Annotated in this window: 51 protein-coding genes (2 of these 51 running past the window's edge); 24 read left to right on the forward strand and 27 right to left on the reverse strand. The window is 48.0% G+C overall.

Features of this window, described 5'->3' with window-relative positions:
- Both B5P39_RS16375 and B5P39_RS16380 read left to right on the forward strand, forming a co-directional pair.
- Positions 1-1,177 carry the 3' portion of a type II toxin-antitoxin system HipA family toxin gene (locus tag B5P39_RS16375; protein ID WP_088212292.1) on the forward strand. 170 nt of this gene lie to the left of the window's left edge, so 1,177 of the gene's 1,347 nt are visible here — the last part of the coding sequence; its start codon lies off the left edge, out of view; the stop codon is at positions 1,175-1,177.
- Positions 1,174-1,620: a helix-turn-helix transcriptional regulator gene (locus B5P39_RS16380; protein ID WP_088212293.1), complete on the forward strand. Its 447-nt coding sequence runs from the start codon at positions 1,174-1,176 to the stop codon at positions 1,618-1,620. The genes B5P39_RS16375 and B5P39_RS16380 overlap by 4 nt, the downstream gene beginning before the upstream one ends.
- Here B5P39_RS16380 and B5P39_RS16385 read toward each other — a convergent pair.
- The 9 genes from B5P39_RS16385 to B5P39_RS16425 all read right to left on the reverse strand — a co-directional run bounded on the left by B5P39_RS16385 (position 1,617) and on the right by B5P39_RS16425 (position 15,997).
- On the reverse strand, positions 1,617-4,754 hold the full coding sequence (locus B5P39_RS16385) for a type I restriction endonuclease subunit R (RefSeq protein WP_088212294.1): 3,138 nt from the start codon (positions 4,752-4,754) through the stop codon (positions 1,617-1,619). The genes B5P39_RS16380 and B5P39_RS16385 overlap by 4 nt on opposite strands.
- Before the next feature lie 76 nt (positions 4,755-4,830).
- Positions 4,831-6,831 (reverse strand): RNA-binding domain-containing protein, encoded by a 2,001-nt coding sequence (locus B5P39_RS16390; protein ID WP_088212295.1) that lies wholly within the window; start codon positions 6,829-6,831, stop codon positions 4,831-4,833.
- A 134-nt stretch (positions 6,832-6,965) separates the two neighbouring features.
- Positions 6,966-8,273, reverse strand: coding sequence for an McrC family protein (locus B5P39_RS16395; RefSeq protein WP_088212296.1), 1,308 nt, complete (start codon positions 8,271-8,273; stop codon positions 6,966-6,968).
- On the reverse strand, positions 8,273-10,576 hold the full coding sequence (locus B5P39_RS16400; RefSeq protein ID WP_088212297.1) for an AAA family ATPase: 2,304 nt from the start codon (positions 10,574-10,576) through the stop codon (positions 8,273-8,275). The genes B5P39_RS16395 and B5P39_RS16400 overlap by 1 nt, the downstream gene beginning before the upstream one ends.
- Before the next feature lie 401 nt (positions 10,577-10,977).
- The gene (locus B5P39_RS16405; protein ID WP_088212298.1) at positions 10,978-12,054 is read right to left on the reverse strand and encodes a Fic family protein; all 1,077 of its coding nucleotides are present in this window, start codon (positions 12,052-12,054) and stop codon (positions 10,978-10,980) included.
- Positions 12,041-13,285, reverse strand: a complete 1,245-nt coding sequence (locus tag B5P39_RS16410; RefSeq protein ID WP_088212299.1) for a restriction endonuclease subunit S — start codon at positions 13,283-13,285, stop codon at positions 12,041-12,043. Before B5P39_RS16410 ends, B5P39_RS16405 begins: the two co-directional genes overlap by 14 nt.
- On the reverse strand, positions 13,275-14,846 hold the full coding sequence (locus tag B5P39_RS16415; protein WP_088212300.1) for a type I restriction-modification system subunit M: 1,572 nt from the start codon (positions 14,844-14,846) through the stop codon (positions 13,275-13,277). Before B5P39_RS16415 ends, B5P39_RS16410 begins: the two co-directional genes overlap by 11 nt.
- A gap of 342 nt (positions 14,847-15,188) precedes the next feature.
- Positions 15,189-15,488 (reverse strand): type II toxin-antitoxin system HicB family antitoxin, encoded by a 300-nt coding sequence (locus B5P39_RS16420; RefSeq protein WP_088212301.1) that lies wholly within the window; start codon positions 15,486-15,488, stop codon positions 15,189-15,191.
- A gap of 92 nt (positions 15,489-15,580) precedes the next feature.
- Positions 15,581-15,997 carry a helix-turn-helix domain-containing protein gene (locus B5P39_RS16425; RefSeq protein WP_088212302.1) on the reverse strand — a complete coding sequence of 139 codons (417 nt, stop codon included), beginning with the start codon at positions 15,995-15,997 and terminating at the stop codon, positions 15,581-15,583.
- Positions 15,998-16,156: 159 nt separating this feature from the next.
- On the opposite strand from B5P39_RS16425, the gene B5P39_RS16430 reads away from it, so the two are divergent.
- Entirely contained in the window at positions 16,157-16,540 is a 384-nt protein-coding gene (locus tag B5P39_RS16430; protein WP_088212303.1) for a hypothetical protein, read from the forward strand.
- Positions 16,541-16,711: 171 nt separating this feature from the next.
- Here B5P39_RS16430 and B5P39_RS16435 read toward each other — a convergent pair whose 3' ends face one another.
- From B5P39_RS16435 to B5P39_RS16465, 7 genes are all read right to left on the reverse strand, one after another.
- Positions 16,712-17,365, reverse strand: coding sequence for an HGGxSTG domain-containing protein (locus B5P39_RS16435; protein ID WP_088212304.1), 654 nt, complete (start codon positions 17,363-17,365; stop codon positions 16,712-16,714).
- 177 nt (positions 17,366-17,542) lie between these two features.
- Positions 17,543-18,289 carry a YagK/YfjJ domain-containing protein gene (locus B5P39_RS16440; protein ID WP_254915800.1) on the reverse strand — a complete coding sequence of 249 codons (747 nt, stop codon included), beginning with the start codon at positions 18,287-18,289 and terminating at the stop codon, positions 17,543-17,545.
- Between the two features lie 374 nt (positions 18,290-18,663).
- A complete protein-coding gene (locus B5P39_RS16445) occupies positions 18,664-18,888 on the reverse strand; it encodes a helix-turn-helix transcriptional regulator (protein WP_088212306.1) in 225 nt (74 codons plus the stop codon).
- Between the two features lie 9 nt (positions 18,889-18,897).
- Positions 18,898-19,107, reverse strand: coding sequence for a helix-turn-helix transcriptional regulator (locus tag B5P39_RS16450; protein WP_088212307.1), 210 nt, complete (start codon positions 19,105-19,107; stop codon positions 18,898-18,900).
- Between the two features lie 115 nt (positions 19,108-19,222).
- On the reverse strand, positions 19,223-20,056 hold the full coding sequence (locus B5P39_RS16455) for a hypothetical protein (protein WP_088212308.1): 834 nt from the start codon (positions 20,054-20,056) through the stop codon (positions 19,223-19,225).
- 9 nt (positions 20,057-20,065) lie between these two features.
- Positions 20,066-21,334: a tyrosine-type recombinase/integrase gene (locus tag B5P39_RS16460; protein ID WP_041420584.1), complete on the reverse strand. Its 1,269-nt coding sequence runs from the start codon at positions 21,332-21,334 to the stop codon at positions 20,066-20,068.
- Between the two features lie 201 nt (positions 21,335-21,535).
- The gene (locus B5P39_RS16465) at positions 21,536-22,399 is read right to left on the reverse strand and encodes a YicC/YloC family endoribonuclease (RefSeq protein WP_088212309.1); all 864 of its coding nucleotides are present in this window, start codon (positions 22,397-22,399) and stop codon (positions 21,536-21,538) included.
- Between the two features lie 213 nt (positions 22,400-22,612).
- Between B5P39_RS16465 and rph the strand changes: the two genes are divergently transcribed.
- Together rph and pyrE are read left to right on the forward strand one after the other, a co-directional pair.
- Complete coding sequence (gene rph, locus B5P39_RS16470) at positions 22,613-23,326, forward strand: ribonuclease PH (protein WP_011624329.1); 714 nt, start codon at positions 22,613-22,615, stop codon at positions 23,324-23,326.
- A gap of 96 nt (positions 23,327-23,422) precedes the next feature.
- On the forward strand, positions 23,423-24,070 hold the full coding sequence (pyrE, locus tag B5P39_RS16475; RefSeq protein WP_011624328.1) for an orotate phosphoribosyltransferase: 648 nt from the start codon (positions 23,423-23,425) through the stop codon (positions 24,068-24,070).
- 91 nt (positions 24,071-24,161) lie between these two features.
- Here the strand turns inward: pyrE and folE are convergent, their stop codons facing one another.
- The 5 genes from folE to coaBC form a co-directional block, all read right to left on the reverse strand.
- Positions 24,162-24,812: a GTP cyclohydrolase I FolE gene (gene folE / locus B5P39_RS16480; RefSeq protein WP_011624327.1), complete on the reverse strand. Its 651-nt coding sequence runs from the start codon at positions 24,810-24,812 to the stop codon at positions 24,162-24,164.
- Between the two features lie 548 nt (positions 24,813-25,360).
- Positions 25,361-27,349, reverse strand: a complete 1,989-nt coding sequence (locus tag B5P39_RS16485) for an alpha/beta hydrolase family protein (protein ID WP_088212310.1) — start codon at positions 27,347-27,349, stop codon at positions 25,361-25,363.
- Positions 27,350-27,484: 135 nt separating this feature from the next.
- Entirely contained in the window at positions 27,485-28,078 is a 594-nt protein-coding gene (gene slmA / locus B5P39_RS16490) for a nucleoid occlusion factor SlmA (protein WP_011624325.1), read from the reverse strand.
- Between the two features lie 30 nt (positions 28,079-28,108).
- A complete protein-coding gene (gene dut, locus B5P39_RS16495; RefSeq protein WP_011624324.1) occupies positions 28,109-28,567 on the reverse strand; it encodes a dUTP diphosphatase in 459 nt (152 codons plus the stop codon).
- A complete protein-coding gene (gene coaBC, locus B5P39_RS16500) occupies positions 28,568-29,797 on the reverse strand; it encodes a bifunctional phosphopantothenoylcysteine decarboxylase/phosphopantothenate--cysteine ligase CoaBC (RefSeq protein WP_088212311.1) in 1,230 nt (409 codons plus the stop codon).
- 121 nt (positions 29,798-29,918) lie between these two features.
- Between coaBC and radC the strand changes: the two genes are divergently transcribed.
- The 5 genes from radC to B5P39_RS16525 all read left to right on the forward strand — a co-directional run bounded on the left by radC (position 29,919) and on the right by B5P39_RS16525 (position 33,399).
- A complete protein-coding gene (gene radC, locus B5P39_RS16505; RefSeq protein WP_011624904.1) occupies positions 29,919-30,596 on the forward strand; it encodes a RadC family protein in 678 nt (225 codons plus the stop codon).
- 122 nt (positions 30,597-30,718) lie between these two features.
- Positions 30,719-30,955, forward strand: a complete 237-nt coding sequence (rpmB, locus tag B5P39_RS16510; RefSeq protein WP_006079870.1) for a 50S ribosomal protein L28 — start codon at positions 30,719-30,721, stop codon at positions 30,953-30,955.
- A gap of 6 nt (positions 30,956-30,961) precedes the next feature.
- Positions 30,962-31,135: a 50S ribosomal protein L33 gene (gene rpmG / locus B5P39_RS16515; RefSeq protein ID WP_006079871.1), complete on the forward strand. Its 174-nt coding sequence runs from the start codon at positions 30,962-30,964 to the stop codon at positions 31,133-31,135.
- 322 nt (positions 31,136-31,457) lie between these two features.
- Entirely contained in the window at positions 31,458-32,777 is a 1,320-nt protein-coding gene (gene argA / locus B5P39_RS16520) for an amino-acid N-acetyltransferase (protein WP_041412827.1), read from the forward strand.
- Positions 32,778-32,880: 103 nt separating this feature from the next.
- Positions 32,881-33,399 carry a PH domain-containing protein gene (locus tag B5P39_RS16525; RefSeq protein ID WP_088212312.1) on the forward strand — a complete coding sequence of 173 codons (519 nt, stop codon included), beginning with the start codon at positions 32,881-32,883 and terminating at the stop codon, positions 33,397-33,399.
- Positions 33,400-33,457: 58 nt separating this feature from the next.
- On the opposite strand, the gene rarD is transcribed toward B5P39_RS16525, so the two are convergent.
- Entirely contained in the window at positions 33,458-34,345 is an 888-nt protein-coding gene (rarD, locus tag B5P39_RS16530) for an EamA family transporter RarD (RefSeq protein ID WP_088212313.1), read from the reverse strand.
- Between the two features lie 215 nt (positions 34,346-34,560).
- On the reverse strand, positions 34,561-35,025 hold the full coding sequence (locus tag B5P39_RS16535; protein WP_011624318.1) for a thioesterase family protein: 465 nt from the start codon (positions 35,023-35,025) through the stop codon (positions 34,561-34,563).
- A 276-nt stretch (positions 35,026-35,301) separates the two neighbouring features.
- On the opposite strand from B5P39_RS16535, the gene recQ reads away from it, so the two are divergent.
- On the forward strand, positions 35,302-37,125 hold the full coding sequence (gene recQ, locus B5P39_RS16540; protein WP_088212314.1) for a DNA helicase RecQ: 1,824 nt from the start codon (positions 35,302-35,304) through the stop codon (positions 37,123-37,125).
- Here recQ and B5P39_RS16545 read toward each other — a convergent pair.
- Entirely contained in the window at positions 37,107-38,885 is a 1,779-nt protein-coding gene (locus B5P39_RS16545) for a diguanylate cyclase domain-containing protein (protein WP_088212315.1), read from the reverse strand. The genes recQ and B5P39_RS16545 overlap by 19 nt on opposite strands.
- A 496-nt stretch (positions 38,886-39,381) precedes the next feature.
- Here B5P39_RS16545 and leuA point away from each other — a divergent pair, with 496 nt between their 5' ends.
- From leuA to glpK, 6 genes are all read left to right on the forward strand, one after another.
- The gene (gene leuA / locus B5P39_RS16550; RefSeq protein WP_088212316.1) at positions 39,382-40,950 is read left to right on the forward strand and encodes a 2-isopropylmalate synthase; all 1,569 of its coding nucleotides are present in this window, start codon (positions 39,382-39,384) and stop codon (positions 40,948-40,950) included.
- Between the two features lie 51 nt (positions 40,951-41,001).
- On the forward strand, positions 41,002-42,096 hold the full coding sequence (gene leuB / locus B5P39_RS16555; protein WP_011718509.1) for a 3-isopropylmalate dehydrogenase: 1,095 nt from the start codon (positions 41,002-41,004) through the stop codon (positions 42,094-42,096).
- Complete coding sequence (leuC, locus tag B5P39_RS16560) at positions 42,096-43,520, forward strand: 3-isopropylmalate dehydratase large subunit (RefSeq protein WP_088212317.1); 1,425 nt, start codon at positions 42,096-42,098, stop codon at positions 43,518-43,520. Before leuB ends, leuC begins: the two co-directional genes overlap by 1 nt.
- Before the next feature lie 24 nt (positions 43,521-43,544).
- A complete protein-coding gene (gene leuD, locus B5P39_RS16565; protein ID WP_086903068.1) occupies positions 43,545-44,150 on the forward strand; it encodes a 3-isopropylmalate dehydratase small subunit in 606 nt (201 codons plus the stop codon).
- A gap of 528 nt (positions 44,151-44,678) precedes the next feature.
- Positions 44,679-46,028 carry an outer membrane protein transport protein gene (locus B5P39_RS16570; protein ID WP_088212318.1) on the forward strand — a complete coding sequence of 450 codons (1,350 nt, stop codon included), beginning with the start codon at positions 44,679-44,681 and terminating at the stop codon, positions 46,026-46,028.
- A gap of 186 nt (positions 46,029-46,214) precedes the next feature.
- Positions 46,215-47,699 (forward strand): glycerol kinase GlpK, encoded by a 1,485-nt coding sequence (gene glpK, locus B5P39_RS16575; RefSeq protein WP_088212319.1) that lies wholly within the window; start codon positions 46,215-46,217, stop codon positions 47,697-47,699.
- Positions 47,700-47,766: 67 nt separating this feature from the next.
- On the opposite strand, the gene B5P39_RS16580 is transcribed toward glpK, so the two are convergent.
- From B5P39_RS16580 to B5P39_RS16590, 3 genes are all read right to left on the reverse strand, one after another.
- On the reverse strand, positions 47,767-48,087 hold the full coding sequence (locus B5P39_RS16580) for a hypothetical protein (RefSeq protein WP_088212320.1): 321 nt from the start codon (positions 48,085-48,087) through the stop codon (positions 47,767-47,769).
- A gap of 95 nt (positions 48,088-48,182) precedes the next feature.
- A complete protein-coding gene (locus B5P39_RS16585) occupies positions 48,183-49,262 on the reverse strand; it encodes a PepSY domain-containing protein (protein WP_088212321.1) in 1,080 nt (359 codons plus the stop codon).
- Positions 49,259-49,963: a peptidase gene (locus B5P39_RS16590; protein WP_088212322.1), complete on the reverse strand. Its 705-nt coding sequence runs from the start codon at positions 49,961-49,963 to the stop codon at positions 49,259-49,261. The genes B5P39_RS16585 and B5P39_RS16590 overlap by 4 nt, the downstream gene beginning before the upstream one ends.
- A 517-nt stretch (positions 49,964-50,480) precedes the next feature.
- Between B5P39_RS16590 and mraZ the strand changes: the two genes are divergently transcribed.
- The 7 genes in view from mraZ to mraY are tightly spaced (at most 30 nt apart) and all read left to right on the forward strand, a layout consistent with a single transcriptional unit that may run on beyond the window.
- The gene (gene mraZ / locus B5P39_RS16595) at positions 50,481-50,939 is read left to right on the forward strand and encodes a division/cell wall cluster transcriptional repressor MraZ (RefSeq protein ID WP_011624306.1); all 459 of its coding nucleotides are present in this window, start codon (positions 50,481-50,483) and stop codon (positions 50,937-50,939) included.
- 30 nt (positions 50,940-50,969) lie between these two features.
- Positions 50,970-51,911, forward strand: coding sequence for a 16S rRNA (cytosine(1402)-N(4))-methyltransferase RsmH (rsmH, locus tag B5P39_RS16600; protein WP_011624305.1), 942 nt, complete (start codon positions 50,970-50,972; stop codon positions 51,909-51,911).
- A 12-nt stretch (positions 51,912-51,923) separates the two neighbouring features.
- Positions 51,924-52,238, forward strand: a complete 315-nt coding sequence (ftsL, locus tag B5P39_RS16605) for a cell division protein FtsL (protein ID WP_011624304.1) — start codon at positions 51,924-51,926, stop codon at positions 52,236-52,238.
- A gap of 13 nt (positions 52,239-52,251) precedes the next feature.
- Positions 52,252-54,003: a peptidoglycan glycosyltransferase FtsI gene (locus B5P39_RS16610; RefSeq protein WP_011624303.1), complete on the forward strand. Its 1,752-nt coding sequence runs from the start codon at positions 52,252-52,254 to the stop codon at positions 54,001-54,003.
- Positions 54,000-55,481, forward strand: coding sequence for a UDP-N-acetylmuramoyl-L-alanyl-D-glutamate--2,6-diaminopimelate ligase (gene murE, locus B5P39_RS16615; RefSeq protein ID WP_088212323.1), 1,482 nt, complete (start codon positions 54,000-54,002; stop codon positions 55,479-55,481). Before B5P39_RS16610 ends, murE begins: the two co-directional genes overlap by 4 nt.
- Positions 55,478-56,860: a UDP-N-acetylmuramoyl-tripeptide--D-alanyl-D-alanine ligase gene (locus B5P39_RS16620; protein WP_088212324.1), complete on the forward strand. Its 1,383-nt coding sequence runs from the start codon at positions 55,478-55,480 to the stop codon at positions 56,858-56,860. Before murE ends, B5P39_RS16620 begins: the two co-directional genes overlap by 4 nt.
- Positions 56,861-57,671: the 5' portion of a phospho-N-acetylmuramoyl-pentapeptide-transferase gene (mraY, locus tag B5P39_RS16625; protein WP_011624300.1), read on the forward strand. 272 nt of this gene lie beyond the right edge of the window; only the first 811 of its 1,083 coding nucleotides appear in the window; its start codon is at positions 56,861-56,863; the stop codon falls past the right edge of the window.

Raw genomic sequence — 57,671 nt, forward strand, 5'->3', positions numbered from 1 at the left:
CCATCCCGTTAGCCTTTTTTTCGACGATCTAGGTAGACCAGGATGGTTACGCTTTCTTGATGACATCATGCCTAGCGGCGCAAGCCGTCGCTATTGGCTTAAGTATTTAGATATCGCAGACCTGACCTTAGACGAGCAAAATTTTGTACTTTTGAAGTTTGGGACCATCGCCCCCGTGGGTAATTTGCGGGTAAAGGAATCTTTGCCTGAGCGCACTGTTATCGCTGATACAATGAAATTCACCGTAGACGACGTTAGGAATCGAGCTGCTGACTTCTTGGATTATGCACAACATCGAGGCGCTGCCGCTGGTGGCGCAACAGGGGCTGGCGGCGAAGCGCCCAAGCTTTTGTTACGTTGCGACGATGAGCAAAATATCTGGATTGATAGCTATCAAGACGAACCGCAAAACCGTGACCTTCATTATCTGGTGAAATACCCAAGAGGCGCTCGGTTGCCTATTGACTGCGATATCTTACGCGCGGAATACCACTATTATCACGAATTGGCTGAAATGGGCTTTGAGACCATTCCTACGGCTAATATGCGGCTCGAAGAAGGCCATGCCTACCCATCGCTATGGTTGCCGCGCTTTGATATTTACTTCAACGAACTAGGTCAGCAACGTTATGCGATGGAGTCGGTCTATTCGATTTTGGGTAAAGGCGCGGGAGTTACCTTAGATCATGAGCAAACCATAAGAGCGTTGATCGATAAAATCACTCATAGCCATATGGTCTTAGAGCAAGGTTATCAGTTTGATGTGCGTGCTTTTGTCATTGAGTGGGTGCGGCGAGATTTACTCAATATCCTATTTGGCAATAGTGATAATCACGGGCGCAATACAGCGTTTCTTAGGGGCGATGGTTGGATAAGGCTTGCGCCTATCTATGACTTTGCACCGATGAAAGCTGACCCAGAAGGCATAGCTAGAACCACAAAGTGGGAAGTCCCGCTCGAAATAGGGGGAGAGTATGACTTTCTGGGCATTGCTGAGGTATTAACTGATTTGGTGCCTGCTCAGGAGCTACTGATAGAGTTAAAACGTACAGCCCTGCAATGCCTTGGCTTAAAGCAACGTTTAATAGAGCGTGGTGTGCCACAGCGCATTATCGACATGCCAGCAATTGGCTTTGCTTACCTCGAAGACAAACTAACGCGTTGGGGATTGGTATGAGTGATAAACAAACGACTACTGAAACGGCTAAAGATACCATCGCCCGTCTTAGAGCCAATCGCCAGCCACAGAGTGATATTGCGATTGAGGTGTCACAGCATCGGCAACCCGTAAATATTGGAGAGGCCCCAATAAAGCCTGCCCCTAAACGCGTCTCTAAGCAATCAGGCGGTGTTAATACGGTAGAACGCAAGAATGCGATTAACGCTATCACACAACGGCTATTACGCAGTGAGCTAAGCCAAGGGCAAGCTCTGAAAGCTCTGCGAGTTGAGGTGCTAGGACTCACGCAAGATGAGTATGCAAACTTGGTTAAAGTATCACGCAAGACCCTCTCGGACGTTGAGAACGACCGTGGTAGTTTTAAGACCGATATTCTCGACCGACTATTTAAGCCTTTTGGTCTTAAAGTCGGGATTGTGCCTATCTCTGTTGTGCTTTAGGCTGCCCATTGCTCGCCTAAGGCCTCGGCTTGTTGTAAAACCAATTGCACTGCGCCATCAGCTTGGTCGGGCGGATATTTGTATTTACGTAATATTCGCTTCACCATAATGCGTAATTTAGCGCGAACACTTTCACGCTGTGACCAATCCACACTGATATTGGCCCTTAGGTTATCGGTTAGCTCATGGGCTATTTTCTTTAAGATTTCATCGCCTAGCTCAAGCACAGCGGCTTCGTTGTTGGCGAGTGCATCGTAAAATTTCACCTCGTCATCACTGAGCCCTAATGACTCGCCGCGCTTAGCTGCTTCACGGAATTTTTTGGCCATGTCCACCAGCTCTTCCATGACTTGAGCGGTTTCAATACTGCGGTTCTGATAACGCTTAACCACGTTGGATAGCAGCTCAGAAAACTTTTTCTGTTGGATTACATTACTGGCAAAACGGCTTTTAATTTCCCCTTCAAGCAGTCGCTCCAGCAGCTCAACAGCGAGGTTCTTTTCTGGTAAGTTGCGAACCTCGGCCAAAAACTCATCGTCCAGTAGCCCGATATTGGGTTTCTCCAGCCCGACAGCATCAAAGATATCGACTACCTCATCGCTAACAACGGCTTGGCTGATTATTTGGCGAATGGCGATGTCTTTCTCTTCATCGCTGCGCTTTTTGGCGCTGAGGTCGCGCTTAGTCAGCAGCACTTTGACCGCCTGCAAAAAGGCCACCTCTTCTCGTACAGCTTTAGCCTCATCTAGGGTACAGCAAAGGCTAAAAGCCTTACTCATGGCCAATGCATTATCGGCAAAGCGCTTTTTGCCATCTTCGACCCCAAGGATATGGTTTGCGGCTCCTGCGAGCAGTTTGTGGCCGCCCTTAGTGAAGTCGCTGTAATCGAATCCGTGGAGCAGGCTGCGTAGGATGTCGAGCTTTTCTTCAAGTAATGACCAAGCCTCGGCCGCGTCAACCGTCGGACGGCCTCTGCCATTACTCGCAGTGTATTCTTTTAATGCAGACTTAAGTTCGTTTGCTATGCCGATGTAATCAACCACCAGCCCGCCTTGTTTATCCCTAAATACCCGGTTTACCCGAGCAATTGCTTGCATAAGGTTATGGCCCTTCATTGGCTTATCAACATATAGGGTATGAACACAAGGGGCATCAAAGCCGGTTAGCCACATATCGCGCACAATTACTATTTGAAGTGGGTCTTTAGGGTCTTTAAAACGCTTTTCTAGACGTTTTTTAACTTGCTTTGAGTGAATATGAGGCCTCAGTAGCGGTTTATCGCTGCTTGAGCCTGTCATCACGATTTTGATTGCGCCCTTTTCAGGATCGTCATCATGCCAGTCTGGGCGTAGAGCACAGATGGCATTATAAAGATGCACACAAATTTCTCGGCTCATGGCTACCACCATCGCCTTACCGGTTTGGGCCTGCTGGCGGGCCTCAAAGTGCGCAACCAGATCGGCAGCGACTTTGGCTATCCTAGGTTCTGCACCGACGATTTTTTCAAGTGCTGACCACTTAGATTTAAGTTTAGATTGCTGTTCCTCTTCCTCGTCTTCGGCCAGTTCGTCGACTTCATCGTCGATATGCGGCAGCTCTTCCTCTTTAAGCTTGAGTTTTGCCAGCCTAGATTCGTAGTAGATGGCAACCGTCGCGCCATCCTCTTTTGCCTGCTGCATATCATAAATATGAATGTAATCGCCAAATACGGCACGGGTATCCCTGTCCTCACTCGAAACGGGGGTACCGGTAAAGGCTACAAAGGTTGCATTGGGTAAGGCATCGCGTAAATGCTGGGCAAAGCCGACTTGATAACGGCTGTGATAAGCCGCGCTGGCTTCGGCAACACCCGCGTTTAACTCAGGTACTTTAAGCTTTGCTTCAAAACCATACTGGGTTCGGTGTGCCTCATCGGCGACGACTACGATATTGTGTCTATCTGATAAAATTGGGAACACGTCTTCATCGGCGCCGGGGGCGAACTTTTGAATTGTGGCAAAGATGATACCGCCAGAGGGACGATTAGCGAGCTTAGCCCGCAGATCCTGCCGAGTTTCAACCTGAACTGGCTGTTCACGTAACAAATCCTGCGCCAGCGAAAATACGCCAAACAATTGGCCGTCTAAGTCGTTACGATCTGTGATGACCACAATCGTGGGGTTTTCCATGGCGGCTTCGCGCATGACTCGTGCCGCAAAACAGGTCATGGTGATGCTCTTGCCGCTGCCTTGGGTATGCCAAACCACACCGCCTTTACCCTTATTGCTTCCCATTACATTAGGCCGAGATGCGGTGACGACCTGGGTTATCGCAGACCGCACCGCATGGAACTGGTGATATCCGGCGATCTTCTTAACCAACTGACCATCATCTTCAAATAGGACGAAAAACCGCAGGTAATCCAGTAAATAGGCCGGGGCAAATACCCCTCTGACCATGGTTTCAAGTTCACCAAACGCCCCTAGAGGGTCGAGGTTAACACCATCAATGGTACGCCATTGCATATAGCGCTCGGCATTGGCTGATAATGAGCCCATGCGTGCTTCGGTACCGTCCGATATGACAAGAATTTCATTGTATTGGAATACGTCCGGTACTTGCTCTTTATAGGTTTGGATTTGGTCGTATGCTTTCCAGATATCGGCGTGTTCATCAGCGGGGTTTTTAAGCTCAAACAGTACTAACGGCAGCCCATTAATAAACAGAATGATATCGGGGCGTCGTGAATGGTGAGGGCCTTTTAAGGTGTATTGATTTACAGCTAAAAACTCATTGGTACCAGGGCGGTTTTCCCAGTCAATCAGTCGGACAAAATCACCACGGGTTTCACCGTCTTTCTGATAACTAACAGGCACACCATTGACTAACACCCCATGAAAATGGCGATTGGCTGAAAGAAGGGAAGGGATGCGCAAATCCATTACGGAGGCCAATGCATCCTCACGGGCCTGTTGTGGGATTTGCGGGTTAAGACGCGCTATAGCGCTCCTTAATCGCTCTAGCAACAAGGGTTGGCGATAATCCTGTCGTTCAGGATTGGCGCCATCTGGGGCGATGTCATAGCCATTTAAATAGGTGTAACCAGTTTCAGTGAGCCACTGCAAAACTTCCTGTTCTAACTGATCTTCTGTCATTACTCTTCCCTTGAAGGTGCCAATCTCAAAAACTAAAGCCGCCTATTTACGATAAAAAATACAATGGCGCTTTGCTTTAAAGCACATAATTGCGAGTGCGATAAGCCTGCTTTTCATGCGTCGGTTTAGTTGGAAACGCTAGTGCTATTGTTTTGGCTTTTACCATCTTACTGAGATACTGCTGACGTAAACCATCTGGATTACGCTTTACCAAGGCTGCTAACACCGACAATGTTAAAAATTGCTCCCTGCACAGTTGCATTAGTACCTGCTCCATTTGTTGGGGGCTCAATTTAGCCTTGATTCTGGGTAACTCAGCTATTTGCTCGAGTTCCGCTTTAAAATCAATGTTCAAGGTATCAAGGTCATCAATAATAGGCGCATCCAAATGTTCACTTAGCAACCTTCCAAGGTGATCTCGGCTTGAATCTTCGCTTGTTACTACATCCTCACGCTCGACTAAATACTCGGAGCTGGTGGTCAAATATTCGGAGCTCTCATCGTTATACTCGGAGCTGCTCCCAATATATGAAGCTCCCGTAAACGTTGGTGCGTTAAACACCTGCTCAGGCGTGGGTAAGGTTTCCCCTGGCAGAAAATACACAGTTCCTCTAGATTTACCATCTGACGTAAGCATGCCATCTCTTACCAACGTTGCTAGAAGTAAGGTTAAATCGTGTGAGTGCGAATCAGTTAATTCAAGCAATCGGTTGTGACTTACAACTTTTTCAATTGCTGCGGTCACTACAATTAAACGGCTTGTCCTATCCAAATTATCGAAGCGCGCACCGAACTTAACCCTCATGCTATCCACGACATCAATTGGCAATAAATCAGCCATGTGTAGCATAAGCTGTGTTTGCTCTGGCTCATCTTTCTCAACCAGCTGTGGTGGTCGCCAATCACAACTGCGCCAGCCACTGTAGATCTTAGGGATACCAGACCCTCCACGTTCTCCCAAACCAATGAGCAAAAACATTTGATGTAAGATGCGGTTGCGGCAATCTGTTTCACCACCCCGTATCACTTGTTCTATTGGCAAACGCAAACCGCCTGGATTACGGAAACCAAACATGTCAGGTCGTTTCACCACTAACACCGATAGGCGGCCACTGTAATCAGCATGAACCAAGGTGTTCACTAAAGCTTCACGCAAAGCAACATGTACTGGGGTATCGTCCTGACGCTGCCCATCTTTTAAGGAAAATGGCACCTTAAGATCCGAAACTAACTTACGATAAACTTTGCGGTAAAATTCAAATAAATTACCTGTCCAAGTGCCATCAGGTACTATTCGGTCAACCCAGCGTAATTCAGCTTTTGCTTCTGGTCGTTCTTGATAATCAACCAGATAATTAGGTAGCGCATCCTGGATAGCTAACCAGTTTCCAAACATTAGTAAGCCAGCTAACGTCAAACCCTCTTCGCCAGTTTGTCTGTCCTTGCGCCAGCCACGCAAACTTACTAAAAAATTAAAATCGTCTTGTTCTAAAAAAGGGTGTGCCGGCTTTTCATCTTTCAGCATCTGCCGGTAAATCCTTAAACTTTCGGGATCAATATCTGCCATCCCAAAACCCGGTAAAATTCGGGCATCACGTTCATCTTCTATTTGCTCTGCCAACATCCGTTTTACGGTTTCGTTGTCACAGCGTCTGTCACCCTCATGCAATCGGCGAAAGGTATTACCCAGTGGCTGGCCGTTTAAATACACCGGTTTTTGCTTGCGGTTTGCAGCTGGTACAGTGACAACCATAATCTGCTTACCATCGACACTTACCGTAACGACATGGTGGTCATTAAGCAGGTTAACACTGACCTTAGTAGGGTTATTTAAGGTGTTAAATAAATCCGTGCGCAGCTTATCGGGGTTATTCACCCCGGCAAGGCTAAAGTGGCCATTTTTCTCGCGTACACCCAGCAGCACCACGCCACCATAGGCATTGGCCATAGCAGAGTAAGTCGGCCAAAAGTCTTTTGGTAGCTCGCCGTTACCATCAGCACCTTGTGCTAGTTTGCACTCAACCTCATATGACTCGGCCAACAGGCTGATGTCTTCCAGGGTACGTAAATCAAACATTATTCCACCTCCGCTGATACCGCTGGGCCGTCTGGGGCGATGTCATAGCCGCAAATGTGGGTATAACCAATCTCACCTAACCAGCCTAGTGCCTCTTGTTCCAGTTGGTCTTCAGTCATGCATACAATCCTTGTTTACGCCGCCCTAGATGGTTCAGTTGCTAAAATGGACTTAGGTATTAGTGGTAATGACGACTGTCCACTGATCAGTTCATCACGTTCTAGGTCAAAAGGCCAGACGTGTAATACCAAATTATGATGAAAATCAAAAGGCTTTAAGGGTTCAGTGAACATGCTGCTTTTGGGGTAAATCAATACCATCTCCCCTTTACCGTCAGGCAAGTATTGCCGTGAATACGCTAACATCTGGTAAAAATCGCTCTCACTAAGATCGTATTTTGGACTAGCGGTACTGTTGACTCGTTTCCACTTGGTATCGAGTATCCAACGTTCAGCCCCTTTGCTGATTAACAAATCAGGCTCAAGTCGGAACATATTCTTATCGCCTTGCCTACATAGATATTTACTAGAAACCTGAGTTTGCAATTTGGCATTATCGGTCAGATGACGTTGCAATATGCGCGCAACATGCTGCTCAAATAGCTTTTCCATTGGGAAAAGCAAACTAATCCCTCGGTAATGACCACTCACAGCTAGTGGCATATGCTGATGCAAAATTAGTTCGCACCAAGGCTTGATGGGCTCGTAATGCGCCATCAGGCGGTCATGCTGCCAGCGGTTAAAATCAGCCTCAACATCGCGACTTTCAGGTAATTCATGCAGCATAGCCGCAAGTTCATGGGCAAGGCGCCAGTTAGCGGCCTCTTTGGCGTGTTCTAGTACCACCAGCAATGCTCGTTTCAGCAATCGGTTTTCCGGCCGGTTGGGTAAAAACACATCATGGCGAATTTGAAAAAAGTGCGCCCGTCCGGGAGGTTGGCGCATTTGGCGTACGACGTCCAGTTGGCCACGTAAATAACGCTGTTCCTCTTCTACGCGTTGATAATCAAACCTAAGGCCTCGTTTCAAAAGTCGCTCTAGCTGATGCAAAAACTGCCCCATTACCCACTCAGCTAATGGGGCATCATACAGCTCTAATCCGGCTTCTTCAGCCTCACGGCAGTTAAGCTGCAAACTGCTGGAAATTAACTTTTTGAGTAGGCTACGGGATTGCTTTTCACAATCCCCTTCCTCGAAGTGCTTCGGCAAAATCTCAATGACTTGGCCACAGGGGCTTTCAAGCACTCCGACAAAACTGTCGAGTCGTAACCAGCGCCTGTTTTCAAGTTGCAGCAGTTTGGCCCCGGAGCGGCTAAACCCTGCGGATAGCTCACACAACCAGTCAAAAGCCGATTCTGATATCTGCGCTTCATCCAGAGATGTGATTGCTAATGGCGCTGATGTTAACCGCGCATATTCGCGTACCACAACATGGTGTGGCATCAGCTCACAACCTCTTCTAGATCGACGTCATATACAGGGTCGTCAGCGGCTTCAATAATGTTGCTGGTGGCTACACTTACAATCCCCCTGTAAGCACTAATACGCTCAAAAGCATTATGATTTAAGCGCCATTGCGGCGTTTGGCGTAGTTTGTCACTTACCTTCGGGAATAGTGTCGAGAGATTCGTTTTATCCTCAACAATAAAAGCATCAACACTCACTTTACTCTGGTCATTCAGAACCCAGCGAATGCGCTCCCAATCTTCAAAAAAGTATTCTTGAAGTAGCGGAATAATATTTTGCTTAAAAATGTCGCCGAGCTTAGCGAGTGTGGGCTTATCAAACAACGGCATAAAGTAGGCGTGCCCCAAACAGTGGTCCCTGTCCAGCAGCACTGTAATCCGTTCATTCATCACCTTAAGCAATTCCTTGATGTTTACCCCCTCAATGTTGAGGTTTGTGAATAGTTCTGGTCTGGGGGGCATTTCTTTAAAGGTAAAGCGGCGGCGTAGCGCAATATCCAGCCCAGCTAGTGAGCGGTCAGCGGTATTCATGGTGCCAATCAAATACACATTGCTTGGCACTTTAAATGGCTTTTTAGAGTAAGGTAGCGTCACTTCAAGCGCTTCTTGTGCACCGGCACGCTTGGAGGGTTCGATTAAGGTGATGAGCTCTCCAAAAATACGCGAGATATTGCCCCGGTTGATTTCATCGATAATAAGTACGCGTTTATTATGCTCTGGGGTTTGGTGTTCGGTGGTTGCTGGTGCAAGCAATCGTTCAAGTTTGGCTATCTCTAGCGTAGGAGCTTGTAGTTTGTATAGCGTCATCTGACTGAATTGACCATCCAACAACTCGGAGTGTGGTAAGGATGGGCTGTATTGACGAAGCCATTTCACGGAGCGCATCTGTGCGTAGTTACCATCATATTCGGGGTTTGGCAGATACGCATAATCACCAGTGATTTCACCTATTGCACGGAATTTAAAATTACCGTCACTAACAATAACTAGGTCGCCTTTATTCATTTGAGTGACAAATGCATTCACACTGGTCACTTGATAGTCGTTAGGGCCTTTAAGTGTTACGCCAGCGTTTACAAATTTTCGTTCCACTTCTTGCCGATTGTGGCAACCCGAAAAATCAATTTCATCTCCGTAGCCAAGTAAAACACAATTGCCGTTAATGCAGTCATCATAAACCGTGGCATCTGAACCTAGAGTATTACCCAGTGACATTTTCCAAATTCGTCGTCCTTCAAGGGATATCGAGCCTTCAATGCTCCTAGTTACTTTAACATCCGCTGTTAAGCACATATTTTTGAATACCCCATCAACTACCTGATAACGCAGTTGCCCTTTTTGCTCATCGGTATCCACTGTCTCAGCTCTAAGTCCTTCAACAAAGTCTTCATAGCTAAAGCTTTGGTGAAAGGTGACAAATCGAATGCGTTCTTGCTGTTTAAGCTCATCAAAACGTGCTTTTAGCACTTCACGGGCCTTGCACTTATCTGCCCAATTGCTGCTGGTAGAGTATGCGGTATCAAATTGCTCAACAGCAGCTGGGTCTAATATTTCTAATGCGGCTCGTACCGTTTCATGGGTTTTTCCCGTGCCAGGTGGGCCAAACAGGATTTGATTGAGTGGTACTTTAATGTCTGGCATAGGCTCTTCTGCGCTTCTTTGGATGATATCGATGGGTGATGAGGTTACAGAATTGGGTTTGATTTCAGATACGAAGTAGAGAGCTTCATCAGATGCGTCTTTACTGATATAAATCGTTTTTGGAGCCTGATACTGTGAGAATCGGCTATTAAATCGTGCTTGTATCCGGTGATACTGACTTAATACGCATGTTTCGACTTGTTCGCCATCAGGCCATCGCAGCTTGAATTTTTTGGGGCTGACACCGGTATTATCGGCAATAAACTCTGGGCTAAAAAATGCCATCTGCTCACGCTTTATGGCGATATAGCCGTTCCTAATAGCACCTTCTTTTAGCTCGACCTCAAGCCATTGCTCAGTATTATCCAGTTGTAAGCTACGTTGTAATTCAACCCATTCTCTTAAGCCGCTTCGGGCGCTACCATTGTTTTGATCGCCAATATCCCGATATTGCCCTGTGGTGCCATAGTCTTGCCATAAGCGTTCCAGCACCTCGATATCGGTGATTAAAAACACTTCTTGTCCTACATGACGGGAAATTGTATTTACGCCTGATACATAGGCATTAATGGTGTTTTCCGTGCGTCCTTTTCGACTTAAATAATCGCGATATGCTTGCTTATTCGCTTCAAGCGTCATTGTTTCCTTACCTTTTTCTGTCCTAGCGCCTTATCATCGCTATCATGGTTGTTCCAACATCCAACCGTTTTTGAGCTTAAAAAATGAGAGAGCCTCAAGCTAGGCGCAAGGGTGCCTTGTGGAGTCTTTTTTTAGTAAAAAGTGATATATGTTTAAAAACCACTTTTAAATCGACACGTTTTTATCACCTGTTGATGCTGTCGACATAAACACAAAACGTGTTTAAAAATTACCTTAAAATCGACACGTTTTAGTGATATGTCGATGTTGTCGACATAAATACAAAACGTGTTTAAAAATCACATTAAAATCGACACGTTTTAGTGATATGTCGATGCTGTCGACATAAACACAAAACGTGCTTAAAAATCACTTAAAAATCGACACGTTTATATGCGCCGTTAGCGGGTTAACTCGGCAAACAGCGCATCATTGATATAATATTTCTCCCGGCCAATGGGCATTTCACGTAATACACCCAGCTCAGCAAGTACCTGCAAGTAACGTGACGCGGTTTGGCGTTTAGCGATACCCGCATCGACCACGAATGCGATTTTGGTATAGGGTTGCTGGAAGATCACCTCAATAAGGTCTTTACTATAAACGCCTTCAGCTTCACGCTGAACGCGTTCACGGGTGTTTTCCATCAGGTCGAGAATGCGCACCACTTGGTCGTAGGTTTGCTGTGCGGTTACCTCGACAGCCCGTAGCATAAACAGCAACCAATTTTCCCAGTCTTGCTCTTCAGTCACCCGTCTTAGTCCACGGTAATAATCGGCGCGATGAGCGATGATATAGCGCGACAAAAACAACATAGGCACATCGAGTAAGCCCTGCTCAACCAGATAGAGCAAATTCAAAATCCGCCCAGTACGGCCATTGCCATCGGGGAAAGGATGAATAGCTTCAAATTGGTAGTGCATAACCGCCATTTTTACGAGGGGATCGAGTCCATCATCGGCATGGATAAACTGTTCAAGATTCGAGAGCTTATCGCGGATAACCTTCTCACCTACTGGTGGGGTGTAGACGACTTCGCCTAGCTCGTTTTTCAGTGATGTCCCCGGAATCGCGCGGATACCAATATCCACCAGCTTGATAAAACGTACTAGCTCGATAAACAGATTGGTATTGAGAGGCCGTTCTTTGAGTGCCCGAAATCCAAAGGTGAGTGCTTCACGATAGCGGAGCACCTCTTTGGTATGGGGGGCAGTTTTGCCATCGGGATCGGCAGCAGCGCGGTACAGTTCATCATTAGTAGTGACAATATTTTCAATTTCAGAAGATAAGCGCGCCTCTTGCAGCACGATGCTGTTAATCAGCAATCCCTGATTGGGGATTTTGGCCGTTAAGCCTCGCAGGTTGGCTAACACCCTATTCGCCGAAATCGCCTGCTTAAGCACGGCTTTAGTTTCTAGCTCAATAGCGGGGGGTAATAATGGCAGCTCATTGTAGGGCTGGTGGCTATTTAGCGGCATAAATATCCTCCTCTAATATTGCTTGGGCGTCAGGTAAGCGGAGTTTGCCTGATATTAGGCGCGGTAGCAGGGTATCGCGCAGGGTGGCGAGGGTTTGGGCTTGCTGGCTATTAGCCTGAATTTTCAGATATAGCTCGGCAACTAGACTGTCAAACTCAATAAGAACTTCATTTGGGGGCAAAGCACGCTGCTGTGCGCCAAGATCTTTTTGGGTCAAAAGCGGCTGGGTAGAGCCACGATTTAATGAGTGTACATCAATGGCCAACAGCCAATTTAAAGAAAAATAGAAATTGGATTGATCCTTTGGTGTTAGAACAAGCACATTATCTGAAGCCCAGAATGGTGGAGTAGCAATATGCACTTTACCAAGTGTACCGACTCGGCCTGTCAGTATTTTCTTTAAATCAAATAATGACTTATCTGTGTAGCCCATGACACCCGCGCCACCATATAAAGGTACTTTTGCCCCTTCACATTCAACATCTGAACGAATCTCAGGGCGTTTTCCACTTGCGATTTGGCAAATTTCACTCAAACAAGAAACAGTCCACCCCTCAGGGATTGGGCCATGGGGGGAGTCGGTGAAGGTGGCTGGGAATAGGGCCTGTATTTCTGGGGGCAGGCTTGGGGCTTGCGTGCCTGCGTTGGCATGCACCGGATCAAAATCCACAAACCACGATTTAAACAACGCCTGCGCAATCGCCTCTAAAGTGGCATTGGTTTCTCGGAGGAGTGCGATGCGGTCGTCTAAAGAATCAAAGAAAGCTGATATTGTTCGTTGCTCTGAGATGGATGGGTAACGCAATTCGATTCTATCCATCATTCCGAAAGTGATTGCAGGCATCGTTGAGGAAGATTGTGAACCGCGCAGATAATCGAAAACTTTTTTTGAATCTAAAATTCGATAAAGAAAACCAGCATCAACTTCAGAGGTTTTCAGATTCACTTTAAACAAATTGTTGGCAATAAAGCCAGATATACCGCGAACTACTTTCCCCGCTGTTTGTGAGCCATATCGAATCATTACAATATCGTCTGGTGTAACAGAGTAACGAGCTCCTGGATTCTTAATGTATCGAACTGGTTCACTTGGATTCGTGTAGTCAATTATCCTAACGAAACGGCCAGAGTCACTAGTAGGTTCTAAAAATTGATCTTCGGGAATTACCTGAATTCCCTGAGAGTAATTTGCAATTTCAGATAGAAAAACGCTTTGCCAATCAGAACTCATAACCCAGCCCTCCCAACTTCTGCCGAATTACCTGGTCCAGTTCTGCGCCCTTGGCCATTTGATCGGCCAGCTTTTCAGTGAGCAGGGTCATTTTGTCAGCAAAAGCTTCGTCGCAATCTTCCACTTCTTCTGCACCAACATAACGGCCTGGTGTCAGCACGTGGCCATGCTCGGCAATCTCGCTAAGCGGCACGCTGCGACAGAAACCGGCGATATCCTGATAACCATCTTCAAAGCCTTCAACGCCGGTCATGTCTTCACCGCGCCAAGCCTTGGCGGTGTTGGCAATGTGGTCAATGGCGGCTTGGTCCAGCTCGCTTTGCACGCGGCTAATCATCTTGCCCAGTTTGCGGGCGTCGATAAACAGCACTTCGCCTTTACGGGCGGTTTTTTGTTTGGTTAAAAACCATAAACAGGCGGGGATTTGGGTGTTAAAAAACAGCTGGCCTGGCAGGGCCACCACCACTTCCACCACGTCGGCGTCGACCATGGCGCGACGGATATCGCCTTCGCTATTTTGACTGGATGACATAGAGCCATTGGCCAGCACAATACCGGCGCGGCCAGTGGGTTTTAAGTGATACAACATATGTTGCAGCCACGCATAGTTGGCGTTGCCTTGTGGCGGGTTGCCATACACCCAGCGCGGGTCGCCTTCTAAGCTGCCATGCCACCAGTCGCTGATGTTAAATGGCGGGTTGGCGAGGATATAGTCGGCGCGTAAATCGCTGTGCTGGTTCTTGGTAAAGGTGTCGCCTGGTTCACGGCCTAAGTTAAAGTCGATACCGCGAATGGCGAGGTTCATCGCCGCCAAGCGCCACGTGGTTGGGTTCGATTCCTGACCATAAATCGACACATCACCCAGTTTACCACCGTGCGCTTCGATAAACTTTTCTGACTGCACGAACATACCGCCCGAGCCACAGCATGGGTCGTACACTTTGCCTTGGTGCGGGTCGAGTACGGCCACTAAGGTGTTGACGATGGACTGTGGCGTATAGAACTGACCGCCTTTTTTGCCTTCGGCGCTGGCGAACTGGCCTAAGAAGTATTCGTACACCTGGCCCAAGATATCGCGGGCTTTGGATTGGTCTTCACCAAAACCGATGGTGGAGATTAAATCAACGAGCTCTCCTAACTTGCCATCTGGCAGCGGGGCGCGGGCGTAGCGTTTATCTAAAATGCCTTTGAGGCTTGGGTTTTCTTTTTCAATAGCGTCTAGCGCATCGTCAATTTGCTTACCAATATTGGCCTGTTTGGCATTCGCACGAAGCCCTTCCCAGCGGGCGGGTTCAGGCACCCAAAATACGTTGACCTCGATATAGTAGTCGCGCTCTTCGAGTTCTTCGGCGATAAAGTCAGCGTCGGCATCGTGTAAAAAATAGTCGTCGTTAACATCGACAAAGCGACGTTCAAGTTCGGCACGGCGGGCGGCAAAGGTATCGGACACGAACTTTAAGAAAATCAGCCCAAGCACTAAATGCTTATATTCGGCGGCGTCAACGTTGGCGCGTAGTTTATCGGCAGCGGCCCAGAGGGTCTTTTTAATATCGTCTAGCATATTAGTTCCATTTAAATATTGCGGTATCTGCTTAGGCTTTTGCGCGAGCCCTTAGTGTTGTGCTGGGCGCAGATACTTAATGTTTTAGGTTCAACTCGCTATGGTTGATTTGGGCAATTAGCGTTTGAATCTAGGGGCAGGAGAAGCCGAAACCGGCTCTCTTGGCTAAAGAGGGGGTAAGGCCTCACTGTCCAGCAAAATCGTAGACCGATTGTGCCATAGTTTTGAGATATCATCCCATAAGAAATAGTGAGATAAGTCGATAAATTTATTGTCGATAAATTGAGAAATAGGGGATGTCTAAGCTGGTAATGCCACGCTCCGAAAGCTGTTATCCACGCGTTAGCGTTCATCGCGTTGTGGTTGTTGAGCACTGCAATAGGGCTCGATGTTAACGTCGATAATCGCCCACGACCAGCCATGGTATTCAGGATCCATTTGTAACGTTTCTAAATTGCTTGCCTGTGGCGGTGGTATTTGGCGTTTAGCCAAATCTTCGAGATACATTTCAGCAGCCTCATGAGCGTTGTTAAGCGCTTCGTCTAGCGTGTCGCCTGCGGAAAAGCAATTCGGTAGATCGGGAAAGATAATCCCGTAGGCGTGTTCGTTGTCGCCCGTTTCGATTGCTACTGGATATAACATAGCCATTCCTTTTGAGTGATTTTTTCAGTACTGAGTTGCAAGCAATCGATTCTCAATCACGAGGGCAACTCTTGTTGTGGGGTGTTTCCGATTTAAATGAAAATTGCGCTGGGCACATTAAAGCGCGTGGCTAATTTTCGGAGTTGGGCAAGGCTTAATGGTATCTTTTCATCAATTATCAGGGAGACTGTTGTGGCGTCGCCGATTTCATGTTGAAAATCGGTAACCTTAAGTCCGTGCTGATCCATTAGCACGCGCAGCACGGCGGTACCTTTATCGGTATTCTTGACCGCGTTATTAAAATCTTTGAGTTCGTCACACTGTTCTTCGTATTCGTTAATCCTTAATACGAGTAAATCGAGCAGCAGCGCATTAGCATCTAAGTCGTCAATTAGCGCTTCAACTAAGTTGAGTGCCGCTAAATAGTCTTGTTTGCTGTTGATCCCACAGATGAATGGCATTTCGGTTTGTAAGTCGTCCACCAGCTTTTTTACTCGCGCAATATTCATATATGACGTTACCGATTAACCCGTTGCAAGCAATTATGCGCTTTGCTGGTTAAGTTCACAAATTAAACGGAATACCGAGGTTGCGTAATGGCAGAAAGAGAGCATTGTATTGATTAAGTTGGGTATTGGGATGCCAACATAATTGGATGGAGGTGAATAATGTCGGTTGTGCAACTGTTAGTCGATGGTGAGGTCGATGTGTTTTTGCTGGTGGCAAAGCCTTGGGGGACACGTCGCTCCTATGAGAAGGAGCTCCATTCAGCCTATCTATTTGACTCAGTTCCCCCTGAGTTCATCCGTCGACTTTCTCATATTCTTGATGGCGCAATGCTAAGTGGGCATATATCCCATGAGGGTGGTTGTGAAGTGATTTGCCCAATACCTCGAATGATTTCAGTTTTACGTGGCATGGGTTATGACGTCACCCCAGATGAAAACTACGATAGGATGCTTGAGCAGGCGGCTATTCCCCTTACCGCTGCGCAAAAACTCGCTAGGCAGGCTGATATCAAGAAAGAGCGCGACGAGGGTATAGTCTACTAGAGATTTGCGATTTAAAGCGCTGTAGTGGTAATGGCTCAGGCCTAAAAACGATTAGACCTGAGCAGGATTCAACGCAGATTGTTGACGTGGGGGTTGTTTATCCTTAACCGTAGAGGCGTTAAACGGGGCGTATTAAGCTAATTCGATCTTGGCCTAGTCAAGCGCTTTGCTTTAATCCCATAGTGTCATCTGATGCTGTTTAAGTTCCTTTTGATAATTGCGGACGAAAGCGCAATTGCGTACTCGATGGCTGTACTTATCCCCATGTTTGCGTTGAGCCCTCATATCAAATGTCATTTGTGCGGCGAATTGACTTGGAGTCAGCTCGGTTGATGTAAAAAAGATGGGTGGGCATATATGGGTTTGGACATGGAATGAGAGATGCTTGCTGCCGTCCTCTTTATAGAATTGGTCTAAGGCCGATTGGATCAACAACAGGGCTTCGGCTCCCTGACTTCTGGCGATAGCAAATTTGACCATTTCAAGCTCAACACGGTACTGATTTGTTAGTTCCATGGCCTCGTTGTAAGCCGTTCTATCGTTGACCACACAGAGTTCAATTAGCCTTAAATATGCGTTGACTGCGTTTTCGTAGTCCTCCTGTTTTATGTTCCCAAATCGCAGGTTATCGACATGCCAGATGGTGGAGTGCACTATCGCATTGGTGCGTATCTTCAGTTTTCCTTCCCTTGTTTTTGCCCCTGTTGAGCGGCCGCCATGGAGCTTGCAGCGGCCATTGGCTTTAGTGCCGTATCGTTGGCAACAAGAACCAGAGCGGGTTTTAGCGCCGCATTTAGGTAAGGTTGCGAGTTCGAATTTACTCATTGTCCCCTCTCTTATGATCATCGAGATGATCAGGATTTCTTCGGTTCATGGGCTTTGTTTTGCCATTTGCTAAGCGTTGTTTATTTATGATCAATGGGTTGTTCTTGATCCCCCTCCTAACTCCTGTTCGAGATTGTTTGTCGTTGTTTAATAAATCACCGGCAAGCTGATCATTTTTTAGATTGGTATGTGGCCGCTTCTCGGTTCATGGGGTGCTTGTAAGCCTCTATATGTGTGATCAAGCGGCATGGTATGTTCGAGTTCGGTTGCATCGAGCAGGTGCGATAGGCTGCTGCTCGATGCGATACATTCTTTCAACTGTTGACTATGGTCCAAGGTCACAAACCAGCCATATTTGGTCTTTGTCGCTGCTTTAGGATTAGCTGATGAGGTAGCGGGTGGATTAGCTTTATATAATTGCTTACGGCGCTTTTGTTCGAAGGTGATATTTGGATCAACCAGCATGAGATCCGTCGATAAATCAAAGCGTGCAGAAGGCTTGAGCTTATTGCTGATAAAGCCCTTCGCCTTTCCATTTAATTTTTTAGTATGTTCCTTAGCTAGGTAGCTGGAGCGGTATAAGGCCGCTTTTATTGAGGCCTTGTCGCCTCGCCGAATAATGCAATATGGCTTATCAACGAAGGCTACAGTGCCTTGCTCTTTCCACATGTTTTTGACAATCGAAAGGAGTTTTGAGGAATGCTGGACCCTATGACTGCTAAGCATTAGCTCGAGGTGATAATGTTCTTTGTCTGCACCGTCTTGCTCTCTCGCACAGTGAAAAATGATTTTTGTTCGGTATTTTGATGACAGCGTGCTCTCCAGATTTTTGAGAAACAGGCTGATGGCTTGATTATCTGCTGAGGCCGTTTGGGGATGTAAATCAATTCGACAAACTAACACCCTACAGTAATGGCTTAGCATTATCTCGTAGTCAGCGATAATGGTTTTAAGTGAGCGATAGTCAAGGTCTAGGGTCTTTGGCTTGTAGACTTCGTATGCGTGATTTTTATATGGGAATAAGGCCGAGTTATGGCTATTAATGCAAAACTGACGGTTTTGATTTCTCGAAGTCGATAGGGCGTTGGTAGTCACTGTTTGCTTTGTCATTTTATTATTCTTGAATATTTGACGGCCTGAACGATTGGCGCGGGTATATTATTTAATATCCGCCGTTGTTCGGGGCTGTGTAGTATTGATTAAGCTTGTTGGGTAAGGTTTGCAGCTCATTGACGTTGTTTAGTGCTGTTCACTGATTGACTCAAAGTGTGTCACGAGCTGCGCTAAAAAAAGCAGGCTTAACCTGCTTTTGAGTTTTGTTCGTTTAACCACTGATGCACATCTTTGAATAGCCAGCGCTGCCAGCCATGTTTTTTTATTTTCGGCGCTGGAAATTTCCCAGAATAAATCCATCTGCACAAAGTCGAGCGACTGATACCTAAGGCTCGTTGAATTTCACGCTTTGTTATGAGCCTGTTGTCGTCTAAATACATGGCAAGTAGCGTATCTGGTTTACTAATCATTTATCTCTCCTAATTGATACTTTCGCGGGTGTTTACCCATGCATTGAGTTCGGATAATAGCCAGCCGACATGATTGCTTTGTGGGTATAGCTGGCGGCGTTTTGGAAAAAGGCCTTTACGCTCTAGTTGCCATGCCGTTGTACGTGAGATCGAGGTAATATTTTTCCGTTCGGCTTCGCGTACAAGGCGATCTGAGGATTCGTGATTTGATGGGTTCATGTTCACTCCCGTTTAGGTTAGTTCGGGAGTGATTTTGTCGAAATGTAGGAGTGATGCTACCCCTTCTGCTAAGCAGAAGTGTTTAAAATAAGGCTCAAGACATTGTTAATGTTGGCTATTTTATTTTTGATAAGATTTGTTTATCTGTGAAGGATCTTTTTAATTTTGCCTTGATTACGGCGAGACTCGGTTTGGGCGTTTTTAATCGATTGACTGGTTTTGTGATAGTTTTAATCCAGTTGTAGATTGTGTGTTGCTCTGGGTGACGGTCGCTAAATTTCAATAATGCAGAGATGCCCTTGTTTGCGCCTTTCGCCGAGAAGTCTCGAATAATCCAATATATGGCTTCAGCTACATTTTCTTTTGAGGCTGCAACACAATCAGGGTCAAGGTAAATACAGTTTGCCATTTCAATCACTAATTCTTTTAGGCAGATAGTTTTACTCGCTTTGCCTTGGCCGCCAGCTTGCGTTCTAGTGACATATGCTTCGAAACCTAAATCTGTGTATCTATCAGTCAGGGCTAAAGTGTCATTGCTACCTGCGTAATAGCCAATATAAACCGCCGTTTCGACGAGTCGATCTATTATTTTGTAATAGGGCTCACTTTCTGGAATTGAAGGTGAGGCGAGCTTTAATAGCGTCATACATTGAGTCATAAATACGTGTATGTTTTGCTGTACCAATTCAATTTGCGAGGATGAATGGTGGTTTTTGTGAACGTAAAGTTCGCTCCCAAGCCTCTGTAATTCATTTGTTCTGCGTTCAAGCAGTTTAATTAGCTCTATGCCACCAGCATTGCTGGCTTGAGTATCCGCCAGATTATCAGGATAGAAATCTTCGAGTTTGACCCCTAAAATCCTCAATTGGTCAGGCGCCATCTCTGGCAAAATCATATTTTTAAGGTCACAAATTCGAGCTTTTTTTACGTTTTTAGGCATAACGGCCATGTTTGTTACCTATTTCGCTGATTGTGGTTTGATGAATGAGATGACATTCGTTTGGTTGTTTATAATTGGGCTGATCAAGGCCGCTAGCTTATCTAACGCTTCTCGACGCTCTTCTAAATAATCATGGTGGTTATAAGTGCCTTCAATACCCTTAAGCTTGTGGTTCAAGCATCGCTCGGCAATATGAGGGGGAACCTTAAGGCTAGCGAGCAAAGTGCGGCAGGTACGGCGTAAGTCGTGAACGGTGAAATGCTCAACACCAGCCTTCCCGAGTAAATTTTCGAATGGCTGTTTATTGCTGTCATGTTTTTGACCAAACAGCTTGGCTAATGCATGGTTTAAAGTATCGTTTGCGATATATTCACGACGCTTACTGGCTTTACGTGCTGGGAATACATACTCAGAGCCACAAGCGATGATTTTTAATTCTTTTAGCCATTCAATGACAAATTCCGACAATGGAATCGTTATTCCTACGCCTGTTTTGCTGCGTTCTTTCGGCATACGCCAAACCTGTTGGTCGAAATCAAACTCACTCCATTTGGCTGCGATTAGCTCACCCTTCCTGACCCCTAGGCATAGTAAAAGGGCGACGGCAAGATAATTCTCATGACTAAAAATGGGTCTGCTATTTCTCAAAACGGGAAATGCTGCGGCGATTTCATTTAGGGATAACACCCTAGTACGGTTTTTCTCGAGTCCACCTGCATCGGCAGTGTTAAATGCGGCAGCAGGATTGCCTGAGGCGACATCAAGCTTACAAGCGTGGTTAAAAAGCTGCTTACAAAACAACAGTGTTTTATTCGCAACAGTAGGGCGATTACTTTTAACGACCTTATGAAGAATGGCCCTAATATCGCGGGCATTCACGTCGGTTACTTTTAATTGGCCTATGGCGGGTTTTATGTCTTTGGTATACATCCGCATCGGGATTTCTGGATGCTTTAAACGTGGGGCGGTGCATTGATACCAATCGTCAAAAAGATCATTTACGGTCTTAATGGTAATTTCTTGTTGCCGTTCCCGCTCGGCGAGAGGATCTATCCCTTGCTTGGCAAGCAGTTTAACTTTTGCGGCTTCGGCTTTAGCTTCGACTAAAGACATTGCAGGGTAAACGCCACCATTGGGTACCATTGAACGACGTTTGCCGTTAACGCTGTACCTGACTTCCCAATATGCGACGCCTTCAGTTTGGACTCTGATATAGAGCCCGTCCCCCACTGCTTTACGTCCAAGCTCTTTGCTTTTTAAAAAAGATTTAATTTGCTTGTCATTCATGTAGTTAAGTCAAAAATGGTGACTAAACTTTAAAATGGCCTATTTTTGGCCATTTTCAGTGGTTTCAAGCGATTTTAGTCACCACTTTAGTCCCACTTTTTCATAAATAATAGCAAACAATGGCGAACATGTAAAAACATAAAACCATGCAAGTGCATGGTTTTATAGTGGTTTTTAAGCAGTATTAAACCGCTAAAAACATCATTCGACGTTCTGGATCTGCTCGCGCATTTGTTCGATGAGCACTTTTAGCTCGACTGCGGCGGCGGTGATTTCGGTGCTGATGGATTTTGAGGCGAGGGTGTTAGATTCGCGGTTAAATTCCTGCATCATAAAATCTAAGCGACGGCCTTCGCTGCCGCCTTTTTTGAGGATGCGGCGCGCTTCGGTGACATGGGCTTCGAGTCTGTCCATCTCTTCGGCCACATCTTGTTTTTGCGCTAACAGGATCATCTCCTGCTCGATGCGGGCGGGATCGAGTTCACCTTTGATTTCCGCGAGGCGATTGGTGAGTTTATCGCGTTGATATTCCATCACTTTAGGCATGTGCTCGCGCACGATAGCAATTTGCTCTTCGACGCCTTCTAAACGGCTTAAAAGCATTTCTTTAATCGCGGCGCCTTCGCGGCCACGGGCTTCGATAAACTGGTCTATTGCTAAATCGAAAGCCGTTAATAACTCGGCGGCAATGGCATCCATATCTTGCTCTGAGCTTGAGAGCACACCTGGCCAGCGCAAAATGTCAGTCAGGCTCACTTCGCCTTGGCCGGCTTCTTGTTTTAACCAGCTGGCGGCGTCGAGCAACTGCTTGGCTAGCCCTTGGTTTAATTTGAGTTCGCTGTTGCTGTTGTCGGCTAACTCATAGCGTAAATTGACCTCGACTTTACCGCGGCTTAAGCGTTTACGCAGGCGGTCGCGCAGTACGGGCTCGAAGCTGCGGAATTGTTCTGGCAGACGTAAGTAAGTTTCGAGGTAACGCTGGTTGACTGAGCGAATTTCCCAAGAGGCGGTGCCCCATTGTGCTTTGTGCTCGATGCGAGCGTAGGCTGTCATGCTTTGGATCATGGGATTGTCCTGATGGTTGAATCGTCATATTGATAGGCGATTATAGAGTCAATGGCTTTAGGATTAAAGGCATACAATATACTGCTAGGGGTAAGCTAGCATTTAAAGATGGGGAGTTTGTCAGAGAATGGCCCTAGGCATGGCATCCTCAGGCACAAATCCCTATAATATGCAGCCAAAATCGGTCAATGACTCAGAATACAGGAATCTCGCATGCGTCCAAGTAACAGAACGCCAGCACAAACACGTCCCATCACTATCACTCGCCAGTTTACGGCCCATGCCGAAGGTTCTGTGTTAGTGGAGTTTGGCGAAACCAAAGTACTTTGTACCGCCAGTTTTACTGAGGGTGTGCCACGTTTCCTTAAAGGTCAGGGACAAGGCTGGGTGACGGCGGAATACGGTATGTTGCCACGTTCAACCCACAGCCGTATGGACCGTGAAGCGGCTCGCGGCAAGCAATCTGGCCGTACTCAAGAGATCCAGCGTCTGATTGGCCGTGCACTGCGTGCTTGCGTCGATATGAAAGCCCTTGGCGAAAACACTATCGTTATCGATTGCGATGTGATCCAAGCCGATGGCGGTACTCGCACTGCGTCTATCACTGGTGCCTGTGTAGCTTTAGTGGATGCGCTAAACTGGGCGCGCGGTAAGGGTATTATCAAGTCTAACCCACTGAAATTCCTAATTGCTGCGGTCAGCGTTGGTATCTACAACGGCGAAGCGATCAGCGATCTCGAATATGTGGAAGACAGCGCGGCTGAAACCGATATGAACGTAGTCATGACGGAAACCGGTAAGATTATTGAAATTCAAGGCACGGCCGAAGGTGAGCCGTTTAGCCATGAAGAATTGATTGAGCTACTCGGGTTGGCGAAGAACAGTATTCGTGAAATCGTCGATGTGCAGAAAGCCGCATTGAATTAATTGTTGTTGATAAGAAGCCCCGTTATGGGGCTTTTTATTAAATCAATATTGCTATAACCCAATAAAAATAGAACGTTAAAGTCGTAAGGAGAGATTGTGAAAGCCTATCAACGTGAGTTTATTGAATTTGCCCTAGAGCGTCAGGTACTGCGATTCGGTGAGTTTACCCTTAAATCGGGCCGTATCAGTCCTTATTTCTTTAATGCGGGTTTATTCAATACTGGACGGGACCTTGCGCGTTTAGGACGTTTTTACGCGGCGGCGTTAGTGGATTCAGGCATAGAGTATGATCTGTTGTTTGGCCCAGCTTATAAAGGTATTCCGATTGCGACCACGACAGCGGTGGCCTTGTGCGAACACCATGATATCGATATTCCCTACTGCTTTAACCGTAAAGAGAAAAAAGATCACGGTGAAGGCGGCAGCTTAGTCGGTAGCGAGCTTAAAGGTCGGGTGATGCTGGTGGACGATGTGATCACCGCAGGTACGGCAATTCGTGAGTCGATGGAAATCATCGAGGCCCATCAGGCGCAGCTGGCTGGCGTATTAATCGCGCTGGATAGACAAGAGAAGGGCAAGGGCGAACTGTCGGCCATCCAAGAGGTTGAGCGTGATTTTGGCTGCGGTATTGTGGCAATCATCAAACTGGCTGATCTGATCAGCTATCTGTCAGAAAAACCGGGTATGGAAGCGCAACTGGCGGCGGTAAGCCAGTACCGTGAGCAGTATGGTATCGAGGCCTAATAGGCTTAAGCCTGTGATCAACCGCTAAAACAAAAACGCTGCGATTCATCAATAATGGCAGCGTTTTTTATGTTCTGATTAAATCCAAACCTTATTTAGATTGATTTAAAAACTCGGCACGGGTGGCGGGGTTAGATTTAAAAATACCCCCTAAGGCGGTGGTCGTGGTGGAGCTGGTGGAGTCCATCACGCCGCGGGATTTGACGCAGTAATGCACCGCATCCATTTTCACGGCCACGTCTTTGGTTTCGAGCAGGGTTTGCAAGGCTACTAACACTTGCTGAGTTAAACGCTCTTGTACCTGTGGACGCTGGGAGAAGAAACGCACTATGCGGTTAATCTTTGATAAACCGATAATTTTCTTACGAGGAATATAAGCGATCGTCGCTGTGCCATCGATAGTGACTAAGTGATGCTCACAGGTACTGGTCAGGCTGATATCCTGCACGCGCACCATCTCATCGAAGCCCATTTTGTTATCAATGACAGTGATCTTCGGGAAGTTCTCATAGTCTAAGCCGGAGAAAATTTCGTCGACATACATTTTGGCGATGCGGCGTGGAGTATCGGCAAGACTGTCGTCGGAAAGATCCAGTGACATTAGCGTCAGGATTTCCTTCATATGGAATTCAATCTTGTCCTTACGCTCTTCAGGCGTAAACACATTGGGGAGCATGGGGGTTTCAAGTCCGCGTTCTTGTAGGGCGGCTTGTACTTTTACTGCTGCTTCACTTAATGCCATCTTATCCTCCACTACTGCAGTAGCGGCTATCACTGAAAACCTAGCACCCTAAACTGAGTTTGTACAATGGGTGAACTCAGGTACAAATCGACTCGTTCTTATCTGGGTAAGAACAAGGTGGGGGAGAATAGCGCGAATTGCGGATAATTCATACCAAAAAACGCTCACGCTGAAGATGAAAAAGCCGATAGTCCTTATCGATTATTGGCTCCTTGAGGCGCTAAAACATCATTATCTTGATGAAGATAATAGGGCGTGTTGACGTTTTAGGGTTATTTTTGCAGCAATTTGGCGGGTTTTTATGCAAGGCAAAGTCCGTGCTGTGTAGTTATTCTACATAAACGGACGATAACGCGGCAGAAAAGCCAGCCAAATGCTGCCCGAAGGGTTCGTCTGGCAAGCCCTTGCTCTTACTTTCTGTCATAAGAGCCGCTCGTCATTTGAGTAGAATAACGACACATCATTCCTCGTTTCGCGAGCACGTGCTTGCCAGAACGAACAAAATTTAATCTCGAAACGTCAACACGCCCTAGTTATTTTAGTGAGTACTAAAGTTTTAAGTTGGTTTTTAAGAAGCTCAGCATCTGATCGTAATACTTGGCTCTGTGGTTATCGTCATAAAAACCGTGGCCTTCGTTATCCATCACCAGTTTTTGATAGGGATAATTATGGGCTTTGAGGGCTTTTTCGAGTGATTCGAGTTGTGTTATCGGGGTTCGTTCATCGTCACCGCCATGAACCAGTAACAAGTTTGCCTTAAGCTTGTTGACGTTATAGCTTGGAGACATCGCTTTAAGTGTTTCCAAGTTGTTGCCTAGTACATTGTTTTGATAGCTGCTTCCGGAAGATGAATCCGCAACGTCACTATCATCTGTCCAGAGAGGGAGATCGTAGACCCCTGCCATACCCACTGCGCATTTAAACATATCGGGGGCTAATACTGCGCTTTGTAGTGCGCTATAGCCGCCAAAACTGGCTCCTGCAATACACACCCGCTCCTTATCGGCAAAGCCTTGATCAATCACATATTGAGTTGCATCGATAATATCGTGCTGAATATCCGAGCCCCACTTTTGATAGCCTGCTTGCTCGAAACGCTCGCCATAACCACCTGAGCCACGGAAGTTAACCTGTAAAACCGCCATACCATTTTGAGCAAGTAGTTGGTTTTGTGGGTCAAAACCCCACCAGTCACGAATGCCATGGGGACCACCATGGGGATTCACGACCAAGGGTAAATTTTTGGCTTCTTTGCCGAAGGGTAAGGTTAAGTAGCCATGGATTTTCTGGCCATCACGGTTGGTGAAACTAATAGGTTTAACCTCCGCCATTTTTTCGGGGTCGAGCCATTTGCGGGCCGCAGTTAGATACTCTAGCTTGAGCTTTTTCGTATCAAACAAATAGTAATCACCGGGATTGCGATCGTTAAATGCAATCACCACTAATTGTTCGCCATTACGGGTTTCGCTGACGATCTGCACCTGATGCCCCGGCAAGGCCGCGAGTAAATCCTTAAGCAGTTTGGCATGGTTATCGTTGTTATCGACAAAGGCATAACTGGGGTAGCCATTTTCAAACTCAACGGCATACAGCTGCTTATTGGTGCCGTTGATCCAGAAGTTGCTCGGATCGACCGCTTCATCTTGAATAATCTCAGCCTTCTCGCCCGTTTCGAGATTGATGCGATATACGCCTAAGGTTTCGTTACCCACTCGGCCTGCGGCGTAAATACTATTTTTATTATCGGCGAAGGAGATAGGCTTGAAATCGCTTAAGCCAAGGTTGAGTTTGTCGGTGTTTACCCATTCGCCATCTTTGCGGTAAAAGACTTTAGTGATGTTTTTGCCATCTTCCCCAGCCACAAAGCGGACTTCACCCTCATGGTCTGTCATAAAGCGAGCTTGGCCAATGGGAGAACCTGTAATGCGCTTACGCGTGCCGTTAAATAGGTCTACGCGGTAGACATCCTGCAGCAATTCAAAGTTTAAGTTCGATTCATTATTCCAAGGAATCGCATTGACCAGCATATAACGCTCGTCATCAGGCAGAGGGTCGAGAATAAAGGCGGTGGCGCGCATTGGGGTGTTTTTCTTGATATTCGAGCCAGTTTGTTGCTCGCCGCTGTTATAGCCGAATAGGTACGCCTTGCGAGAACCATCGGCGTTGACCGCCATTAATTCACCGTAGTATTGGGGCACATCGGTCCAGCCCTTAAGGTATTCTTTTGCCAGTACAATGCGCTCGCTATTGGCCCATTCATAGGTGCCTACCTGCGCGTTGCTCGGGAAGCGAATTGCATTAAGCATTTTTTTGGTTTTAGCATCGAGTACTAAAAGTACATTCTTGCCTTCGACACTGGTGATTGCACTTAAGTATTTGCCGGTAGGCGAGATCTTGACGTTAGAGTACTCGTTACCGCGACTGAATAATTGGGATTGTGACAGGGCATTTGTCGCCGAGGTTTCGGCCGCGAATGTACTGAAAGACATAATAGGCAAGCAAATTACGGCCAATGCAGCAAATGGCAAAGATTTCATCTGACATCCTTGTAATATTATTGTGTTTTTTGTTTTGAAAATGTTTACTTGAGATTAAAACAAAAGAAATACCGATACAAGGCGTGGGGGATAAAAGAAAGGACGGTGATTACCGTCCTTTGTATTGAAAAATCATTAGCTTTGTAACAGCTGATGCTGAATAAAGCGCCACTGTTCATCGAAGTGCTGCGTTGGTTTGAGTTTAAACTCGCTGCGCACAAATTGGGCGATTCGCCCTTCGGCGAAGGCTAACAGCAAATTAGCTAAAATAGCCTCATCTAAATTAAAGCCTTTCCCTTCACGTAGGGTTTTTTCCCGCAGAATTTGCTTGAGTTGGGTTTCAATTTTGGCAAATAGGGTGCTGATACGACTGCGTAGACGCTCGTTTTCACCTAAGAGTGCATCGCCATTGAGTACCCGAGAGATCCCAGGGTTGCGCTCGGCGAAAATCAACAGCAGTTGTAGCACTAATTGGCAACGTCTCATGGTGTCTTTTTCATCGTCCATGATGATGTTGATGCGGGAGAGTAGTGACTCTTCAATAAACTCAATTAACCCTTCAAACATCCGCGCCTTACTCGGAAAGTGGCGATAGAGTGCCGCTTCCGATACACCGACCTCAGAGGCGAGTTTAGCGGTGGTAATACGTTGTCCTGGGCTGGTTTCTAGCATTTGCGCTAGGCATTGCAGTATGTGTTCACGACGATTAATTTTTGGGCTTACAGCCATTGCAGTATCCTTGCTCAATATCGATGCTGGTTATTTAGTGCCAGAATGGCCAAATCCACCTTCACCACGATCTGAGCTGTCGAACTCATCAACGAGTTTGAATTGTGCTTGTACCACTGGAACAAACACGAGTTGTGCGAGACGATCACCAATTTCTAAAGTGAATGGGGTATCGCTGCGGTTCCAGCAAGAAACCATCAAGGGACCTTGATAATCTGAATCGATAAGCCCAACCAGATTGCCGAGTACGATACCGTGCTTATGGCCAAGGCCTGAACGGGGCAGGATCACGGCGGCAAGGCCTGGGTCTGCCACGTGGATGGCGATGCCCGTAGGGATTAACTGAGTCTCACCTGGGGCTATCGTCATTGTGGTATCTATCATGGCGCGAAGATCCATTCCCGCGCTGCCAGGCGTGGCATAGGCGGGCAGAGGGAATTCAGAACCAATACGGGAATCGAGGATCTTTAATTCAATCGGTGTTTTCATTTATTTTGTTTTTTCTTTCACTATCAACGAAAGTAATTGCCGAGCCAACGTGAGTTTATCGGTAGCAGGCAAATCTTGACTACCCTGCGGCCAGAATACACGCAGGGCATTGGCATCGGCATTAAAGCCAAGGCCAGCAACGGATACATCGTTTGCGGCGATCATATTCAAGTTTTTGCGTTTGAGTTTATCGCGGGCGTAGGTTTCTACATCATGGGTTTCGGCGGCAAATCCCACCACAAAAGGACGGTTTGCCAAGCTTGCGACCGTCGCTAAGATATCAGGATTCCTCACCAGCGCAAGTTGCATTTCTTCGGCGGACTTTTTGATCTTACAGTCCGCAATATCGCTGACGCGATAGTCGGCAACCGCCGCGCAGCCAATGAAAATATCTTTTTTATCAACATTATCCATCACAGCGTCGAGCATGTTTTGCGCGGATTCGACATTGATTCGCGTCACCCCCTCAGGGGTTGCTAAATTTACTGGACCTGAGACCAAGGTCACAGCGGCGCCCATGTCGGCGGCGGCTTTTGCTAAGGCGAATCCCATCTTGCCTGAGCTGTGATTAGAGATATAACGCACCGGATCGATGGCTTCGCGGGTTGGTCCTGCGGTAATGAGCACCGACTGGCCCGCTAGCGGCTGAGTTTCCTGTTCAGCATAGACATCTTTTGTTGCAAAAAAGCGACTGGCTAATTCTGCGATTTCTAACGGTTCGAGCATACGACCAGGGCCTACTTCGCCACAGGCTTGGCTGCCGCTGGCGGGGCCCCACAGGGTATAACCTCGGCCTTGTAAACTCGCTAAATTGGCTTGGGTGGCTGCATTGCGATACATCTGCTGATTCATCGCGGGACACAGGGCTATCGGCGCTTCGGTCGCAAGACAAGTGGTGGTGATAAGCTCATCCGCCATGCCCGCATTGATACGGGCCAGTAAATTCGCGGTGGCGGGGGCGATAATCACTAAATCCGCCCAGCGCGCGAGCTCGATATGACCCATTGCCGCTTCGGCAGCGGGATCGAGTAAACTTGATGCCACGGGATGGCCTGATAAGGCTTGCAGAGTGAGAGGGGTAATAAATTCCATGGCGCTCTGGCTCATCACCACTCGCACATCAAAGCCGCGTTCTTTTAAGCGGCGCACTAAATCCGCACTTTTGTAGGCCGCTATGCCGCCACCAATACCCAGTAGGACGTTTTTCGTTATCAGGCTCACAGACATCATCCGAGATTGAAATAATGTCGCCAACCATACCACAAAGCGACTAATTGGCGTGACTGTCCCAGTTCAAAAAAACTCGTCCATACTTGTCTAAAGTGAAAATTCGCGCTGACAAGGAGGTCGTATGGCGATTAAGGATTGGCCCGAGGGCGAAGGCCCGCGGGATAAATTATTAGTAAAAGGCGCCGCCCATCTCTCGGATGCAGAATTACTGGCTGTTTTACTGCGAAATGGGCTGAGCGGATTGAATGCGGTCGACCTTGCACGCTCACTCATTCATGAATTTGGTGGATTAAGAAGCTTACTTTGCGCACCAAAGCATCAGGTGTGTCGACTTCCGGGCGTGGGACCTGTAAAATACGCCCAGCTTCAAGCCGCGGCTGAATTAGCGAGGCGTGTGGCACAAGAAAACCTGCAGAGAGGTCAGGTTTTGACAAATCCCGATTTAACTCGGGATTATTTAATGAGACAATTAGCTGACCGCTCCTATGAAGTGTTCGCAATTTTGCTGCTGGATAGCCAGCATAGAGTGATTCAATTCGTCGAATTATTCCGCGGAACAATAGATTCAGCTTCGGTGTATCCACGTGAAGTGGTGAGCCTAGTGCTGGAGAAAAAGGCTGCTGCCGTCATAGTGTGTCACAATCATCCGTCTGGTATTGCCGAGCCCAGTCAGGCTGACAGACGAATAACTGAGCGATTAAAAAATGCGTTAGCAACCATAGACGTATCCTTACTGGACCATATGGTTGTTGGTGATCGAGAGATAGTTTCCTTCGCGGAACGAGGCTGGATTAATTAATCTAACGCTTGATCTTACCTCTATGATCGTGTATAAAATGCGCCCTCTTTGTGCCTCGGGCGACGGCCATACGAGGTACATTAATGCTCGAGCGTTAAAATTGTTTTTTGGAGAAGACTGACATGTCAAGAGTATGCCAAGTTACTGGCAAGAAGCCGATGGTTGGTAACAACCGTTCGCACGCAAAAAACGCGACCCGTCGTCGTTTTTTACCTAACCTGCAAAACCACCGTTTCTGGTTAGAAGAAGAAAAACGTTTCGTACAGTTACGTGTATCTACTAAAGGTATCCGTCTGATCGATAAGAAAGGTATTGAAGTTGTTGTTGCTGAACTTCGTGCCCGTGGCGAGAAGGTGTAATAGATCATGGCTAAAGCTAAAGGTAATCGTGAGAAGATCAAATTAGTTTCTACAGCTAAAACTGGTCACTTCTACACAACTGAAAAAAACAAGCGTAACATGCCAGAAAAAATGGAAATCAAAAAATTTGATCCAGTTATTCGTCAGCACGTTATCTACAAAGAAGCAAAAATCAAGTAATCCTTGTTTAGTGTTTCGAGAAAAGCCCCTTATCTAAGGGGCTTTTTTTTGGTCTTTTTTGGCTTCTCGTCATCAAGTTGAGATAAATCTGTCCCATACTTGGCCAGTGCAGCTAAATGATATCGAGTTAAAAAAATGTGATCATTCATCAAAAATGCAATTTTTTGAAAATATAAGCATTTTATTGTATTAAAACTGCATTTTAATGAGAATAAATTCTTTATTGGTGAATTAAAATGCAATACTATACGCGTGTTTTAGTCATTCACTCCTGGTGTGTCATGTTGGCATTGCCAGCTCAAATATGAGGTGTAAACAACGCGTGCGTACCACTGAACTGGTTGATGGATTTCGTCATTCTGCCCCTTACGTCAATGCCCATAGAGGGAAAACCTTTGTGGTGATGTTGGGTGGCGAGGCTTTAGCACAAAATCAATTTCGCGGCATTTTGAATGACGTGGCCCTGTTGCACAGTTTAGGCATTAAAGTGGTGTTGGTGTATGGCGCGAGGCCGCAAATCGATGCGGCGTTGGCAGCCAATGGGATTGAACCCGCCTACCACGAAGGTGTACGTATCACCGATGAAGACTCGCTTAAAGTGATCAAGCAGGTCGCGGGCGCATTGCAGTTTGATATCACCGCGCGTTTATCGATGAGCCTCAGTAATACGCCGATGCAAGGCGCGCAAATCAACTTAGTCAGCGGTAACTTTGTGATTGCCCAGCCTCTAGGGGTCGATAACGGCGTGGATTTTTGTTTAAGCGGCAAAGTGCGCCGTATCGATACTCAAGGGCTTAAGCGTCAGCTCGATAACCACTGTATTGTGTTGATGGGGCCGATTGCTGCATCGGTCACTGGCGAGAGTTTTAACCTCACCGCCGAAGAGATTGCCACTCAAGTCGCGATCAAGCTGAAGGCCGACAAGATGATTGGCTTTAGTTCGCAAAACGGCATCCTCGATCGCAATGGCGATGTGATTGCCGAATTAATGCCAAATGACGCGCAAAACATTCTGACTAAGCTTGCTGAGCAAGGTTCGGCCTGTGTGGGTACTATGGCTTTTCTCAAGGCGAGTATTGATGCGTGCCGCAATGGTGTGCCCCGTTGTCATTTGGTCAGTTATCTCGATGACGGTGCTTTGCTGCAGGAGTTGTTTTCCCGTGAGGGCATAGGTACGCAAATCGTAACAGAAAGCGCTGAGCGTCTGCGCCGCGCATCGATTAGCGATATTGGCGGCGTACTAAACTTAATTCGCCCCTTGGAAGAACAAGGCATTTTGGTGCGCCGCAGTCGTGAGCAGCTTGAGATTGAGATCGAGCAGTTTATGTTGATTGAGCGTGATGGCTTAGTCATTGGCTGTGCGGCCCTGTATCCCTTCGAGGAGGATAACGCCGGGGAGTTTGCCTGTTTGGTGGTGCACCCAGATTATCGCGATGCAGATAGGGGCAGTTTGCTGCTGAAAAACATCATAGGTCAGGCGCGTAGCCGCGGTTATTCCCGTTTGTTTGCCTTGACTACCCGCAGCATTCACTGGTTCTTAGAGCATGGCTTTGTGATTGAAGATGTGGAAGCCTTACCGCAGAAGAAAAAGCAGCTGTATAACTACCAGCGCCGCTCTAAAATTCTCGCCCTCGATCTGTAAGCTTTGCACGCTTGATAAGATGCCAGCCTAGCGCTGGCATTTTTATTGACATAATATGTCTTTGTTGGCAGATTAAGCTTTTCTACCTTAAGGACTGCCCACCATGGTGACTCAGTTTTTCTCCCTCGCGCCTCTGACTCAAACCTCCATTTTAAGCTTTATTATCTTGTTGTTAGGTTTGGCTGGCGTACTGTGGATGTTGTGGGTTAAACCTATGCCGAAAGTGGCGAAATCGGCGAGCTTAGGCATCTTGTTAGTGATGATTGGCGGATTTTCTTGGGTGTTTTATCAATCCCATAATGCTGAAATCGCATTAACCGACACCGAGCTAAAACTCGATATTCCCTTCTATAAAGTGCAGTTAGTACGCTCAGAGCTGCTGGTCGAACAGGCGCGCATTATCGATTTGAAGCAGGAGGCGGATTTAGCACCTAGCTTTAAAACCAATGGTATCGGTATGCCAGGATTTCAACTCGGCTGGTTTAATCTAAAAGGGAAGGGTAAGGCATTTGTGGCTGTGACGGATAAATCCGAACTAGTGCTAGTGCCAACGACGCGAGGCTACAATCTGCTTTTGTCTGTGCCCGAGGGCGAAAGGTTTATTACCCAGCTACAAAAATAGCTGTTAAGTACATGCTCACTTAACCACTATTTTTGCAACTGTCGGCTGCGGCGTGATGTTATTGCGCCGTTTTGCGTTTATAGGCCATATCGAATGTGAACACCAACAGGGCGCTCCAGATAAAGCCAAAGGTGATGCTCTTCTCGGCATCGAAGGGTTCATTGAATAAGGTTACCGCGAGGATAAACATAATACTCGGGCCGATATATTGGAAAAAGCCGAGCATAGACAATGGAATACGTACCGCTGCACCGGCAAAACACAATAGTGGAATCGTGGTAACAATCCCCGCTGCCATCAACAACAAATTAAGGTGCCAATCGTTGGTGAGCATATTCGCTGTGGCGCTATCTAAAGTCGCGACCAGATAAACCAATGCGACCGGTAGCAGAATGGCGGTTTCGACTAACAGACCCGATTTAGCATCCACATTGACCTTTTTACGCAGCAGCGCATACACCCCGAAGGTGCCCGCTAAGGCGAGGGAGACAATGGGAATAGAACCGAATGAAATCAACTGAATAAGCACGCCTGCACTCGCCAGCGCGACGGCAAACCATTGCAACTTACGTAATCTTTCACCCAAAAACAGCATGCCGAGCAGCACATTCAGTAGGGGGTTAATAAAGTAACCTAAGCTGGCATCGAGCATATGATCGTTATTCACGGCCCAGATAAAAATCAACCAGTTGGCGGCAATCAGCAGGGATGTGATGGTGAGCACGAATAACTGCTTTGGTTGTTTAAACAGTTGACGCAGCTTTCCAAAGCCACCGATAAACAGCATGATGATCACCATAAACACAAATGACCAGATCACCCTATGCAGTAAAATTTCGGTCGCCGAAACATGGTGGAGTAGTTTGAAATATAAGGGCGCAAATCCCCACATACAGTAAGCACTGACGGCAAGTAGGATCCCTTTGCGGTATTCAGTATCAGGCATGAGACATCTTCGAAGGACAACAGGACGGCGATTGTAGGAGGCTATGGGAATTGACTCAAGGTGTGTGCGCCAGCCTTTTTCGTTACAGGATGTCTCTAATAACCAGTGCTCTGCAAAAATTAGAGGGAAACACCTGAATAATCAAGGTGTTTCCCTTTAGGTTATCGATGTTGAATACGGTAAAAAAATTCTAAAAAACGATGTGTGACAACGGACTAGCCAACCATATAGGTCCCAGTGCCGAAGGCGATATGGGTTCCTTGCTCGTTGTGAAGCTCCATGCGGCATACCGAGACGCGATTGCCGGCACGGATCACGCTGCCCGTGCCTGTGAAAACCTGTCCACGCCCGGGGCGCAGGTAATCGACGCGCATATCGATAGTGCCTAAGGTTTGCAACCGTTGTTGTAACTCCTCCACAGTCCAATCATCACGACTAGCGACGAGCCCTGCAAAGGCGGTGAGCCCTCCGACCACATCGAGCACTGTAGCCGTGACCCCACCGTGGAGAATTTGTTGGTGAATATTGCCAATGAGTTCTGGCTTCATATTAATCACCACTTCGACGCCATCGATGTCGTAGCGTTTGATATCTAGACCCAATAAATTATGAAACGGTACGTGCTGATCAAACACTTCGGCAACACGTTTGAGTACTTCGGCTTGAATTGGGTTTGTCATGCTGTTCGTCCTTGTAGGCTGTAGGGCTTCTTAGAATAGGGTCGAAGCACGCGCAATGGCGTTCGACTTAGAGTAATTAATCTACAGCCAAGCCTATGCTTAATGCAACTTAAGCCGCTGTGTGGGTAAATCGTTTTAGGTGTTGTGATAAGCCGTGGAAGTAGGCTAAGCCTATCCCATAGTTGTTCGCGCGGGGGCTGTTTGGGCAAGATGGCGCAAGACAGGAGCGATTCTGTCCTTTAGAATAGGCGCCCTTACTTTTTAGCTAGAAGATCCATGGAAACTCAGTTACTCGACATACATGATGATCCGCTGTCGCAACGCCTAGCGCAGGTGTTTGGCTACCGTGACTTTAGGGACGGTCAGCGCGAGGTTATCGAACGTGTATGCAGTGGTGAGGACTGCCTTGTGATCATGCCCACTGGCGGCGGTAAGAGTCTGTGTTACCAACTGCCCGCACTGCTGATGCCAGGCATCACCATCGTAGTATCACCGCTGATTTCATTGATGAAAGATCAGGTCGACAGCCTGTTGCAGACGGGTGTCAATGCCGCCTATTTAAACTCCTCGCAGCCGCGGGAGCAGAGTGTAGAGGTGCTGAGGCAGCTGCATCGAGGCGAGCTAAAACTGCTATATGTGTCTCCTGAGCGGTTACTTACTGGCGATTTTATCGAGCGTATGCGCTCCCTGCCGCTATCCATGTTTGCCATCGATGAGGCGCACTGCATCAGTCAATGGGGACACGATTTTCGTCCTGAATATGCCGCCCTTGGCCAGTTAAAGCAGCTCTTTCCCCATGTGCCCATGATGGCGCTCACCGCCACAGCGGATCAGGCGACGCGGCAAAATATTTGCGAGCGCCTAGGGATTAATCCATTTAGGTTACTATCGAGTTTCGATCGGCCCAATATCCGCTATACGGTTGCCGAAAAACTCAATGCCGCGAATCAATTACGACAGTTTTTACTGCAACAAAATGGCAGTAGCGGCATAGTCTATTGCAGCAGTCGTCGCCGTGTGGATGAGGTGGCAAAAAGACTCACACTACAAGGGTTTCATGCTAAGGCATACCATGCGGGTATGACGCCACAAGAGCGCGGTGAAGTACAAGATAGCTTCCTTAAAGATCAAATTGATATCGTGGTTGCCACCGTGGCCTTTGGCATGGGGATTAACAAATCTAACGTGCGCTTTGTGGTGCATTACGATATCCCTAAAAGCATCGAAGCCTATTATCAAGAAACTGGCCGAGCGGGGCGTGATGGACTCGAGGCCGAAGCCTTTATGTTGTTTGATCCTGCCGATATTGGGCGAGTGCGCCATCTTATCGAGCAGTCGGAGCCAGGGCCGCAGCAGCAGGTGGATTTCCATAAGCTCAATACCATGGCTGCATTTGCAGAGGCACAAACCTGTCGTCGCCAAGTGTTGCTGCATTACTTCGATGAGAGCGCGTTAGAGCCCTGCGGCAACTGCGATATTTGTCTCGACCCGCCTAAACGTTATAACGGCACCGAGGATGCGCAGAAGGTGCTATCTTGCATCTATCGGCTTGGGCAGCGCTTTGGTATCAACCACTTGATTGAAGTCTTGCGTGGCTCCAAGGGTGCTGCGATTGTTGATAGAGGGCACGATAAGCTCAGCACTTGGGGCATAGGCAAAGACAAAAGCCATGAATATTGGTTGAGTGTTATCCGTCAGCTCATCCATTTGGGGCTTGCGAGCCAAGATATTACGCGGGGCTCGTCCATCACCTTAAACCCTTCGGCAAGGCCGATCCTTAAGGGCGAGGTGGCGCTAATGTTGGCGGAGCCACGCATTCAACTGACCAACATTAAGCGCAAAGTCACTCAATCGCGGGCACCGCTGAATTACGACCGCAAACTGTTTGCGAGGCTAAAAGCCCTACGTCGTACTATTGCTGAAGAACAGGATGTGCCGCCCTATCTGGTGTTTAACGATGCGACCCTAGCGGAAATGGCGGCCATGATGCCCACCAGTCCCGGTGAAATGCTGGCGGTAAACGGCGTTGGTGAGCGCAAACTCAGCCGATTTGGCGACGATTTCCTCGATGAAATTGCCGCCTATTTAGCGGGAGAGTAATCGCTTTGTGGGTCGCTCCCCTTGAGTTTACCTAATTGATTGATGCTCGCGCGCTTAACCAAAGAATCCAAAGTATCAAACTGTTGCATCACAGCAACGCCAATATTCACCTTGCTTGTTCCTTGTAAGGTTTGGATGGTGGGGGTGATTTGACCGACGACTTTCTGCGCGCCCACGGCAGAGGTATAGGGCAGCACTATGACTATCTCATCTATCGAATAGCGTAATAGTTTGTCCTGCTCACGTAGCTTGTCTTGTAACTTATCCATTAGCGCGGGCAGATCGACTTGGCGAATTTGGCTGGCATTGAGCAGCAACAGCGACAATGGATAATCGCCTTGCTTAGCGCTGTGAAGTGTCAACTCGAGTAGTTGTTGTGGTGGCAGATTTTGGCTGTCTGATTCAGCTGATGGTGCACGATTATTTTGTTTATCAATGAAATACCAAATGGCACCGCCCAAGAAGGCCATGGCGACTAAAAATAACGTGCTATAGGCCCAATCGATATTGAGCTCTTTGAGTACCGAAGTGTGAGTTGGCTGATTCTCTTTGCTCGCCAGTTGTAGTCCTTGCTGATTTAATCTGGCCTTAAATTGCAGGATACGGGTGTTATTCATCGACTCGTTAGCAAGCTCTGTGGCATCGAAACGTTTTTGCAAATACTCGTAGGCAAGTTTGTAGTTGTCGTGGGTTTGATAATAATCACTCAAAATGCCATAAAACCATTTTAGATCAGAATATTGCTTCAATGACTCGCCCTGTTCTATGGCGGAGTTCATAAGGGCTAACGCCGCTTCATCTCTATGTTGAGCAAACCGGATCTGTGCCAATAAACGGGTCGAGCGCATCATAGCTGCCCGTTGGTTTTGCAGCTTAAAAGTGTTCATGGCAATAGAGATGTATTCTTCGGCAGTGTCCATTCGCCCCTTATCGAGGGCAATTGAAGCCAAAATGGCATAGCTATAGGCCAGCTCTAAGGGAGAGCCGATTTCGGGTAACAATGCTTTTGCCTGTTTCTCCAGTCGGTCGCTGTATTCTCTGTCTTGATTATCCAATGCAATACGCGATGCGTTTCGTAGTAAAACATGTCGCACTTTACCCTTGGCATCGACACTGTTGAGTGCCAGATTGGCGTAATACATGGCTTGGGGTAAATCATGGGTTGCATAGAGTAAATTCCCCATAGCAGCATAGACATAGGCCTGCGGCGGCCACACCCAATTTTGTGTCTGGGTATGAATATCGGGATAGATGTCGATAGCGATGCGTAAATCTTCGATGGCGGAGGAAAAGTTATCCGTGTTGGTATCCAGTTGCCCCCTTAACCGCAGTGCATCGATTAAGGCTTGAGGTTGCTGATAGCGTCTCGCGAGGGTAATCGCGGAATCGAGCAAAGGTAAGGCATCTTGGACATTATCATAATTGAGATAGGCATCGGCCTGACAATTCAAAAAGTAGGGACGTGCCTGATCGAGTTTTAGCTGTTTGGCACTGGCCTCGCCCATCTGAGCAAGGTTGATTGCCGCTTCATTTTCCCCTAATTGCAACAAGTTCTGGCACTTGAGCATACTTAGGCGAAGCCTATCAATATCACTAGAGTTATCAGCGGTTTGTTGTTTTTCTAGTGTGCTAATTTGCGTCAAAGCCTTGGTCGGATACTGATAAATCAGTTCTGCAAGTGCATCGAGTTGGTCGTTAGCACTGACCCCAAAAGGGAATAGCCATAACCACAGGCTAAGCGCTAAGACGCGAAAATCCATTTTTTGCTCCATACCATGCATTAATTCTAATATCCGTAACCGCGGGCGAGGATTATAACGTGTCTCAAGGCTTTTTTGCATAAAAAATGATTTTTTTGTTCAAATTTTGACTTGAGCCATTTTGTGGATTTTTCTCTACTGACAAGGGATTAACAAGAGTCTTGTCGAGTGAATATGGGTAAATTTTGCTATTTTGCAGCAAATAACTCGAAGAACATGAAAAAAATTGGGGTTGACACACTTAAGCAAGCGAGTTAAATATTAACCGTCCTTATTTTGAGTCAATAGAATAAATATTTAATTTAAATGAATAGAATTAGCAGCAAACTCGACCTCCTCCTTCTCTCTCTCGCGCCACAAACGCGGAGGTCTTAGTGTTGCTCGCTCGATAGATAGGCAAAACACTCATAAACCCCGCACCAATGTTGCGGGGTTTTTTGTATCTGAATACGGCAAAAGTTAAATAATGAACGGTGACGTTCCATGGAGAAGCGAGATGTCTAACAGAGTAATTATATTTGATACCACCTTACGTGATGGCGAGCAGGCGTTAGCGGCAAGCCTGTCGGTCAAAGAAAAGTTACAGATCGCCATGGCGTTGGAACGTCTCGGTGTAGATGTAATGGAAGTCGGGTTTCCCGTGTCTTCCCCCGGTGATTTTGAGTCGGTGCAGACTATTGCCCGTACCATCAAAAATAGCCGTGTGTGCGCCTTATCCCGCGCCTTGGAAAAAGATATCGATGCCGCCGCCCAAGCATTGTCGGTTGCCGAACAGTTCCGCATTCATACCTTTATCTCCACCTCGACTATCCATGTGGAGAGCAAGTTAAAGCGCTCATTCGAGCAAGTGTTGGAGATGGCGGTGGGCGCAGTGAAATATGCCCGCAGGTTTACCGATGATGTAGAATTTTCCTGCGAAGATGCGGGGCGCACGCCAATCGACAACCTGTGCCGTATGGTAGAAGCGGCGATTCACGCAGGGGCTCGTACCATCAATATCCCTGATACCGTGGGTTACACAGTGCCAAGCGAGTTTGGGAGTATTATTCAAACCTTGTTTAATCGCGTACCGAATATCGATCAAGCCATTATCTCCGTTCACTGCCATGACGACTTAGGCATGTCGGTGGCTAATTCGATCACCGCCGTGCAGCATGGTGCTCGCCAAATCGAATGTACCATGAACGGTATTGGTGAGCGTGCGGGTAACTGCTCCCTAGAAGAAATCGCCATGATCTTAGCGACGCGTAAGAATCTGCTGGGAGTTGAAACTGGGATCAATGCTAAAGAGATCCACCGCACGTCGAATCTGGTCAGCCAGTTGTGCAATATGCCGATTCAGTCTAATAAGGCAATTGTGGGCGCGAATGCCTTTACCCACTCTTCGGGGATCCACCAAGATGGCATGTTAAAGGCGCAAAACACCTATGAAATCATGACGCCAGAGAGCATCGGCCTAAACCGTAACAACCTGAATATGACCTCGCGCTCAGGCCGCCATGTGATTAAGCATCGTATGGAGGAGATGGGCTACAGCGAGCAGGATTTCAATCTGGATGCCCTGTACGAACAGTTTTTACATTTGGCCGATAAAAAGGGTCAAGTCTTCGATTACGACTTAGAAGCCTTAGCCTTTATGGAAGCGCAAGCGGCGGAAGATAACTTCTATCAATTACAGCAGTTAGTGGTGCAGTCCGACTCCACAGAAGGTGTTGCCACGGCTACTGTACGCATCGATGTCGGCGGTGAGATTAAAACCGAAGCCGCGACTGGTAATGGTCCCGTTGACGCCGCCTATAACGCCATTGCCCGTGCGACGGACCGTCGTATCGATATCATCAGCTACAAATTGGGCGCTAAGGGCGAGGGGCAAAATGCGCTTGGCCAGGTCGACATTACCGCGGTTTACCATGAACAAAATTTCCACGGTGTTGGGTTAGCGACCGACGTGGTTGAGGCATCAGCCCGTGCGTTAGTGCACGTGATGAACCTGACTTGCCGTGCCGATAAGGTCGCAGATTACAAACAGAATATGCATAAAAACAGAGAGCTGGGTGGCGTATAACCCAAGCAATATCGAGCATAAAGTTTTCACATTGAAGGAGTGAGCGGGCGTATGAGTTATCAAATTGCAGTATTAGCCGGGGATGGTATTGGGCCAGAAGTGATGGCCGAGGCGCGTAAGGTGTTAAAGGCGGTTGAGGCACGTTTTGGTCTTAACATTGAATACTCTGAATATGATGTCGGCGGTATCGCCATCGACAATCACGGTTGTCCATTGCCTGAGGCAACACTGAAAGGTTGTGAAGCGGCCGATGCCATTCTATTCGGTTCAGTCGGTGGCCCTAAATGGGAAAAACTGCCGCCCAATGAACAGCCAGAGCGTGGTGCATTATTGCCGCTACGGGGTCACTTCGAACTGTTTTGTAACCTGCGCCCGGCGAAATTGCATGATGGTTTAGAACATATGTCACCGCTGCGCAGCGATATTTCTGCTAGAGGCTTCGATGTTCTCTGCGTGCGTGAGTTAACGGGTGGGATCTACTTCGGTAAACCTAAGGGGCGCCAAGGTGAAGGTGAGAGCGAAGAAGCCTTCGATACCATGCGTTACAGCCGCCGCGAGATTGCCCGTATCGCACGCATTGCCTTTGAAGCCGCCCGCGGCCGTCGTAAAAAAGTCACTTCGGTCGATAAGGCAAACGTCTTAGCTTGCTCGGTACTGTGGCGCCAAGTAGTAGAAGAAGTGGCGGTGGATTTCCCTGATGTTGAGCTGGAACACATTTATATCGACAACGCGACTATGCAGTTGCTGCGCCGTCCCGATGAGTTTGACGTTATGCTGTGCTCTAACTTGTTTGGCGATATTTTATCGGACGAAATCGCCATGCTGACCGGCTCCATGGGTTTGTTGTCTTCGGCGAGTATGAATAGCACTGGCTTTGGTTTGTTTGAACCCGCTGGTGGCAGTGCGCCGGATATCGCGGGGAAAGGTATTGCTAACCCGATTGCACAAATTCTGTCGGCTGCACTGATGCTGCGTCACAGCTTAAAGCAAGAAGAAGCGGCGAGTGCCATTGAGCGCGCCGTGAGCAAGGCGCTGAATTCTGGCTATTTAACCGGTGAGCTATTAAGTAGCGACCAACGCCATAAGGCCAAATCGACAGTCGAAATGGGCAACTTTATCGCCGATGCAGTTAAGGCAGGTGTGTAATGACGACTCCTTCAACATCAAACGCTCCGAAAACCCTGTATCAAAAGGTGTGGGATGCCCACGTTGTGGCAACCCCAGAGGGCGAAGCGCCGATCATTTATGTCGACAGACATTTGGTTCACGAAGTGACATCGCCCCAAGCCTTTAGTGGCTTAAAAGTGGCTGGGCGTAAGTTACGCGCTCCAGAGAAAACCTTCGCGACCATGGATCACAACACTTCGACGCGCAGTGCTAGCCTAGATGCTTTAAGCCCTATGGCACGCACTCAGGTCGAGACCTTGGCGCAAAACTGTAAAGACTTCGGCGTGCGCTTATATGACATTCACCATCCTAATCAAGGGATTGTGCATGTGATGGGGCCTGAGCTTGGCATTACCTTACCCGGCACAGTGATTGTGTGTGGTGATTCCCATACGGCGACTCACGGTGCCTTTGGCGCCTTGGCTTTCGGTATTGGCACTTCCGAAGTGGAGCATGTGCTGGCGACGCAAACCCTGCGCCAATTAAAAGCCAAGACCATGAAAATCGAAGTACGTGGTCAGGTTACCGATGGCGTCACCGCTAAAGATATCGTACTGGCGATTATCGGTAAGATAGGTATGGATGGCGGCACTGGCTATGTGGTTGAGTTTTGTGGTGAGGCCATTGAAGCGCTGTCGATGGAAGGGCGCATGACAGTCTGCAATATGGCGATTGAAATGGGCGCTAAGGCGGGCATGGTCGCGCCGGATCAAACCACGTTCGATTACCTAGAAGGCCGTGAGTTTGCACCAAAGAGTGAGGATTGGGCAGAGGCCGTCGCCGCCTGGAAGGCGCTGAAAACCGATGTTGGCGCTGAGTTTGATGCCACTGTCGTGTTAGATGCGGCCGATATTGCGCCGCAGTTGACTTGGGGCACAAACCCTGGACAAGTGGTTGCCATCGATGCACCCGTGCCGAATCCTGCCGATGAGGCGAATCCGACGATTCGCGCTAGCATGGAAAAAGCCTTGGACTATATCGGCTTAACTGCTGGCACGCCGATGACAGACGTCGCGATTAACAAAGTCTTTATTGGTTCTTGTACTAACTCGCGGATTGAAGATTTGCGCAGCGCGGCGAAACAGGCCAAAGGGCGTAAAGTGGCTTCGGGCGTTACGGCAATCGTAGTGCCGGGTTCTGGCCAAGTGAAGGCACAGGCCGAGGCCGAAGGTTTAGATAAAATCTTTATCGAGGCCGGATTCGAATGGCGCTTACCGGGTTGCTCTATGTGTTTGGCTATGAACGATGACAGATTAGAAGCGGGCGATCGCTGCGCCTCGACCAGCAACCGTAACTTCGAAGGGCGCCAAGGTCGTGGTAGCCGTACCCATTTGGTGAGTCCTGCGATGGCGGCAGCGGCGGCGATTGCTGGGCATTTTGTCGATATCCGTAAACCTTACTAACCGTAATCCCAAGAGGAGAAGTTAATGCAACCTTTTACTAGCCATACCGGGCTTGCGGTCATGATCGACAGCGCCAATATCGATACCGATCAAATTATCCCGAAGCAATTTTTATCTAAGGTGACACGGGATGGATTCGGTGTGCACTTATTCCACGACTGGCGTTATCTCGATGATGCCGGGGATGTGCCCAATCCTGATTTTACTCTAAACAAACCTCGCTATAGCGGTGCGTCGATTCTGCTGGCACAGGAAAACTTTGGCTGTGGCTCCAGCCGTGAACACGCACCATGGGCGCTGGCGGATTTTGGCCTGCGCGCCATTATTGCCCCGAGCTTTGCCGATATTTTTTATGGAAACTCCATCAATAACGGTTTGTTGCCAGTGAAGCTGAGCGCGAATGAAGTGCGTCAGTTAATGGATGAGGTGGCGAGCGAAGAAGGCGCACAAATCACAGTCGATTTAACGACTTGTAAGGTGACATCGCCTTCGGGAGCTGAGTTTAGCTTTACGTTGGCCGAGTCGGCGCGGCATAAATTGCTGAATGGTTTAGATGCCATTGGCTTGACCTTGTCCCACGGAGTGCAGATAGGCGAGTACGAATCACAAATCCCAAGTTGGCGATGCTAAGCATTCGGCGAACACTTGTACCTTAATGGAAGTTAATCTTAAACGCCTAGTTCGAAAACTAGGCGTTTTTATTATCTACGCTTAAATTGTGAATGCTAATCTATTGTATTTATTGATTTAAAATGAATGCGGTCTTTCCTGTATCGCAATCAAAATGAGCGGCAGTGATTTATGCTGAATTTTAATGGGTAAAATGGCTTACAAGTGTTTATAGGTTTTTCTTCTATTAATGCATTGTTTATAAAGCAATTTAATCATCGATGTAGTAACGTTGAAAAATGTTTTCAGCAAATGATGCTTCGCGTTTTCACTTATTATTCTTGTTTTAAAAGTGATTTATCTCACTAAAAATATTGAATGTCTTTTAGTGGCTAGTTTTTTTGTCTGTTTTATTCCCGCTTGTTGCAAACATCTTCTGCATCGGTAAACTGCCTCGCATTCAATCTGGAGTGTTTGCTCTATTTTGTGTGAACGCCATTGTGACCAGGTTACTGGCACAGATAACAATAATATTTTCTGAGAATAACAATGCAAAAACGTCTTCTGACTTTGGCTGTGACTGCGGCCTTATTAAGCACAACGACTCAAGTCCATGCAGCGGGTTTCCAACTGGCTGAATACTCAGCGACGGGTTTAGGCCGCGCCTTTGCCGGTGAAGCCGCAATTGCCGATAACGCTTCAGTTCAAGGCCGCAACCCAGCGATGCTGACCTATTTAGAAGGCCGTCAGCTGTCTGCTGGTGGTATCTATGTGATGCCTAACGTGGATGTAAAAGGTGATGTGAGCTTAAGCTCGCCATTGCTGGGCCCAAATCCCGTTGAAATGAAAGGCGGCGATGCCTTAGATGTGGCCGATGATGCGTTAGTGCCTAACTTTTATTATTCCAACCAGTTAAACGACCAATGGACTTGGGGTCTGGCGGTTAACTCAAACTATGGTCTGTCAACTGAGTTACCTAAAACCCACGCTGCGGCGATTTTCGGTAATAAAACTGCGGTGACTACTGTTGAGTTTAACCCTAACATCGCTTACCGCGTAAATGATGCTGTCAGTGTCGGTGGTGGTGTACGTATCGTTTACGGTGAAGGTGAAATCGGTGCCTCGTTACCGGGTTGGGTCGATGGCATTAAACCCGCACTACCAGCACAAGTGTCTGCCATGCTACCACCGGGTGGCACTGAGCTGAAAAGCATGAAAGGCGACGACATTGGTTACGGCTGGCAACTAGGTACGAGCTGGCAGATTAATCCAGCACACCGTGTCGGTCTGGCGTATCACAGCGGCGTAAAGCTTGAGTTAGAAGGTCATGCATCAGGTGTGATTTACGATGGCGGCCAAAATCTGTCGATTGAAGGTTACATTCCGCTCGAACTGCCTGCATTTGCCGAACTGTCGTCTTATCACCAATTAACCGATAACTGGGCAATGCATGCCAGCGTTAACTGGACCGATTGGAGCGTATTCGACCAGCTAGTGGCTTACTTCCCAGGTGAAGTTAAACCAAAGGGCGACTTAGAGTCTGACTTAGTCAAAGAAGAGCACTTTGAAGATAACTGGCGCTTTGCCTTAGGTACCACCTATCAAGTCAGCAATGAATGGTTAGTGCGCGCGGGTGTGGCCTTAGATAAAACGGCGGCCACTAATGAATGGCGTACTACGACTATCCCTGACTCTGACCGTCTGTGGTTCTCTGTTGGTGCGGGCTATCAGGCAACTAAAAACCTGAATGTTGATTTCGCGCTGACCTATATTCGTGCCACGGGTGATGCGCCAATCAACGAGCAGCAAAATCTGCTTAACCTAGCCACAGTGAACTTCAACGGTGACGCGAGTGGTGATGTTTGGTTAGCCGGTATCCAAATGAGCTACAAGATGTAATCATCTAGCTGATGAAAAGCCCTGAATCTTCAGGGCTTTTTTGTGCCCCAAATAACGTGGCTTGATGCGCATTTGCCAGATGTTGGCTGGTCATGGCCGCCAATTGCGAATATATTCAGAGCATAATCAATGAGTCATTAAGAATCTGCCGATTTGAATATGGCAGAGGACAAATAGGATAGTCGTGTGCAGAAAAAATACGTAGTGGCGTTAGATCAAGGCACAACCAGCTCAAGGGCGATTGTGTTTGACCACGATGCCAATATTGTTAGCGTCTCGCAGCGGGAGTTTACTCAGCTTTATCCAAACCCCGGCTGGGTGGAGCATGATCCCATGGAGATCTGGGCGAGCCAAAGTTCGGTGTTGATCGAATCCCTTGCTAGAGCGGGGATTCACAGCGATGAAGTGGCAGCCATTGGTATCACCAATCAGCGCGAAACCACCATTATCTGGGAAAAGGCCACAGGCAAACCCGTTTATAACGCCATTGTGTGGCAGTGTCGTCGCAGCTCAGAGGTCTGCGAGCAACTCAAGGCCCAAGGCTTAGAAGATTATGTGCGAGAGAATACTGGCCTTTTGCTCGACCCTTATTTTTCAGGCACTAAGATCAAATGGATCCTCGATAATGTGCCGGATGCGCGTGCGAAGGCCAAACGAGGCGAGCTCTTATTCGGCACGGTTGATACTTGGTTGCTGTGGAAACTCACTGAAGGCAAAGTGCATGTGACCGATCCCACCAATGCCGCCCGCACGCTGCTGTTTAATATCCACAGCCTGAGCTGGGATAGCAAGCTGCTGGAGGCGCTCGATATTCCTGCGGCCATGCTGCCCGAAGTGAAACCTTCCTGCAGTGTCTATGGCACAACCCGTATTGCCGGTGAGGGCAGCGAAATTCCACTCGCGGGGATCGCGGGCGATCAACAGGCTGCGCTCTTTGGCCAGCTTTGTGTTGAGCCGGGAATGGCTAAAAATACTTATGGCACTGGCTGCTTTTTATTAATGAATACAGGCAATAAAGCCGTACGTTCATCCCATGGTTTATTAACCACAGTGGCGGTCGGTGCTCAAGGTGAAGTGAGTTATGCCCTTGAAGGCTCAGTGTTTATGGGCGGCGCGACCATACAATGGTTGCGCGATGAGCTGGGGCTGATCCGCGATGCCAGCGATACCGAATATTTTGCCGCTAAAGTCGCGGATACCAATGGCGTGTATTTAGTGCCTGCCTTTGTCGGGCTTGGTGCACCCTATTGGGATCCTAATGCCCGTGGCGCACTGTTTGGGTTAACGCGTGGCGCTAATCGTAATCATATTATCCGCGCGGCATTAGAGTCGATTGCCTACCAGAGTAAGGATTTACTCGATGCCATGATTAAGGATAGTGGTGAGCGGCTTAAATCCCTTAAGGTGGATGGTGGTGCGGTTGCTAATGACTTCCTCATGCAATTTCAAGCGGATATCACCGACGTTGAAGTTTTAAGACCGAGTGTGTGTGAGACTACCGCGCTTGGCGCAGCCTTTTTAGCGGGACTGGCGGTTGGCTTTTGGACATCAGTGACCGAACTTAAGCATAAGGCCTGTATCGATAAACACTTCAAACCTAATATTGATGCGAGTCAAAGGGAGCGGTTATATGCGGGCTGGCAAGATGCGGTGGCCAGAACTCGTTCTTAGTTTCTTTTAGGCTTGAAACACATAAGGCGCACCCTGAGGTTGCGCCTTATTTATTAACGGCAGTAAGTTAAACTTCGATATCGATGATGTGCTTACTGGGCGATTGCGCTGTGTCAGCGGTATCGTCAGTGACTTCGAGCACCACACCCTCTTTTAAGTCTTGTTGTTTGTCCGATGCGCGGCGTTTTTTATTGCGACTGGCATTGTTATTTTTGCGTCTTTCCCTGACTTTCACATCTAAGGTGGGCGGTAATTGCGACTGCGGGGTTTCATGGCTATCGGGCGCATTGGCGGTCGCACCGCTAACCTGATCGACGACCCGTTTGGGGGTAAATACGGGTTTTGCTGGCTGTGCCAGCATAGCGTAAAGACTGTCCAATCCACTCATAGCGCCTCCTTAATTGATGACCTCTTAGCTGCTTATCGGCCGGAGTTGCTTAATATTTAGACTATACGCCGATTTAAGCCTGTGCGCGATACTCTCTAGCGCTCGGACTGTGGCCAATATCTGTGCTGGGCTTTGGTGGCTAATTCAAGTTTGCCAGGATGTGCCTCGTGTTGGCAGCTTAGGCGAATGCCTTGTGCTAGCTCTGTGGCGGTGAGTTTATCCAGATCATAATCATTGGGGCTGGGTGGCTGCTCGACAAACCTGAGTTTACACAGACCGCAGCGTCCGCCACCGCCGCATTGGGTCCTTAATCTTTCACGCCCTCGATTAATGCTCTCTAAATAAGTGCCATTGAGATCGGTAAACTCGGCCAGCGGTTGAGCGTCTTGAGTAAAAAGTGTCAGTTTTCCTATGGCGGCTTTGCGCTTCAAGAATGGCAGGGATAACTGACCTTGATGAAGTTTATGCCCAAGGATGTAAATCCCCGAAAGACCTAACAACAGCGTGGCAATGCTGACAACTTGTACTAATAAGTGATTAAAACCAATGCCATTACTGGGAACATAATCCATAAAATGCAGCATAAACAGCAGATCCTTGAGATCCGATTGACGATTTTGGTGGGCAAGAACCGCACCCGAGGCGGTATCGATATAAATTCGCGTTCCGACTTCATCTGCGGCTGTTAGCATGGCAACTGGGCCACTGGCATCGAATGGTGTTTCGCGGGTGAGGATTTGCGGTGCGCTGAGTTCACCTGAGCCCGAGTAGCTCTGTTTGGCAATCGCGACTATCTCAGCATCGTTCAAGGATAGCGGCTTGAGTGAGTCCGCCCAAAACCAGCGAGTTTGCTGAGTTGTAGTGAGGGCATACACGGCGCGGCTCAGCACTGAGGTTAGCTTAAGTTCGATAATGCCTTCTGCTTGATATTGTTGCAGTAGGTTTTCCGTGGGGGCGAGTGCAGTAGTGGGGCTCGCCGTTTTATGAGTGGCGCGATATGGGTTCGCGTCCAAAAACCTCTCGTCAATTAGGTTAAAGGCGAGTCCAGTCACGACCCAAATCAATAATTGCAGGCCAACGATAAGTCCGAGCCATTTATGTAAGGTTTGCAGTAGTAAGCTGATGGAATGCTTGCTGCCAGCGGTGCTGGTATGGCGAAGAGTCGAGAAGCTCATACAGCCTCCTCACGATTTTGGTTTCGAAAACTGATATAGGCCAAGGCGATACCAAAGAGTGCGGTCAACAGGGCGAGGCTAGTCATTAGCGTAAGTAACGGATTATGCACATTCTCCCGCGTCTCGTAGTCCATAATATGCAGCATCCACATCAGATCGAAGAGTCGCCAATAATCATGGCGCGCGCTGACCACTTGTCCAGTGACTGCCGAGATATAGAGTGTCGAATGCATGGCATCGTCTAACGTCAGTTGCCAAACGGGGAGCACGCGGGCAGGGATTTCACTCGGAGCGTTCTGCTCAATGAATGTCGAGCCGATAAATTTAGCCTGACCCGTATAGACTCGCTGTGCGGCGTCGAGCGCCTGCTGTTTATCAAGCAGTGGTAATACTTCGCCAGTCTCACTGCTAAAGCGCTGTAATTTCCCAGCTATTTTAGCGCTGTACCAAAGTGAGTCTTGATAGGCATACAGGCTGATATCCGTCGCATCGGGATGCGCATTAGTAAAGTCCGCAAAGCTATAGGCGGGAGCATCCACTTGGAATATCGCCGTACTTGCCTTATCTACCAATAGTTTTCCGCGAATAAACTCTATATCCATCAGCACCATGTAGGCACCCGTTCCTAGCCAGATCAGCAATTGAATGGCGGTTATCAGTGCAAACCACTTGTGGCAGGTACGGATCTGAGTCGCTGTCATAACGTTATTCTTTGAGTTTATCCCGCGGGAGTTTTGATCTTCCTCGCAATCGTGAAATAAAAGCCTTCCTAAATTGCAGAATAAATCCGCAATCAAAAATAATATTTCAGCGATTTATGCTAGAAATTGACGCTCTATAAGCTTATGCGAATGTAAAAATTGAGTCTATTTTGTTGTGCTTTGTGAGTCTAGCGTGATTTGTCTAACGGGAAAATCCCACATTTAGCGAAACTCTATGGCAAATATTGCATTGCAACTGCCTGAAAGCAAAAGGCTGCTGCTTTTTTGCTCGCATTTTATTCCTGCGCTTTCCATCGTTTAGCTGATTTTTCGCTGATCTTTTTGTCAAAACTTTGTCGCTAAGTTATGGGCTCAACATGCTGCTAACCCGCTTGCCGACTGGCTTTATAAAAGGATCCCATCCCTTGACAATGCTTGTCTACTATCCCTAAACTTAGCATTTGTGGGAAATAGTGGATATTTGTGGATCAAAAATCAAAGGATAGGATGAATTAGCGTGTTTCGTGGAGCCAGTGCTATCAACTTAGATACAAAGGGACGGATCGCTATTCCAGTGCGATACCGCGAACCTTTGCAGCTAGAGCACCAAGGCCGCATCGTCATCACAGTCGATATTCAATCTGCTTGTTTACTCCTTTATCCCATCCACGAGTGGGAATTGATCGAAGCTAAGTTACTCAAGCTTTCAGATACCGACAAAACCCAACGATCCCTTAAGCGCATGTTGCTGGGTTATGCCCATGAGGTCGAACTCGATGGCAACGGGCGCATATTACTGCCACCGCCGCTAAGGCAATACGCCAATTTAGATAAGCGCATCATGCTGGTGGGACAGTTAAACAAGTTTGAGCTGTGGGATGAGCAAGCTTGGCTGCAGCAAATTGATGAGTGTCAGGAAACGATTCGAAGCGAGGAGCTCGCGAATAACGAGCGTCTGGCGGATTTTTCACTCTAACGAGTCGCATAACTAAATAAGAAGAGAGTAATGAGTCAAGAATTTGCCCATTTATCCGTTCTGCTCGAAGAAACGGTCGGCGGTTTGAACATCAAAGACGATGGCATCTATATCGATGGCACGTTCGGCCGCGGTGGTCATTCAAGACAAGTACTGCAAAGACTGGGTGAAAACGGACGTCTGATTGCGATCGATCGTGACCCTCAGGCCATTGAAGCTGCAAAACAATTCGCCGATGATCCCCGTTTTCAAATCGTACATGGTGGTTTTGGCCAGCTAGCCGATTACGTCGAAGAGCTTGGTCTCGTTGGCAAGATTGATGGCGTGTTACTCGACTTAGGTGTGTCTTCACCGCAGCTCGATGATGCCGAACGTGGTTTTAGCTTTTTGCGTGATGGCCCGCTCGATATGCGCATGGATAACAGCCAAGGCGAAACGGCGGCCCAGTGGTTAGCGCGCGCCGAAATTGAAGATATGGCGTGGGTATTTAAAACCTATGGCGAAGAGAAAAATGCTCGCCATATTGCCCGTTGTATTGCGGCTGACCGCGATAAAACCCCGTTTTTACGTACCAAAGATTTAGCCGATTTGATTGCGCGGATCACTAAAAATAAAGAGCGTAACAAACACCCTGCAACCCGGGTGTTTCAGGCGATCCGTATCTATATCAACAGTGAATTAGATCAAATTGATCAAGCGCTTGAAGGTGCATTAACTGTACTCGCACCACAGGGACGTTTATCGATTATCAGCTTCCACTCTCTGGAAGATCGCATCGTAAAACGTTTTATTCGTCGCCATAGCCAAGGTGAGAGCGTGCCCCACGGCCTGCCAATCACCGAAGATCAAATTAACAAGTCGCGTAAATTGCGCGCCATAGGTAAGGCGATTATGCCTTCCGATGAGGAAATTGAACGCAATGCCAGAGCGCGCAGCTCAGTGTTACGCATTGCCGAGCGATTAGATTACTAGAGGGCAAACAAAGTGAGTAAGCCCTCATTAAATCTGCCACGGATTGTGTTAAACGACCTGTGGCAACACAAATGGATCTTGTTACTCGCACTGCTCGTGCTCAGTAATGCTGTGGCTGTGGTGTATACCAGCCATGTGAGCCGTAAGCTCACCACCCAATGGGATCAGCTACTGCAGGAGCGTGACAGATTAGATATCGAGTGGCGCAATTTATTATTGGAAGAGCAATCCCAGACCGAGCACAGCCGGATCACGCGGATTGCATCAAAGGATCTCAACATGAGTCGACCCTTACCCAGCGAAGAAGTTGTGGTAAAGGTGCCGTGAACATAGGGAAGATATGACTAGGCAAGCAAAAACCAAACAGGCCAGCAAAAAGCAAAAGCCACAACTGATCCACTGGCGTTTATACGTCGTGGTAGGCTTTGTATTTGCGATGTTTTCGAGCCTTGTGGGTCGTGCTGCTTATATCCAAATTATCGAGCCCGATAAGCTGCGTCACGAGAGCGACATGCGTACCTTGCGTACCACTAGTCGTGAGGTGCAGCGTGGCTTAATCACCGACCGTAACGGTGATATGCTGGCAGTGAGTGTGCCAGTGCGAGCCGTGTGGGCCGACCCTAAACAAGTCAATGATAACAATGGTTTTACCGATATGCGCCGCTGGCAAGCGCTGGCGGACGTATTGCACGAACCCGTGGAAGATGTGCTCGAAAAGGTGCGCAGTAATCCAACCAAACGTTTTACCTACCTTAAACGCCAAGTCACGCCTGCGGTGGCAGACTACATCACTCAGCTTAAATTGCCAGGGGTGTTTTTAAAGTCCGAGTCCCGCCGCTACTATCCCGGTGGTGAGATCACCGCCCAGCTTATCGGTATTACCAATATCGACGATGTCGGTATTGAAGGGGTCGAAAACGCCTACAACAGTTGGCTTACAGGTACACCATCTAAACAAAAAGTGCGTAAATCCCGCGATGGTCATGTGGTTGAGCGTCTCGATATCGTTCAGGAAGGCGAGAGTCCAAATGATCTTGTGCTGAGTATCGACCAGCGTATTCAACAACTTGCCTACCGTGAACTAAAGCGCACCACTGAGATGAACCAAGCGACCTCTGGCTCGATTGTGGTGCTCGATATCCACACGGGTGAAGTGTTGGCTATGGTGAATACGCCATCCTACAACCCTAATTCGCGCGACAATCTGCAAACCTTCAGAATGCGTAACCGCGCCATGACGGATACCTTTGAGCCAGGCTCGACCATTAAACCTTTTGTGGTTGCTGCGGCGTTAGAAGCGGGCACGGTTAAGTCGACCGATGTGATCCCGACTTCACCTGGCTGGATGCGTTTAGGTGGCCGCCAAGTACGTGATGCAACTAACTATGGCGATATGACGCTGGCACGTATTCTGGCGAAATCCAGTAACGTGGGGATCAGTAAACTCGCCCTGTCGATTCCAGTGCAGCAGTTATTAGGCACCTATCAATCCATGGGCTTAGGCAGCTTCTCGGGGATTAACCTCACGGGTGAAAGCGCGGGTTTGATCCAAGACCGCCACCGTTGGTCTGATTTCGAGCGCGCGACCTTATCTTTCGGCTACGGCCTAACGGCCACCACGCTGCAACTGGCGCGGATGTATGCCACTTTAGGTAATGGCGGCACGCTATATCCAGTATCGATTTTAAAACTGAAAAAGCCGCCTGAAGGTGAGCGCGTGATCTCACAAGAGGTCGCTCACGATGTGCTGCAAATGATGGTAGGTGTGACCGAAAAAGGCGGCACAGGTACGCTTGCGCATATCGATGGCTATCCCGTCGCGGGTAAATCGGGCACCAGCCGTAAGGCGGTAGCTGGCGGTTATGGTGATGATTATGTTGCGTTATTTGCTGGCGTCGCGCCGGTGAATAATCCCAAACTCGCGATTGTTGTCGTGGTGAACGAGCCGAAAGGCGATCTCTATTATGGTGGTTCAGTGGCAGGGCCGGCATTCGCGAAGGTGATGTCAGGCGCACTGCAAATGTTAAATGTCGAACCCATTTCCGATAAAGAACAGGTGCAATTGGCGGGACTCGCCGGGAGAACTGAATGATGTTGTTAAGGGAGCTATTAGCGCCTTGGTTCCCCTACGCGGGCGAACAAACCTTCTTAGATTTGACTTTAGATAGCCGCGCAATACGTCGCGGCGATGTGTTTTTAGCGCTGCCAGGCCATAAGGTCGATGGTCGTCAATTTATCGATAAGGCCTTAGCTCAAGGTGCGACTGCGGTATTAGTGCATACGGATAGCATTGAAGAGCAGGGCAAAGTTATTGCGACTGAGCAAGGCGTGCAGATTTATTTTTATCAGTTAGCTAAGCAAGTGTCTGCGGTCGCCGCAGTGCGCTATCCCGTTGTCCAGGGCCAGTCTATGGGCATTGTGGGAATTACAGGAACCAACGGCAAAACCTCGACCAGTCAGCTCTGCGCGCAATTAGTGACGCTACTTGAGGGTAAAGCGGCGGTGATGGGCACGCTCGGCAATGGCCTCTGGGGCGAGTTAGTCGATAGCGGTAATACGACCGCCGATGCCATTACCCTGATGCGTCAACTACATGAGTTTGCAGACAAAGGCGTTAATACCTGTGCGATGGAAGTCTCAAGTCATGGTTTAGTGCAAGGTCGAGTCGATGCAGTGCCCTTCGATGTGGCGGTATTCACTAACCTGACACGTGATCACTTGGACTACCACGGCGATATGGAAAACTATGCCGCGGCCAAGCAAATGCTGTTTCGTTTCGACGCCCTGCGTCACGGCTTAGTGAATCTCGATGATCCCGTTGGCGCCGCTTGGTTATCCGAGCTGGCAAATGTCCCAGCGAAGATGTGGGGCTTTAGCATTGAAGCGCATACCGAGGCGGCGTTTTACACTAAGAATGCCCAATTTAACTACCAAGGCGTGCAGGCGACATTAGTCTGGCCAGAGGGCGAAATCGACATTCGCTCCCCTTTATTAGGCGCCTTTAACCTCTCGAATTTACTCGCTGCTTTATCAGCCTTGTATTTACAGGGCATGGATATGCGTGCGCTGGCCGCCAAAGTGCCTTATTTAGTGCCCGTGGCTGGCCGCATGGAACGTTTCACCACCGCGGACAACATCACCTTAGTCGTCGATTATGCTCACACCCCGGATGCGATTGAGCAGGCGCTTAATGCCCTGCGTCGTCACTGCGCGGGCGAGTTGTGGTGCGTGTTTGGCTGTGGCGGCGACCGTGATAAGGGCAAACGTCCGCTGATGGGACAAGCGGCTGAGCAATTTGCCGATCGCATTATGGTGACTAGCGATAATGCCCGTAGCGAAGATCCTAACCAAATTATTACCGATATTATCCAAGGGCTGACTCACCCAGAGCGTGCGCTGACCGAGGTTGACCGTGTGGCTGCGATTAAACACGTCGTCGCGCAGGCTAAACCTGGGGATGTGATTCTGCTTGCGGGCAAAGGCCATGAAACTTACCAAGAGGCGGCAGGTGTGCGTCATGACTATGATGAACGCGCCCTGGCACGTCAGTTATCGGAGCAAAGCCAATGATCCCAATTTCCCTCGAGGCACTAAGCCAACACTTAAGTGCGCATCGAGTCGGTGACGATGTCACCATCCAAGCATTAAGCAGCGATAGCCGTAAAATCGGCCCTGCGACCCTGTTTGTCGCCTTAAAGGGCGAGCGTTTCGATGGCCATGATTTTGCGGCCACGGCAATTGAAAATGGTGCCGTTGCACTAATGGTCGAACGTCTATTGGCCTTCGATGTGCCACAGCTTATTGTTGCCGATTGCCAAAAGGCCATGGGCGCGATTGGCGCTTATGTACGTGACCACGTGGATCCCATTTGTGTGGCCTTAACCGGCTCCAATGGCAAAACCAGCGTGAAAGAAATGATCGCCACAATTTTATCGGCGAAGCATCAAGTGCTTTACACCGCTGGCAATTTTAATAATGAAATCGGTGTGCCACTCACTTTGCTGCGTTTAACGCCTGAGGATAAGTACGGGGTGTTTGAGCTTGGCGCTAACCATAAAGGTGAGATTGATTACACCTCGAGTTTGGTGCGTCCTCACGTAGCCTTAGTCAATAACGTTGGCAGCGCCCACTTAGAAGGCTTTGGTTCACAGGCGGGTGTCGCCCAAGCCAAATCGGAAATCTACAACCATCTGCAACCCGGTGGCACGGCGATTATCAATGCCGATGATGCCTTTGCCGATGTGATGCGGGTGAAAGCGAAACAATATAAGCAGTTAAGCTTCTCCCAACAGGAGGGCGCGGCTAAACGTCAAATCGATGTGATTGCCACTGGCCACAAAGCCAATAGCGAAGGTTGCTATCGCTTTATCCTCAATTACGCGGGAGAGTCCTGCGAAGTGACTCTGCCCCTCGCGGGTCGTCACCAGGTTAGCAACGCACTAGCTGCGGCAAGTGTTTGTATTGCTTTAGGATTGAGCCTGAAGGAAATCGCCGAGGGCTTGAGCCAGTTGACCCCTGTAAAGGGGCGTATGCAACCCACTCAATTAGGACGTGTTCGCTTAATCGATGATAGCTATAATGCCAATCCCGTGTCAGTGGGGGCGGCTATCGCTTGGTTAAAGGAAATTTCTGAAAATCGCTGTTTGGTACTGGGAGATTTGGGCGAATTAGGCGACAATGCGCCCCTTTTACACGCTGAATTGGGACAACTGGCTAAGCAACAGGGAATCGATGCTCTGTTCTGTACCGGTACCTTAACTCAGCACACTAGCCAAGCTTTCGGGGCGGAGCACCATGACAGTGTGGCGACGTTAGTAGAAAAACTCATAAAACACATCAACCAGTTGCCGGGACAGGTGACGGTTTTAGTTAAAGGTTCACGTAGTGCCGCAATGGAGCGGGTCGTGGATGGCCTAACAGTAGCCTTCGGGCGTGGGGAGTTAGTGTAGATGCTGGTGTATCTGGCCGAGTATTTAACCCGTTTTCATACTGGGTTTAACGTATTTTCCTATGTGACATTTCGAGCCATTTTAGGCTTGTTAACCGCATTAATGTTTAGTTTATGGTGGGGTCCTAAACTGATTGAGCGTTTGCAATTAATGCAGATTGGCCAAGTTGTGCGTAACGACGGGCCAGAGTCGCATTTCAGTAAACGCGGTACGCCGACTATGGGCGGCCTGATGATTTTAGGCGCCATCTTTATCAGTGTACTGTTGTGGGGCGATCTCGGTAGCCGTTATGTGTGGGTGATGCTGTTTGTATTGGGCAGCTTCGGCATGATCGGTTTTATTGATGATTACCGCAAAGTCGTGCGCAAAGATACTAAGGGACTGATCGCGCGTTGGAAGTATATTCTGCAATCCTTAGCGGCGTTGATCATTGCTTTTTTCCTCTACACCACAGCGTCTAACCCAGGGGAAACCCAGTTAGTCGTGCCTTTCTTTAAGGACGTGATGCCACAGCTTGGCGCTGTGTTTATCGTATTGGCGTATTTCACTATTGTTGGCTCGAGCAACGCGGTAAACCTAACCGATGGCCTCGACGGTTTGGCGATTATGCCAACTGTGATGGTGGCCGCGGCATTCGCCTTGATTGCTTATCTGTCTGGCCATGCTCAGTTTGCTAATTACCTGCACATTCCGCATTTACCCGGTTCGGGTGAGTTAGTGATCGTCTGTACTGCGATTGTGGGCGCAGGCTTAGGCTTTTTATGGTTTAACACTTATCCAGCACAGGTCTTCATGGGCGATGTGGGCTCGC

It is taken from the genome of Shewanella sp. Shew256, from assembly GCF_002196695.1.
Classification (GTDB): domain Bacteria; phylum Pseudomonadota; class Gammaproteobacteria; order Enterobacterales; family Shewanellaceae; genus Shewanella; species Shewanella mangrovisoli.

Bases quoted from the DNA above. Each gene is read 5' to 3' on its own strand.
- B5P39_RS16380 (WP_088212293.1), top strand. From the start codon at position 1,174: ATGAGTGATAAACAAACGACTACTGAAACGGCTAAAGATACCATCGCC.
- B5P39_RS16385 (WP_088212294.1), bottom strand. From the start codon at position 4,754: ATGACAGAAGATCAGTTAGAACAGGAAGTTTTGCAGTGGCTCACTGAA.
- B5P39_RS16390 (WP_088212295.1), bottom strand. From the start codon at position 6,831: ATGTTTGATTTACGTACCCTGGAAGACATCAGCCTGTTGGCCGAGTCA.
- B5P39_RS16395 (WP_088212296.1), bottom strand. From the start codon at position 8,273: ATGCCACACCATGTTGTGGTACGCGAATATGCGCGGTTAACATCAGCG.
- B5P39_RS16400 (WP_088212297.1), bottom strand. From the start codon at position 10,576: ATGACGCTTGAAGCGAATAAGCAAGCATATCGCGATTATTTAAGTCGA.
- B5P39_RS16405 (WP_088212298.1), bottom strand. From the start codon at position 12,054: ATGCCGCTAAATAGCCACCAGCCCTACAATGAGCTGCCATTATTACCC.
- B5P39_RS16410 (WP_088212299.1), bottom strand. From the start codon at position 13,285: ATGAGTTCTGATTGGCAAAGCGTTTTTCTATCTGAAATTGCAAATTAC.
- B5P39_RS16415 (WP_088212300.1), bottom strand. From the start codon at position 14,846: ATGCTAGACGATATTAAAAAGACCCTCTGGGCCGCTGCCGATAAACTA.
- B5P39_RS16420 (WP_088212301.1), bottom strand. From the start codon at position 15,488: ATGTTATATCCAGTAGCAATCGAAACGGGCGACAACGAACACGCCTAC.
- B5P39_RS16425 (WP_088212302.1), bottom strand. From the start codon at position 15,997: ATGAATATTGCGCGAGTAAAAAAGCTGGTGGACGACTTACAAACCGAA.
- B5P39_RS16430 (WP_088212303.1), top strand. From the start codon at position 16,157: ATGTCGGTTGTGCAACTGTTAGTCGATGGTGAGGTCGATGTGTTTTTG.
- B5P39_RS16435 (WP_088212304.1), bottom strand. From the start codon at position 17,365: ATGAGTAAATTCGAACTCGCAACCTTACCTAAATGCGGCGCTAAAACC.
- B5P39_RS16440 (WP_254915800.1), bottom strand. From the start codon at position 18,289: ATGCTAAGCCATTACTGTAGGGTGTTAGTTTGTCGAATTGATTTACAT.
- B5P39_RS16445 (WP_088212306.1), bottom strand. From the start codon at position 18,888: ATGATTAGTAAACCAGATACGCTACTTGCCATGTATTTAGACGACAAC.
- B5P39_RS16450 (WP_088212307.1), bottom strand. From the start codon at position 19,107: ATGAACCCATCAAATCACGAATCCTCAGATCGCCTTGTACGCGAAGCC.
- B5P39_RS16455 (WP_088212308.1), bottom strand. From the start codon at position 20,056: ATGGCCGTTATGCCTAAAAACGTAAAAAAAGCTCGAATTTGTGACCTT.
- B5P39_RS16460 (WP_041420584.1), bottom strand. From the start codon at position 21,334: ATGAATGACAAGCAAATTAAATCTTTTTTAAAAAGCAAAGAGCTTGGA.
- B5P39_RS16465 (WP_088212309.1), bottom strand. From the start codon at position 22,399: ATGATCCAAAGCATGACAGCCTACGCTCGCATCGAGCACAAAGCACAA.
- rph (WP_011624329.1), top strand. From the start codon at position 22,613: ATGCGTCCAAGTAACAGAACGCCAGCACAAACACGTCCCATCACTATC.
- folE (WP_011624327.1), bottom strand. From the start codon at position 24,812: ATGGCATTAAGTGAAGCAGCAGTAAAAGTACAAGCCGCCCTACAAGAA.
- B5P39_RS16485 (WP_088212310.1), bottom strand. From the start codon at position 27,349: ATGAAATCTTTGCCATTTGCTGCATTGGCCGTAATTTGCTTGCCTATT.
- slmA (WP_011624325.1), bottom strand. From the start codon at position 28,078: ATGGCTGTAAGCCCAAAAATTAATCGTCGTGAACACATACTGCAATGC.
- dut (WP_011624324.1), bottom strand. From the start codon at position 28,567: ATGAAAACACCGATTGAATTAAAGATCCTCGATTCCCGTATTGGTTCT.
- coaBC (WP_088212311.1), bottom strand. From the start codon at position 29,797: ATGATGTCTGTGAGCCTGATAACGAAAAACGTCCTACTGGGTATTGGT.
- radC (WP_011624904.1), top strand. From the start codon at position 29,919: ATGGCGATTAAGGATTGGCCCGAGGGCGAAGGCCCGCGGGATAAATTA.
- rpmB (WP_006079870.1), top strand. From the start codon at position 30,719: ATGTCAAGAGTATGCCAAGTTACTGGCAAGAAGCCGATGGTTGGTAAC.
- rpmG (WP_006079871.1), top strand. From the start codon at position 30,962: ATGGCTAAAGCTAAAGGTAATCGTGAGAAGATCAAATTAGTTTCTACA.
- B5P39_RS16525 (WP_088212312.1), top strand. From the start codon at position 32,881: ATGGTGACTCAGTTTTTCTCCCTCGCGCCTCTGACTCAAACCTCCATT.
- rarD (WP_088212313.1), bottom strand. From the start codon at position 34,345: ATGCCTGATACTGAATACCGCAAAGGGATCCTACTTGCCGTCAGTGCT.
- B5P39_RS16535 (WP_011624318.1), bottom strand. From the start codon at position 35,025: ATGACAAACCCAATTCAAGCCGAAGTACTCAAACGTGTTGCCGAAGTG.
- recQ (WP_088212314.1), top strand. From the start codon at position 35,302: ATGGAAACTCAGTTACTCGACATACATGATGATCCGCTGTCGCAACGC.
- B5P39_RS16545 (WP_088212315.1), bottom strand. From the start codon at position 38,885: ATGGATTTTCGCGTCTTAGCGCTTAGCCTGTGGTTATGGCTATTCCCT.
- leuA (WP_088212316.1), top strand. From the start codon at position 39,382: ATGTCTAACAGAGTAATTATATTTGATACCACCTTACGTGATGGCGAG.
- leuB (WP_011718509.1), top strand. From the start codon at position 41,002: ATGAGTTATCAAATTGCAGTATTAGCCGGGGATGGTATTGGGCCAGAA.
- leuC (WP_088212317.1), top strand. From the start codon at position 42,096: ATGACGACTCCTTCAACATCAAACGCTCCGAAAACCCTGTATCAAAAG.
- leuD (WP_086903068.1), top strand. From the start codon at position 43,545: ATGCAACCTTTTACTAGCCATACCGGGCTTGCGGTCATGATCGACAGC.
- B5P39_RS16570 (WP_088212318.1), top strand. From the start codon at position 44,679: ATGCAAAAACGTCTTCTGACTTTGGCTGTGACTGCGGCCTTATTAAGC.
- B5P39_RS16580 (WP_088212320.1), bottom strand. From the start codon at position 48,087: ATGAGTGGATTGGACAGTCTTTACGCTATGCTGGCACAGCCAGCAAAA.
- B5P39_RS16585 (WP_088212321.1), bottom strand. From the start codon at position 49,262: ATGAGCTTCTCGACTCTTCGCCATACCAGCACCGCTGGCAGCAAGCAT.
- B5P39_RS16590 (WP_088212322.1), bottom strand. From the start codon at position 49,963: ATGACAGCGACTCAGATCCGTACCTGCCACAAGTGGTTTGCACTGATA.
- rsmH (WP_011624305.1), top strand. From the start codon at position 50,970: ATGAGTCAAGAATTTGCCCATTTATCCGTTCTGCTCGAAGAAACGGTC.
- B5P39_RS16610 (WP_011624303.1), top strand. From the start codon at position 52,252: ATGACTAGGCAAGCAAAAACCAAACAGGCCAGCAAAAAGCAAAAGCCA.
- murE (WP_088212323.1), top strand. From the start codon at position 54,000: ATGATGTTGTTAAGGGAGCTATTAGCGCCTTGGTTCCCCTACGCGGGC.
- B5P39_RS16620 (WP_088212324.1), top strand. From the start codon at position 55,478: ATGATCCCAATTTCCCTCGAGGCACTAAGCCAACACTTAAGTGCGCAT.